We start from the raw sequence: 52,548 nt of genomic DNA on the forward strand, positions 1-52,548 counted from the left end.
GCGCGAATTCGCCGCTCAGGCTGAGGCTGGCGAAATCGGGATATTGCCGCTGCAGTACCGCGCTTTTACCCACCTCCCCGCCGGCGTTCCAGTTACCTTCATAGGCCTTGATAGCTTCCGCTTCGGCGTGCGCTTCGTCCTTTTTGGCCAGGCCCTTGAGCCAGGCAAAGGCGGCCTCAGGTGCGCAGGGCAAGGGACGTTCCAGCCCCAATTGATAATCTTCAAGCCAGGTACACAGCATCTCGTCGGCCTGCTCCTGCGGCACGGGTTTGAAGTGCATGGGGACATCCCCCGCTACCACGTAGCTATGCAGTTCATACCCGCTGGCGCAGGCCACCACATGGGTCGTCCAGTCGGCCAGCAGCTTGCGCCAGTTCGGACTACCCGTTTTTTTGTCGAGAATCTTCCCCGGCGCCAGACGAATCCGCGCCAGCGCGTTGCCATGCAGAGCAGTGCGCAGCCCGCTTAACCAACTCGCCAGATGTAATGCGCCGTACTGACCCTGCAACGGGAGGGGCGTCTCTTGTATCGCACCCCAGCTTGCGCACAGGCTCTGATAGTTACGCAGCTGATCACCCAGTGGCGAGAGCAATTCGTTGGCCGCCATCTCACCAAAACCGGCCAACGGAAACTGCCCCTGGCCTTTGAGCCGGGTCGCAAAGCCTTGCAGCGCCTGGTCGATATCCATATCGGGTTCGAGACGCTGGCCACTTTCGAGAATGGTCTGGCTCAGGTGATAGGTCTGTAGCCCGTCCAGAGCGAAGGGCTCGTGATCAATCAGGTTCTCGATGCGGTCATCGAGATAGACCTTGAGCCGTGCGCTGAAAAAGTGCGCCACCGGGTTGCGCAGAAAGCGCTGCAGCGCTTCCAGCTCGATCGGCGCCTCCGGGGGCATTGCCGGCAATGCCTTATCCGCCTGGACGTCAGCGGGAGTGGCGTGCATCGGCAGCCACTCCCCTGCATAGCTGAACAGCTCACCGCCGTCCTGAAAGTAGCGCTTGCTGAAGGGTTGCAGGGGATGCTCGATGGTCAGAGCATCCAGCAAATCGCGCTGGTCGGCCGGGTGCCAACCCGACTGTAGATGATCGCGCAACTGCCCGACCAGCACCGAGGCCGGACGCTCGCTGTTGTCACGAATGCTGTGTCCGATCCAGCTTATGTACAGCCGCTCGCGCGCGGACAGTAGCGCCTCAAGCAGCAGGTAGCGGTCGTCCTCACGACGCGAACGGTCACCGGGCCGGTAGTCGCGTCCCATCAGATCGAAATCCAGCGGCGGTTGCGCGCGCGGATAATCGCCATCATTCATGCCCAGCAGGCAGATACGCCGGAACGGGATCGCGCGCATGGGCATCAGCGTACAGAAGTTGACGGCACCCGCCAGAAAACGCTGGCTGAGCTGGTTCTGTTCGACTGCGCCGAGCCAGGCTTCACGCGCTACATTCAGCGGCAAGGCATCTTCCAACGCCACGCTCTCACAGAGTTCCAGCCAGCCGTCGAGCCCTTCCTGCAACTGGGTCAGCAGACGCTCGTCGCGCTCGGTATCGGCCCGGAAAAAGGCTTGCAGCAGATGACGGAAACGCTCGCCCCACACCGCGCAGCTGGCCTGCCCGGCCAGCTCGGTGCAGCTGTGATCCAGCGTATCCAGCAGCTTTACCAGCGGGCCGATCAGCGCGGCGTCCAGCCCGCCAATTTCGTCATAGGGCTCGATGTCGCCACAGGGCTCGCCGGTGCCAACCGCATAGCCAAGCAACATCCGCCGCAGCCCGAAGCGCCAGGTGTTGGCATGCAAACCCGCCGGCAGGCCGAGCTCGGCACGACGTTCGGCGTCGAGACCCCAACGGATACCAGAGCCTTCAATCCAGCGGCGTAGCGTCGGCAGGTCGCTCTCATGAATACCGAAGCGCTGGCGTAGCGCCGGCACGTCGAGCAGATCAAGCACTTCGCTGACCGGCAGCCGGCTATCGGGCAAACGAAGCAGATGCTCCAGCGCAATCAGCAGCGGATCGATCCCCCGCTGCCCCTGATCCGCCAGCGTGAAAGGAATAAAGCGTTCGTCCTCGGCGCCATATTGGCCAAAGACTGCCAGGATGTGCGGTGCATAGGTATTCACATCCGGAACCATGACGATGATGTCGCGCGGACGCAGGCTGGGGTCAGCGTTGAACCAGGCAAGCAACTGATCGTGGAGTATCTCGACCTCGCGCTGCGGGCTGTGGCCCAGGTGAAAGCGCAGGGACTGGTCGTTAACCGGATCGACGGCGGGCCATAGCTCGCGCGTTTCGGCCAAAGGCCGCAGGTCGAGAATGTCATCCTGTAGCTGACCAAGCAGATGGCTGGTATCAGGTGCGTCAAACAGGTCGATGCGACCACCATTGAGACCAGCAAACTGCGCTTCATAGCTGGCGCGGTCATCGTGGCTATCGAGCAGATTGATGTAATCCCGGCCCTGTTTGCCCCAGGCAGCGAGCAGCGGATGGGCATGTTGATGCAGGCTGTATTCGTCCAGCTGCGCCGGGGTACCGGGACGCCGCTGCTGGCGCTGGTATTGATGGCGCAGCAGATCCTGATCGCCGACGATGTCGCCCCAGTGATGCTGGCAGGGGTTGAGTACACATAGCAGCACCTGGCTGAAGCGCCCGACCGCTGCCAGCGCTTCCAGATATTGCGCCGGCAGTGATGAGATTCCAAACACGATGACCCGGCGCGGCAACCCGGCGGGCCGTTCCGTTGCGCTCTGCAGTGCCTCGACAAAGCGCGGATGAATACCCGCGCGACTGTCGGCCAGACGCGCCGCACCGACATCTTCAAGCAGGGCGCGCCATAGCGCCGGCTGCCAGCGATCCGCCGGCTCAAGCTGTTTTATGCCGTCGCGCGCATGGCGGACCTGATCCCGTCCGGCCGCCCAGTCGGTCAGCCAGTCGGCGCGGTATACCTGGTATTGGTCAAACAGGTCGGCCAACCGCTCTGAGAGCTGGTATCGCTTGCGACAATCATCATCGTCTGCCAGAAAACGCTGCAACGGCTCGAAGTCGGGCTGGTCCATCAGCGCTGGCAGCAGGCGCATGAGTCGCCAGGTCAGCGGTGCTTTATCCAGTGGCGAGGTAGTGGGCACGGCTTCAGCGCCCAGCACGCTGCGGTACGCCTGCCACAGAAAACGCGCCGGTAGCTGCACATCGAACGCCGCGGCGATTCCGCAGCCGCTGGTGTCGTCGTCAGTCACGTCCGCGGCCAGCGCCTGCTTGAGCCATTGCGCAATACCGTTGCTCTGCACCAGCACCACTTCGTTTTCCAGCGGTCGCAGCGGGTGGCCTGCCACCCAGCTGACCACCAGTTGGCGAAGCGACTCCAGGCGATTGCCATGGATGATCATCAGTCCTGGTACCAGGGGCTCGGTTTGCTGCATGAATGCTCCGTAACAGACTGGACGACCGGGCGAAGCTGCACGGCCGCGTTGCAATGTGTGAATAGTATCAGGCCCGACCACGACATTTGGCGTCGCAGCCACTCAGCGGAACTAACAGGCGTATTCAGCTGTCAGTTCCGGGTGATCCGATGCATTCAGCGACCGCTTTACCTAACTCAGCCAGACCATGCCAGACCTCAATGCAACGAACTTTTCGCGGCCCCGCTCCATCCGGAGCATGATGTGGGTGAGCCCGACGTCCCAGGAATGTTTCGCCAAAGGATATAGCCTCATGTTTCGCTACGCCGTGTTGACCCTTTTGCTTGTTACTGCGCCGATGTGCGCTGTCGCCAAATCGCCTGATCACCCCCTTCTGAGCCGCTTTCCGGAAGCCCGGGCAACCAGTTATCAGCAGGTAAGTTTCGAGCGCTTTGCCTTGCCGACCGGCTTGCCACCCGAAGAAGCCAGCATGACCTTTCCCGAGCTCAAGCTGATCGGCGACATGACCCGGCATACCTACCGCATTCGCAACACATCAACCCTGAAGGTATACCAGAACTACAAAGCCGCAATTGAGCGCGCCGGCATGAACATCCTGTTCGAATGCAGCCGCGATGAGTGCGGCAACCAGCGCCAGATCCAGGAGCTTGGCGCAAAACTGGCTATCAGCAATAGCGTATTTACCTTCTGGCAGGACCCCTATTACATTCTCGCTGAAGCCGATGAGGGCAAGGCCCACGTGGCGGTGTTCATTGGTGGCGACGACGGAGAAGCCGCGGTGCAACAGGTCATCATCGAGGAGTCCCAGATTCGCGACGACCTCATCGAAATCGACCTGACGTATCTCGATCAGCCACGTGAGCTTGATACCGAGATCGCTGTGATCACCCCCGCGCAGCGGGCACGGGACCATGCGCTGCTGTCGCGCTATCCAGGAGCGCGTATTCGCGAACGCACACACAGTGAATACGAACATTTCGTCATCCCGGTCAGCGTTGTGACTGCTTCACGCAACGTAGATGAATTCGAGAAGATCGAATTGACTGGCGAGCTGACCCGGCATTTCTATGAACTGAACAAGGTGTCCACGCTCAAGGTATACCGCAACTATACGTCCGCGCTGGCGGATGCCGGCTTCGAAATCCTCTATGAATGCTCAAGGGAGGCGTGCGGCAATTCCACAGAGATTCGCGCGCTGGGTGCCCTCATCGCCAATACCGGCAACGTCTATAACTACTATCGGGACCCGCATTACCTCGTGGCACGCCGCGAGACTGTCAACGGCCTGGCTTATATCGCCCTGTTTATCGGCGAGTACCGCGGCGATACCGCTGTCCAGCAGGCCGTTATTGAAACCGGCCCCATCGAGATGGGCCTGGTGGCAGTGGATTCGGACCTGCTGCACACTGAGCTGGAGGAATCCGGCAAGGCTTCGATAGAAGGGGTTCAGTTCGACACCGGCAAATCGACCATCAGAGCGGAATCCAAGCCGGCGCTCGAAGCGGTTGCCCAACTGCTGAACGATTACCCTGAGCTCCGGTTTTATGTGGTCGGGCATACCGATGATGTGGGTTCGCCCGAACTCAACCTGCGCCTGTCAGCTGCGCGGGCGGAGTCTGTGGTTCAGGCGCTGGTCAAGGATCACGGGATAGCTGCCGCACGGCTGCACTCTGCCGGTATGGGGCCCTATGCGCCACTGGCGAGCAATACCACCGAAGATGGGCGATCCCAGAACCGTCGCGTCGAACTGGTCAGCCGTCTGCCCTGAGCGTCGCCACTGGCGGACCCTGCAAAGCTGCTGAAAAGCATTCAACCGGCGCGTGGAGCTGATCCAGCGTATCAATTGAAAGCGCAGCTGATTAGCTTGTCCCAAGGTTGTCGAGCGCCTCGGGCCATCTTCGGACTCGACGACTGGCCACGGAGTGGCGCCAAAATCGGCGTAGCGCAGGCGCGCTACACCCCCAGAACAGCAATGCCACTTCCCTCGGATTGTCGGCGCCTCGGGCCATCTTCGGACTCGACGACTGGCCACGGAGTGGCGCCAGAATCGGCGTAGCGCAGGCGCGCTACACCCCCAGAACAGCAATGCCACTTCCCTCGGATTGTCGGCGCCTCGGGCCGTGTTCGGACTCGACGACCGGCCGCGCAGTGGCGCCAAAATCTGCGGAGCGCAGGCGCGCTACACCCCCAGAACAGCAATGCCACTTCCCTCGGATTGTCGGCGCCTCGGGCCGTGTTCGGACTCGACGACCGGCCGCGCAGTGGCGCCAAAATCTGCGGAGCGCAGGCGCGCTACACCCCCAGAACAGCAATGCCACTTCCCTCGGATTGTCGGCGCTTCGGGCCGTGTTCGGACCGACGACTGGCCGCGCAGTGGCGCCAGAATCGGCGTAGCGCAGGCGCGCTACACCCCCAGGTAGACACACTATCAGCGGGGGCTTTCTGGGAGTGTCGAGCTCCGTCTNGTAGACACACTATCAGCGGGGGCTTTCTGGGAGTGTCGAGCTCCGTCTCGACAGCAAGACTACGCCGAGCCCCGGCAATGCAGGCACAAAAAAACCGGCCTGATTACTCATGGCCGGCTTTTTGATAGCACCTCGAATCAGACGCTCAGCGCACGATCGCCTTGCTCATCGCGAATCCGCGTTGGCAGGCCAATTTCGTTGAGCAGATTGATAAACGGCTTGGGCGGTAGCTCCTCGACGTTCACCATCTTCTGCACGTCCCACTCGCCCTGTGCGATCAGGAGGGCAGCGGCCACTACCGGCACGCCAGCTGTGTAGGAAATGCCCTGGCTGCCGACTTCCGCATAGGCTTCAGCGTGGTCGGCGACATTATAGATGAACACTTCCTTCTGCTCCCCGTTCTTCTGCCCTTTCACCAGATCGCCGATACAGGTTTTGCCCTGATAGTCAGGCGCCAGCGAAGACGGATCAGGCAGCACAGCCTTGACCACTTTCAGCGGTATCACTTCCAGCCCTTCGGCTGTCTTAACTGGCTGTTCGGAGAGCAGCCCGAGATTCTTCAGCACAGTAAAGACATTGATGTAGTGCTCACCGAAGCCCATCCAGAAACGAATGTTGGGCACATTCAGGTTCTGCGACAGGGAATGCAGTTCGTCATGTCCGGTCATATAACTGGTGTGCTGGCCTACTACCGGCAGATCGTCAGTGCGCTTGACCTCGAACATCTGGTTTTGCGTCCACTCGCTGTTCTGCCAGGACCACACGCGGCCGGTGAACTCACGGAAATTGATTTCCGGATCGAAGTTGGTAGCGAAGTAGCGACCGTGGCTGCCGGCATTGATGTCGATGATGTCGATCTCGTCGACCTTGTCGAAATACTCGTTTACCGCGAGCGCCGCATAGGCATTCACCACGCCCGGATCAAAACCGACGCCAAGAATGGCGGTGACGTTGTTTTCAGCGCACAGCTCGCGGCGTTTCCACTCGTAGTTGGCGTACCACGGCGGCGTTTCGCAGATTTTGTCCTGCTCTTCGTGGATAGCGGTATCGAGGTAGGCGGCGCCCGTTTCGATACAGGCCTGCAGCACCGACATATTGATGAAAGCCGATCCGACATTGATGACTATTTGCGATTGTGTCTTGGCAATCAGCGCCTTGGTTGCTTCTATATCCAGCGCATCCAGGGCATGGGCTTGCAATTCACCGGCAACCTTGAGGCTGCCCTTTTCCCGCACGCTGTCGACTATCTGCTGGCATTTCTCGACAGTGCGCGAAGCGATGTGGATATTGCCCAGGATGTCATTATGCTGCGCAGATTTATGCGCAACTACCTGGGCAACGCCACCGGCACCAATAATCAGAACGTTTTTCTTCATGTCTCTTCCTCGAAACGCCTCCTTGGAAAAGGCTTGGGTGATGGCCTCAGGAGAGGCCGTTAACAAAGTCTTCGAAGCCGAACTCCTTGACCAGTTCAACCTGGCCGTCGAGTTGGCGCACCGCAATAGACGGCATCTTCACGCCATTGAACCAGTTCTTCTTGACCATGGTGTAACCGGCAGCGTCGATGAACGACAGCCTGTCACCAATCGCCAGTTCCTTATCAAACTGGAACTCGCCGAAGATATCCCCCGCCAGACAGGATTTACCGCAGACCATATAGGTGTTCGGTCCATCGCAGGGCTCCATCCTGGCAGGCTGACGATAGATAAGCAGGTCGAGCATATGCGCTTCGATCGAACTGTCCACGATCGCCAGGTTCTTGCCATTGAACAGGGTGTCCAGCACGGTAACTTCCAGCGAGGTACTCATGGTAATGGCCGCTTCGCCGGGCTCGAGGAACACCTGAACCCCGTACCGCTCGGAAAATGCCTTGAGCCGGGCGCAGAACTTGTCCAACGGATAGCCTTCGCCGGTGAAGTGAATACCACCACCAAGACTGACCCACTCGACCTGTTCCAGCAGCGAACCGAACCGCTGCTCTATCTGCGTGAGCATCTGGTCAAACAGATCGAAGTCACTGTTCTCGCAGTTGTTGTGAATCATGAAGCCGGACACCTGATCGATCACACCGGCGACCTTCTCGGCATCCCATTCGCCTAATCGGCTGAACGGACGCGAGGGGTCGGCAATCAGGTAATCCGAGCTACTGACCTGCGGGTTGAGGCGCAGGCCGCGGACGTGATGGCTGGAGGCGTCGGCGAAGCGCTGCAACTGGCTGATGGAGTTGAAGATGATCTTGTCGGAGTGCGCCAGAACCTCCTCGATCTCGTCGTCGGCGTAGGCCACGCTGTAGGCATGTGTTTCGCCGCCGAACTTCAGCTTGCCGAGCTTGACCTCATACAAGGAGGACGACGTGGTGCCGTCCATGTACTGGCTCATCAGGTCGAATACTGACCAGGTGGCAAAACACTTGAGGGCCAACAACGCCTTGGCGCCGGAGTGTTCCCGTACATAGGCAATCTTTTCCAGATTGCGCAGCAGCTTGCTTTTGTCGATCAGGTAATAAGGCGTATTGATCACTGAGTCACCCTCCGTCCAGCCCGACAGCGGGGGTCGCCCCCGGCGTGAAGAAAGCGCGCGATTATAGTGGAAACGGGAACGGGCTTCGAGGGAAAGATGTGGCGAGGGGTTTCAGGGCTAAGGTTTTACGCTGAAAGCGAGAGTTTAATAGAGGGGCTGTGGTTAAGTTCTGAATGTCCGGCGCGATGGCCGGACATTCACGAGGCTCACTGCTTAGAAGTTGTAGCGCAGGCCGACGGAAGCGAAGTCCACGTCGTACTCGTCAGCTACGTCGCGATACCGCTCGTACTCACCAACCAGTTCAACTGTAGGGGTGAAAGCATAGGAGGCGCCTACACCGTAAGATGTTACCCACTCGGTCGTATCATCCGATGCCGAAGCACGTACAGATCCGAAACCGGGCGCTGTAACACTGGCACTTGCCTTCACTTCGGTCTTAAGCTTGTGATAGCCCACCTTACCAAAAAGCTTGAAACGGTCAAAAGGCAACGAGCCAACCAAATTAGCACCGAAACCGTCAGTACCCGAAGTCGCTTTCATGCTACCGGTAGTACCAACAACTGAGTCGACGCCTTGCGCTTTATAAGTTAGCTCGCCCAAGTCCAGATACTGAAACTCGACGGCAATATGACTGTTCAGCTGGATACCGGCACCTACTTTGAATGCAGTGTCTTTCTCATCAAACTTCGAGCTCCCCACATCCAAGCCAGCTTCCCAAGCGAGGTAATCCGCCGCCGCATCCATGCCTTGTCCCAGTTTCGAAGCATCCGCATCCGACTGACCAACATTACCGAACAAATACCCATTCGGCTGAATCTCGGCCGCCTGGACGCCAGAAATCATTACGCCGGATACCAGCGCAGCAAGCAGTGTTTTCTTGAACATTGAAATGTCATCTCCTGATGATGTGATAGGCCGCCTTCATGGCAGCTCGTCCTTTATCCCGGCGCATCCATTGTCCGGGTGTCCGATACTACTCCGCAGCCACAACCCAACGCTACCCGAAAGAAGTTAGACTCCGCTTGGCGTAGCCCGACCGTGATATATTGGGCTGGGCCTCTAAATCAGCCATGTTGCTCATATCATTGCAGCGGGATCATCCATCTCCCCTGCTTGCCAGCGCAGCGTGCGCGGTGCGCCGGAACCTTCTTCGATAACATGAGCCACCCTCGGCACGGCATAGCACTGGTCGCCACGCTTCGGCTGCCAGTTATTGAACTGAGCATGGGTAATACCAACCTCCCAGGGCTCTGCCGATTCCCAGCCGATGGGAGAAAGCTCAAGACGCACTTCAGCACCAACAAGACTGACCGACTCGATGCGCAGCGGCAGATGGGCATGGGCCTCCGACATGGACTGCAAGCGCACCTCATGGGAGCGCATGTACAGCTGCAGTTCTTTTGATGTTACGGGCTCTCCCAGTCTTACCCAAGCCTCGCCTTGCCGTACTACTTGCTCTTCCAGCCGGCCGTCGAATACGTTGACGTGCCCCAGGAAATCAAACACGAATCGGCTGCCTGGCTCAGCGTACAACCTTTGCGGCGAATCGACCTGCTCGATCTTGCCTGCACTCATCACGGCCACCTGATCGGACAACTCCAATGCCTCCTCCTGATCATGCGTCACGAACACGCTGGTGAAATGAAACTCGTCGTGCAGCGTGCGCAACCAGCGGCGCAGATCCTTGCGCACCTTGGCATCCAGTGCACCGAAGGGTTCATCCAGCAACAGTATCTGCGGTTTCATCGACAATGCGCGGGCCAGCGCGATGCGTTGTTTCTGTCCGCCGGACAGCTGTGCAGGATACCGGTTGGCCAAATGACCAAGCTGGACCATCTCCAACAAGGTATCGACGCGCTGGCGGATCTCCGCCGCCTTGGGCCGCTCCTTGGCGGGCAGCACTTCCAGCCCGAACGCGACGTTCTGCGCCACCGTCATGTGCCGGAATAGTGCGTAATGCTGAAACACAAAACCAACGCGCCGCTCACGCACGTGCAGCCGGGTGACATCCTCGCCCTGAAATAGAATACGTCCGCTATCGGCGGTTTCGAGGCCGGCGATAATGCGCAACAAGGTCGTCTTGCCGGAGCCCGACGGGCCCAACAGGCCAATCAGTTTGCCGTCCGGTACTTCAAGGGAGATGTTGTCCAGCGCCTGAAAGGAGCCAAAGCGTTTGGTGATACCTTCGATGGAAATACTCATCAGCGGTTGTCCGATTGATCATCCAGGGGAGCACGCTGACGGGCCTGCCGCCACTCCACAAAACTCTTCACAACGATGGTTATCAGCGCGATGCCTGCCAGCAACGAAGCGCTGGCAAACGCCCCCACCACGTTGTAATCCTGATACAGAAGCTCTACATGCAGCGCCAGCGTATTGGTTTCGCCGCGGATATTGCCCGAGACGACCGATACCGCGCCAAACTCGCCGACTGCCCGGGCGTTGGTCAGCACCACGCCATACAACAGCGCCCATTGAATATTCGGCAGGGTCACCCGGCGGAACAGCTGCCAACCAGTGGCGCCCAGCACCACCCCCGCCTCTTCTTCCTCTCGCCCCTGCTGCTGCATCAGCGGAATCAATTCACGCGCGACAAAGGGACAGGTCACGAATACCGTGACCATGACGATGCCCGGCCAGGAGAACATCAGCTGCACGTCCCGGTCGGCCAGCCAGCTGCCGAGCCAGCCGTTGCTGCCGTACAAGAGTAAATACAACAGGCCAGCTACGACGGGTGAGACAGCGAAGGGAATATCGATCAGCGTGATCAGTGCCTTGCGTCCGGGAAATTCGAAGCGCGTGACCAGCCACGCGAGAAATACCCCAAACACCAGGTTGATCGGCACGGTCAGCGCGGCTACGAAAAGCGTCAGGCCAATCGCATGCAGGGTGTAGCTGTCGGTCAGGTTACCCAGATAGGTCTGTAACCCACCGGAAAAGGCCTGAGTAAAAATGATCACCAGTGGCATGACCAGCATGGTGATCGTCAGCGCCAATGCCAGCCCTATAAGCGTCCATTTGACCCAGGGCTGATCGCCAGCGCGCATGGTTCTGCGTTGATGCATAGCGATTACCGTCCTTGCAGCCGGCGCAGATAACGCGCCTGCCAAAGATTGATGCCAAGCAACAGGATCAGCGAAGCCACAAGCACGACCGAAGCGATCGCGCTCGCGGCCGCGTGGTCAAATTCCTGCAGACGGACAAAGATCATCAAGCTGATAATTTCACTGACGTAGGGCATGTTGCCGGCAATAAAGATGACCGCACCGAACTCACCGAGGCTGCGGGTGAAGGACAGCGCCACCCCGGTCATCAGGGCTGGCCACATTGCAGGCAAAAGAATGCGGCGAAATACGGTCCAGTCCGACGCACCCAGGCTGACAGCAGCTTCTTCATCTTCGGGTGCAAAATCCTCCAGCACCGGCTGCACCGTTCTGACGACAAACGGAAGGCTGGTAAAGGACATCGCCACAATGATACCCAGCGGGGTGAAAGCGACCTTTATTCCGAGCAATGCGAACAGCTGCCCGTACCAGCCATCCGGCGCGAAAAGCGCCGTCAGGGTGATGCCCGCTACGGCAGTCGGCAAGGCAAACGGCAGGTCAACGAGCGCGTCCATCAGGCGCTTGCCGGGGAACTCATAGCGCACCAGAACCCAGGCCAGCAACAATCCAACCACGCCATTGATGATGGAGGCCAACGCGGCAGCCCAGAGCGTCACCTTATAAGACGCCACCACACGCTCATCGGTGACTACTGCCCAGTATTCAGCCCAGCCCATGCCTGCGGTCTGCACGATCAAACCTGTGACAGGCAGTATGAGCACGAGGCTGATAAAGAACAGCGATACGCCGAGGCTCAACGCAAAACCCGGCAAGACGCGCTTGCCGGGTTGGCTGGAACGGCCCGGCAACAAGCCGGAGGGAGATTGATTCATTTAGGGTATGAGTTACCGACGTTGAAGTTGGTCGAGCTTTCCACCGCTGGCGAAGTGCACTTTCATCACATTTTCCCAGCTGCCGCCGATCTCTTCGACGGGCAGCAGCTCCACTTCAGGAAACTGGTCAGCGAACTCGGCTTTGACCGTTTCGTTATGCACACGGTTGTAGAATCCGGCGATCAGGCGCTGCGCATCTTCCGTATAAAGGTTTTCGAGATACGCCTTGGCCAGCTCTTCGGTCCCGTTTTTCTCGACGCTCTTGTCGATCCAGGTCACCGGGAATTCCGCCAGGAAGCTGATCTTGGGAACCACGACTTCGTAGCCCTCATTCTGCGCCGCGATGTTGTTGACCTCGGCTTCGAAGGTGAGCAATACATCACCAATTCCACGCTCAACGAAGGTAGTGGTCGCACCCCGTCCGCCCGTATCGAATACAGCTACGTTACCCAACATGTTCCGCAGGAAGTCATCAATGGCGTCCTGGTCGTCACCAAAGGTCTTCTGAGCGTAGCCCAGCGCGGCAAGGTAAGTGTAACGACCGTTACCAGAGGTCTTCGGGTTCGGTAGAACAGAGCTGACATCGTCGCGGACCAGGTCGTCCCAGTTACGAATGTTCTTCGGATTACCCTCGCGGACCAGGAACGCCATGGTGGAGTAGTAAGGTGAGCTGGCATTTGGCAAACGCTCGCGCCAGTTCTCCGGAATCAGGTTGCCCCGTTGATGCAGGATATCGACATCGGTGACCTGGTTGTAGGTCACCACATCAGCGCGCAATCCTTGCAGGATAGCTTGTGCCTGACGGGAAGAACCGGCGTGAGACTGCTTGATCTCAACCGTCTTGCCGGTTTTTTCCTGCCACTGCTTTGCGAAGAGTTCGTTGTATTCAGAGAACAGTTCGCGGGCGATATCGTAGGAGGAATTCAGGAGTTCCTGGTCAGCGGCCTGCGCCTGGGCAACAGATAAACTCGCACCCAGCAACAGGCTGCTGCCTATCCGCCCTGCTTTAGACAACCAAGATGATTTACGTAACATGAGCAGCCTCCCGCGCACTGCAAGCAGACACGCGAACATGGATATGTGATGAGGTGCTCAGCCTAGCGAAGGAAAAGCTATAGAACAACAAGCTTCTTATACGGATTTACTTATTACTTCTTACGCTAAAGCATAAGTAGCAAGAGAGAGTATCACTGCGGCTGACATTCAGCTGCGCTTATCTATCAGCTCAGTCATTTCGCCGCGAATGCCTTCCATGTCAGCTCGCGCCAGGGCCCGCTCGTCAAGCTTGCGCCGTGCTGCCTCAGGCAAATCAGTAAAACTGATCACGCCTCGCTCGACCAATACGATGACGACGTCTTCCAGCACCCGAACCATCGCCAGATCGCTCTGTTTCAGGCCCGATAACCGTGCATGGACTTCCTCGCTGGCGCGCAGCCATCCGGCCAGCTCTTCGCTCTCGACAGCCAGGGTATCTGTCATCTCACCGAACGGCGTGCTTTCCACACGCAGTATCAAACCATCAGCATCACGCTGAACATAGACCATTGATTTCTCCGGGCGCGCTTCACTGCGCTGTGGCTTCGACTGATTTTCGAAGCATGTACCGCGAGTCAAATCCTGTCCAGTGCAAAGGTCATAGCAAGTATGAGTGGCCATGTTCATTACTCTGAATACGTCATAACAGAAAGGCAGATAATCATGACAGCAGACTAACCACGGCGAATCGGTTCAGGTTGGCCTGCGCCACCACAGCCTGCGTCACGGCCATATAATCAGATGATGATTTCTGCATCAGACCGAAGACTGACTGGACATAGCTTGCCGCCCACGCCTGATCGTCCTGCTCACCCTGGCGCGCCAGAAACTCCCGAATTTCCTGCTTTCTCTGGTTCAACTGTTCGCGCAGCAAGCCGATCCTGTCCAATGCCTTGACTATTCTGTCGAGCGTTCGGCGCTGCTGCTCGTTGGCTTGCAGGCCCAGCTGTTCATCAACTTCAAGAAAGGCTTCTTCCTGCGGCTGCACCGGAGTGAACTGCTGGGAACTGAACAGTTTATCTTCACCCTGAATGGACACACCGGCCTGTAGCTTGCGCCAGTCGGCTTCGCGACTGGTGAAGACCAGGCGACCCTCACTGTCCAGTTCCGCACGGACACCCGCGGAAGCCAGCGCATTGTTGAACCGGCGAAGCAACTGCTCTGGATGCAAGCTTTCCTCAAGCACGACGATACCCGGCTCAGACTGCTTACGTCCGGCCTTGATGATTAGGGTTTCATTGCCGGCGTTCTGCAATGCCTCCATCGAATCCAGCCCGGCGAGCCGAAACCGGCTGCGGGCAGGCTCATTCAGACTCAGCTTGAGGTTACTATCCAGACTACCACCCGAACGCTTGCTGCGCTCAGTGAGCATGCGGCTGAACTCCGCGATCGCCTTGGCTAGCGCAGGCTGTTCATTCGCGTGCGGATTGGCCAGCTGTCGACTCAGGGTCAACTTCAGCTGGTCGAGGCGTAGCCCCACGTCAGCCAGATAGCTGTCGGCGGACTGGATGGCGGTCAATTGCCGGTTCAGCTGCAGGTTATAACCAGAGCGTTTGCTGCTGCCCAGATAACGCTGCGCCTGTTCACCTTTGGCAGGCTGCAGCGTCTTGCCATCGTCTCCGAGGGCCCGATGAACCTCGGCCCGGCTTCTGCCTTGCGGGTCAACCGGCGTGACGACAGGGAGCTGCTTGTCAATTTTCGTCAAGTGGAAACCTACAGCTGGCTGAACAATGACATCTGATTAATCTTCAGATACGTCTGCTGGGTGGCCTGCAATGCGAGCATGTACTGGTTCAGATCAATACTGGCGCCAGCGTAATCCAGCTGGGACAGTTCCCCTTCAATTTTCTGATTGACCAGCGACACATCGGCGTTGCTCTCTTGCAGCATACTGAGAATATTCTGGCGGCCGCCCAGCTCCGAGACTGACCCCAGGAGCTTGCCATGGGTCAGGTCAAGCGCGGCCAAGGTGTCGCGAATCTGTTGTTTGGCCGCAGGGTCACTCGCATTCAATGCCGGGTCCTGCAGCCTGACGACCATATCGTGCAGCTGGTTTAGAAAGTCCAGGTCCGCTCCGAAGATCTCCTTCACGGTCACGTTCTCATCCACCAACACCCCGTTGGCCACGGCCGCCTGGCGATGCTTGTCGTTACCGGTAGCGATATATTTGCCCAGATCCGCGTCAAAGGTAGCGGCCGGCGTGTCGCTCCTGGTGCCAGCGAAAAGGTAGCGACCTTCTTCATCCCGCACGTTCAGAAAGCTGACCAGCGTCTGCTCGATGCTCGCCATTTCTCCACCAATGGCGGCGATGTCTTCACTGGCATTGGCATCGTTAGCTGCCCAGAGCATCAGGTCCTGAAGATTGAGCATGGTATCCGATGCGGCTTTGAGATTGGCTTCCTGTACCGACAAACTGGACGACAGCGCACCCATGTTGGACTGGAACTGGGCGAGGCTCGCTTCTTCGCGCTGCAAGCGAAGCAAGCGCACGCTTGCGATAGGGTCATCGGATGGCTGGATAATGCGCTCGCTGGTAGCCATCTGTTGCATCAGATGACCCAACTTCGCTGCGTTGTTGTTCATCGCACCATGCATGATGGCGGTAGTCTGGGCATTGGTAATGCGCATGGTGTTTCAACTCCATCGATTCGCTCGAAAGCGCGGGTCTGGTCAGAATGCCGCCATCAGATCATTGAATAACTGATTAGCAGTGGAGATCACCTTCATATTGGCTTGATACGCCTGCTGATAGGTCATCAGATTCACCGCCTCTTCATCCAGATTGACCGCGCTTATACTGTCGCGCTGGGCCTGGGCCTGCTCACCTACCGTTGTGGCGGTTCGCAGCTCGGCCTGGTTTTCCCGGCTGTCACCCGCCACCTGGCCGAGCATGCCGGCATAGGCATCGTTCAGTGTTGTCTGGTTGCCGTTCAGCGTAATGGTGCTACTGCGCAGGGCCAACAGATCAAGCAGCACATCATTGTTGCCGACCTCATCGTTGACGCTCGATAGCGCCAGCTCCGAGGCACTGATACCGGTTGTATTGAGCAGGCCGGTGATGCTGCCGGCGTCATAGGCGAACAGGGGTTTGCCAGCATCGCCTTGCAGATCGAAACCATCCTCCAGCGTGGCGTTGACGGCGTCGGCCAGTTCGCTGGCAATCCCGTGCAGGGACTCAAGCATTGGGCGCAGCGACTGGTGTTCCACCTGGTATAGCCCACCCAGCCCACCACCCAGACGGTCCTGGGCCAGCGGAAACTCCGACTTGCCAAAGCTGAGCGACAACTGCTGCTCACCATTGGCCAGACGCGTGACCTGCAATTTGCTCGCAGTATTACCCGCAACGAGAGGCTGCCCGTTACCCAGCGACAGGGTCACTGATCCGTCCGCAACGTCGGTAGTGCGTATGCTGGCGAACTGGCTGAGCTCACCTACCAGGCTTTCGCGGTGATCAAGCAATGCATTGGTATCCTCACCCAATGCCTTGGCTTCCACGATGCGCTGATTAAGCTGACCGATATTCTGCAATAGCCCGTTGGCCTGCACCGCCATGGCCTCACGCTGCTCATGCAGAGCACGAATCTGGGCGTCGATATTCCCGCTCAGCCCGTTGAATCGCTGTCCCAGGTTGCCCGCTTCGGAAACAACCTGCTGACGCAAGGCCATCGATTCAGGACTGACAGTCAATTCGCTCAGCGCAGAGAAAAACTGATCGAGCCCGATGCTGATGCTTGATCCATCGCCATCCATCAGGCTTTCCAGCGCACCAAGATACTGCTGAGCACTGGCATACATGTTCTTTTCCGTATTGGCTCGCCACAGCTGCTGATTCTGAAAATCGCTGCTCAGACGACGGATACTGGCGACCTCGACCCCGCCGCCCGCGCTACGCCCGTTCTGTCCGGCGACAGACACCAGAGTAGGAGCAATACGGCTGAAGCCAGGCGTATTGACGTTGGCGATGTTCTGTCCGGTGCTGGTCATGGCCATCTGGCTGGACTGCAACCCCGAATAGGCAATATGACTGAGGGTACTCATGACGCAGACTCCTTGGTTTCAATCCGGACCGGCTGCGCGAAGGCAGGTGACTGCCTCATGCTGTCATGTGCAGATACGGCCTTTGTTCTCTGATCAAACAAGACGACCGTACTGCGCCCGTTATTAAGCTGCTCCGATGGGGAGTCTGCAGGTAATGCTGCCTGGGGCGCGGAAGACCTGCGCCGCTCCGGCTCGGCGGCAACGTCGCGGCCGATGTCCTGGAGAATATTCCGGGTATAGTTTCGGGTCTCGCTAAAGGGGATACGTTCGATCCACTCAGCATCAGTGATCTGCTTGCTCCGGGGGTCGCCCAGGGTTTGCAGCCATTGATCGACCCGACCCGGGCCGGCGTTGTACGCGGCCAGTGCTAACACCTCGCTACCCTGGTAACGATCAAGCATGTTGTTCAGGTACGCGCTACCGAGGCGCTTGTTGTACTCACCGTCTGCAGCAAGAAGCGCTTCGCTGAACGGAATGCCAAGCTGTGCGGCCATGTCCCGCGCCGTATCCGGCATCAGCTGCATCAAGCCCAGCGCCCCTTTCGGGGATACCGCATCGACGCGCCCGCCTGACTCCTGCTTCACCACACTGCTAACCAGGCGCTGAAACGCAGCGCTGCCTTGTTCCCAAGCGCCGGCAAGCTGGTCAAAACCGTGCCGCCAGGCATTAACCACTGGCTGGAAAGCGCCTCCGGAAAACTGCGGCAATGGCGCATCATCGATTCGCGCTACACGCGTAGCCCCGGCTGCATCGTGCTGCCCTGAAAGCTGTTGTACGAGCATGTCGCGGATGCCGGTCTGGCCGCGACTGGACATGCTGTCGGCCAACGCCTCGTCATACAGGTCACGCATGGTGTCCAGATCACGGCTGCGCATCGGGTTGTCGGCGGACAACACATCGCCGGCCTTGCGCATCTGCTTCAGGATCTGCTGAAGGAACAGAGCCTCGAACTGTTCGGCTGCGGCCTCCAGCTTCTGCCGCTGTGGATCAGCCCCATCGGCAAGGGTGCGCAAGCCGTGTTGCGATTGAGGAAAGGAGTGAATATTCATTGAATCCAGGCTCACATTACGATCAGTTCGGCGTTCAATGCGCCAGCGCGCTCAAGCGACTGCAAAATACTCATCACATCATCCGGTGTGGCACCCAGACTGTTTACCGTGCTGATGATCGCCTCCAGGCTGGCTCCCTCCGGCCACTCGAACATCGGGTTAGCTTCCTGCAGTACTTCAATATCGGTACCCGGCACCACAGCAGTCTGACCACCCGAAAAGGCACCCGGCTGGCTTACCTGAGGGTTTTCGCTAACGGTGACGGTAAGCGACCCATGCGCGACCGCTGCAGCACTGACCCGCACCTCCTTGCCCACCACCACGGTGCCGGTACGACTATTGAAAACCACCTTGGGCCTGACCCGGCCCTCTTCGATCTGCAAGCCTTCAAGCATTGCCATGAAACTCATGCGCTGCGTGCTGGTAAGCGGAGCACGTACCGACACCTTGGTTGCATTCAAGGCCGTCGCGGTATGCTTGCCGAACACCTTGTCGATCCCCTCGACGATACGGGCGACCGTCTGGAAGCTTGGCTTGCGCAAGTTAAGCATGACCTCGGGGCGCTCGGAAAAATCACTCGGAATCATTCGCTCGATCGTCGCGCCGGACGGAATCAGACCGGTATTGGAGCTGTTGACCGACACCGATGATCCACTGGCGCCCGAGGCGTTCAGACCACCCACCACCAGATCCCCCTGGGCTATCGCATAGACCTCTCCGTCTATCCCGTGCAGCGGCGTCATGAGCAACAGACCACCGCGCAAACTCTTCGCATCACCCAGCGAAGACACCGTGACATTGATGGTCTGACCCGGACTGTATGAAGGGGGAACCACCGCGGTCACTGTGACCGCCGCAGCGTTCTTCAACTTGGGATTGGCATTCGGCGGAAGCGTGACACCGAAATCCTGCAACATATTGGTCATGGACTGCCCGGTGAACTCGACCTGGTCCCGGTCGCCGGTACCGTCCAGGCCCACCACCAGACCGTAACCGAGCAGCTGGTTACCCCGAATACCCTCCACGTCCACCAGATCCATCAGCGGCACAGCGGCATGCGCCAGCGAACCGCTCAGCACACAGATAACAGCCAACAGCCGTAGCAAGGGCAACATAAAACAACTCCGCAGATAACTCAGCACGTCAGAAAGGGAACACCGGGCTGGTGAAGAAGCGTGTCAACCAGCCGGGACGATTGCTGTCCGCCAGCGCGCCGCGGCCGGCATAGGAAATTTTCGCGTTGGCTATGTTCTGGGACGAAACCTGGTTGTAGCGGTTGATATCATCCTGGCGCACCATACCGCTCAACTGGATAATCTCGTCGCCCTGATTCAGCTGCAGGGTTTTCTCACCTTTCACCAACAATGTACCGCCCGGAAGCACTTGGTGGACGACCACTGCAATCGACCCCCGCAGCGTGTTCTGCTGGGAGCTGCTCGCTGAGCCATCGAAATCCCGATTGGCAGAGGCGGAACTCTGCAACTGCTCAAATTCGCTGTTGAACAAAGTCGGAATACCGATCCCGACGCTACTTTCCTTGCCGAAACGGGTTCCCGCGCTCTTGCTCGACTGCGTCGACTCGGCCAACACCACGGTAAGAATGTCGCCAACGCTGGCTGCCCGGCGATCCCCCACCAGCGAACCGCGATAGCCGGCGTGGAACAGCCCGCCCGCGGTCCCTGAAGGTTCGGCGTACAGCGGCTCGGGCGGACGGTATGCTTCGGAGTCGTCGTCGGTGATCTGATCGAAGGACTGGCAACCAGCCAGGAACCCCAGCAACAGCATTGGCAGGACAGCTTTCATGGCCTTTATACCGTCTGGTTCAGGAACTGCATCATGCCGGACGCCGCATCCAATACCTTGGCATTGGCTTCATAGGCGCGCTGGATCGAGATCATCGACACCATTGCCTCCACAGCCTGCACATTGGAACCTTCCAGCACACCCTGCTTGAGCTGACCAAGCCCCTCTTCCCCGGCCACCCCTTCCACCGGTTCACCGCTGGCTATGGTTTCGCGGTAGACATTCCCCCCGAGCGCTTCCAGCCCGGCCGGGTTGGCAAAGTTGACCAGGCTGATCTGCCCCAGCTCGCTTGGTGTCGGGTCGCCCGGCAGAATGGCGCTGACGATACCATCGGAGCTCACCGTGAAACGGCTGCTGCCTGCCGGCACTTCGATCGCGGGTACCAGCGGCAGGCCCTGGCTGTTGACCATCAGACCTTCAGCATTCAACTGGAACTGGCCATTCTCGGTGTAGAGGATGTCACCGTTCGGCGCTTCGACCTGGAAGAAACCATTGCCGACAATCGCCAGGTCCATTGGCTGGTTGGTGGTCTGCATGCTGCCTTCGGTGAAGACTTTCTGCGTGCCGGCAACCCGTACGCCGCTCCCCAACTGGATACCGGAAGGCACCGTATTGACCTGATCAGCCAGGGCGCCCGGCTGCTTTTCGATGGTATAGAACAGATCCTCGAACACCACCCGGTCGCTCTTGAAGCCGGTGGTATTGATGTTCGCCAGGTTATTGGCGACAGCCGATAGCGCCTTGTCCTGCGCGGCCAGACCGGTCTTGCTTACCCACATTGCTGAACTCATAAGGTGTCTCCGTTAACCGCCGCGAATCATTCGATTACCTGCCGTGGATAGATCCTCGGCGGCTTTCATCATCTTTACCTGAGCTTCAAACAGACGATTCAGACTCATGGTGGAAACCAGCTGCTCGATGGCCGATACGTTGCTCGACTCCAGGTGCCCGGATACCAGTACGACTTCATCGTTATCTTGTGCGGGCTCGCCATTGCGGGTAGCCAGAAGGCCGTCCGGTCGCTTGACCAGATTGCTGGCCGGCTCGTCCACCAGCTTGATGCGACCGGCCTCGACAATAACGAAATCGCCGCGCGGCACCACGGTGATCACCCCGTCTGAACCGATACTCACGCTGTCATATTCGGGCAGCATGATCGGACCGTTTTCGCCTAGTACCGGCCGGCCATTGACCGTCAGCCGCATGTCCGCATCCACCTGCAAACTGCCGTGGCGGGTATAGGCCTCACCGCCACCGTCGACCTCCACAGCGAGCAAACCGTCGCCCTGTATTGCCACGTCCAGCGACCGGCCGGTAGCCATGGCCGTCCCCGGACGCATGTCTACGCCGTTGTCCCTGACGACCGCCAGATGCCGGCTGTCGTAGCCATAACCTGCCACCGCGGCTGACTCTGCGGCTTCAAGGTCTGCACGAAAACCAGGCGTATTGACGTTGGCAAGGTTATTGGCCTGCACCTGCAGCGACATCATGCTGCGGCTGGCGGCGCTCATTGCGGTATATCCCAAGCGATCCATGGTTCAGCCCTAGATTGCGTTGAACAGCAGCTGGTTGATTTCCTTGTCAGTACTCAACACCTTGGTGTTCGCCTGATAGTTACGCTGAGCTTCCATCAGGCCGACCAGCTGCTCGCTCATGTCCACGTTGGAGTTTTCCAGCGAACCGGAGCTGATCGCGCCGTTCTGCCCTACCCCAGGAATACCCAGCAACGCTGCGCCGGATGCCTCGGTTTCGGCCCAGAGCGTGCCAGACTTGTTGTCCAGCCCCTGTGCATTGACGAAGTTAGCCAGCACCAGCTGCCCCTGAATACGACGCTCGCCATTGCTGTAAGTAGCGTAAATCTTGCCGTCCCGCTCTACCGCCAGGCCGGTCTGCTCGCCGGCGGAGTAGCCGTTGGCACGGTTGGCAGTGACCACGAAATCAGAACCGTATTGGCTGGTGCCGGTGTAGTCGACGGCAAGATTTATGGGCGCGGCCCCACCTGTGGTGAACTCAACAACGCCAGGCGTAGCACCACCAGCAACAGGAGGACCAACCAGCGCGCCAAAAGCATCGAATTCAATTTCTGCGTGCGCGGCAGACACTTCCGCCCCGTCAGCGTAGTAACGGACGTCCCATTTGTTTTCGTCCGTTTTGACGAAATATTGGGTCAGCGTATGCTCGCGCCCCAGCGAATCGAACACCTTCGTGGTGTAGCTGGAGTTGAAGCTTTCAGCATCCTCAGGGTCGAAACCCACTGCAGGAACATCGCCGTCCGCATCCAGGTTGGCAACGAAGCTCAGACTGTCAGTTGCGCTCGCTGGCAGATTGGTCGCCGCCAACCGGAGATCGCCGGTCGCCCCGGTCTGCAACGCACCCGCAGCATTTACCGAATAGCCCTGCAGACGCTGTCCGGTTGCGCTGACAACGAAGTTATCCTTATCGGTATTGAATACACCCGCACGGGTATACCCCACCTCTCCGTTGCCTTCGCTTCTGGTCATGAAGAAGCCGCCGCCGGCAATCGCCAGATCCAGCGTACGGCCGGTGGCCACCACCGAACCACTCTGGGAGATGCTTTGCGTCTTGCCGAGCACTTCGACGCCCAACGCCTGGCTTTCCGAATAGACGCTGCCAAAATCCGTACGCGAGGATTTGAAGCCGGTGGTGCCGGCGTTGGCGATGTTGTTACTGATGGTTCCGAGCTGATCGGAGACAGCATTCAAACCGGACAGTGCGATATTCAAACTCATGGCTTAAAGCCTCCAGAAGGATTCTTGAATGGTTAAAGCAGCCCGGCTACAGCCGTCTGACCAAATTCTGTAATTCTGTAGAAGGGCACATCACCAGCCCCTTCAACATCCAGCACCGGCCCCTCTTCACTGACGCGAACGTGACGGACCACACCGGCCACTTCGGTGGCGGGATATTCCCCGGTGTCGGTTTCGGCTTCGATGCTGTATCGCCCCGGCGCCAGGCCGAGGGCAACAGGATCGATCTCAAAACTCACTGGGCCGGCCGGCTGACCACCCAGCCTGAACTCCTGTGCCGTACCGTTGCTGTCGGTCAGCCGGATCAGGGTTTGCCCGGATGCGTGCTGCTGGGTCACCTGCCCCTTGACCACCGCCTCGCCGAGATTGACCTGGCTCACCCCGACCTTGACCTCCTGCCCGACCAACCCTGCCGCCGTAAGGGTTTGCAGGTTGTCGGTCAGGATCATGTTGTTGCGCGTCAGCGCGGCCATGTTCTCCATGCTCTTGACCTGCGACATTGCCGAAAACTGGCTAACGAATTCGCTGCTATCCATCGGCTTGGTCGGATCCTGATTGCGGATCTGCGCAGTCATCATGGTGATAAAGGTGTTTTCCAGCTGCGCGGCATCGCTGACATTGACTGCTGCGCGCGGCGCTTCATCGCCGGCCACCGCACCCGCTGCGCCCTGAACCCCGTTAGTGATCGTGGTCATTAGATTTCCCCGAGACGCAGCAGGGACTGCTGCATGCTTTTGACTTTGTTCAGAACTTCAACGCTGGTTTCGAAGCTGCGTGTCGCCGACATCATGTCGGTCATCTCTTCGATACTGTTGACGTCCGGGTAGTAGACGTAGCCCTGAGCGTCGGCCAGCGGATTACCGGGTTCATGCCGGCGCTGCGGATCGCGGCCGGTAGTGACCACGTCCATCACCTGCACGTGTGCGCCGCCCATACCCAGCGGCCGGGTCAATTCGCCGTTTTCATAGATGGCTGCGAACACCGGCTTGCGCGCCTTGTACACGTCCGCAGCGTTGCCCGCTGCCGATTCCGCGTTGGCCAGGTTGCTCGCTACGGTGTTCAGGCGCACGGTCTGTGCGTTCATCGCCGAGCCGGCAATACGGTAGATCGAATCGAACGACATACTTACTGTCCTTCTATGGCTTTTTTCAGCCCGCTGAATTTCATGGTGAGAAAGGTCAGGCTGGTCTGGAAATCCATCGCATTGCGGGAAAACTCCGCCTGTTCGACGCCCAGCTCAACGGTATTGCCGTCCTGAGCGGACTGGTTTGGCACTCGGTACTTCAGCTCCTGCGCAGAGCTCGCTGAAGAAGCAAAGGGCGAGTCGCTGCTCCCCTCCAGCTGGCGCATGGCACTGGAGAAATCGATATCCCGCGCCTGGAACCCCGGAGTGCTTTCATTTGCCAGGTTTGCCGCGAGAACTTCGCTGCGCTGCATGCGCACTTCCATAGCCTGTACGTGAACGCCGAAAGCCTTGTCTAGTTGTATACTCATCGCCCTGAACCCTTGCTGAACCGTTGCCCCTCTCCGGCATGGTCTATGCATTATCTATGCCTAGAGCCATCGCCGCTCCCAAATCATTGATTTACAAGGTTCAGCACATGTCCATTCGGCGCCTCGCCACCGTTTTGCTTCCGCCTTTGCATCGACCGGAAAACAATGGGGGAAAGACCTTTTCCGCTCTGGCGTTTAGCCTTTTGCTCGTCGGCGCGGTCGATGCTGCCGATAACGCTACGATGCAAATTGAACAGGCGGCGAATACCTACCTGGACAGGATGATCAAACGGGAAGCCGAACGAAGCGGCTGGCGCGACCTGACCTACAGCCTGAATATCAGCCCCTTGAGCGACAGCAGCGCCTTTGCGTCCTGTAGTCAACCACTCGATGTGACCCAGACCAGTGGTCGCCCTACCCCGCTTGACCGTATGCGCCTGGAGCTGCGTTGCCCCGATCAGCCCGGCTGGACGCAAACGGTAAGTACGCGCCAGGACCTGTTTCTGCCAGTACTGACCACCGCTACCAATATTGATCGCGGCCAGGCCATCGAACCCGGTCATTTGACGCGCGAGCGCATCAATATCAGCCGTGCCCAACGCGGCTTTATGGTTGACGAAAGCGAAGTCGCCGGCCTCAGCGCCCGCCGCCGACTGCGCGCAGGCCAGGCACTCAATGCTTCGCTCTTGAATGAAGCGGCGCCGGTACGCCGGGGTCAGCCGGTACGCATTCTGGCTCGCCAGGACGGCATCGAAGCCTCAACCCAGGGGGAAGCACTTGCCGAAGGGAGCTTCGGCGACGTCATCCGCGTGCGTAATACCTCCAGCGACACAGTCATTCAGGCCCAGGTGACAGGCCCGGGTGAAGTAACCAGTACCTGGGAGTGACCCGGTGTCCCCATAACGACAGCAAGTGAGCCTTAGCAACCAGATCAGGCAGAAAGAAAACCACATTGCCTCTCAACAACCCTGACTCGCGGTCGATACCCCTGCCTTCGAGCCATATGCGTGTCAATCCTGCGAGCACTCCTCGCGGGGCTTACCATCTATTTATCCAAGGAACAAACCATGTTTTCCAGATTACGCTTGCAGACCAAACTGCTTATGCTTGCGTTGGTGCCCCTCTTGCTACTGGCAATTCTGCTCAGCGGCGTTGCCGTCATAACGCTTGGAACGCTGGCGGATAACCAGGAGGAACAGACCCGCGCCAATCTCATTCGGGATCGCCGCGCCGAGCTGAAAAACTACGTTCAGCTCGCCATGGAAATGGTCGCCCCGATTTATCAGCGATCAGCTCCAAACGATCCGATAGCGCGGGACCGCGCCGTGGCGATTCTGGAAACGCTTTCCTACGGCTCGGATGGATACTTCTGGGGTTACGACGAACAGGCCGTACGCATCCTGCAAGGCGACACGAAAGACAAGATCGGGCAGAGTTTCTATGACTTCCGCGACCCCACCGGAAAATATGCAATCCGCGAACTGGTCCGTGCCGGTATGGACGGTACCCATTACGTCGATTACAGCTTCGTTCTGGGTAACAGCACCACGCTGGTACCAAAAATCGGTTACGCCGACTATTTGCCAAAATGGGACATGGTATTCGGCACCTCTTTGAACCTGGATGGCGTAGAACGCGATGTTCAAGCGGCTCGAGCGGTATTCGACGACAGAGTCGATAGCCTGCTTACCATCATGCTGGGCTCGGCTCTGGCTTTGCTGGCCCTCATCGCGTTCCTGGCGACGATCATCAGTCGGTCCCTGTTAGGACCGCTTCTGCTGATCAAGCATAAACTCGACGATATGGCCGCCGGTGAAGGCGATCTGACCCACCGATTGCCCATTACCAGTCACGACGAACTGGGCGAGCTGGCTGGCTCGTTCAACCGCTTTGTCGAGAAAATCCATGGGTTGGTACAGCAAGTCGCCCAGACGACCAACCAGTTGACCACGCTGGTCGGTAGCGTTGCCGGTCAGGCCCAGCGCTCCGAGCAGGCGATGATAGCCCAGCGTCATGAGACCGATCAGGTGGCCACTGCCATCAACGAAATGTCGGCTGCGGCGAACGAAGTAGCGGTGAGTGCCCAGCAAGCGGCCGAAGCCGCTCAGGAAACTGATCAACAGGGTCAGGCAGCCAAGCGCGTGGTAGACCTCAGCATCCAGCAAATCCACGACCTGGTAGGGGAGCTGCGCGACAGCGGCACGTCGCTGAACGGATTGCAGCAGGACGTGCAGGGCATCGTCGGCGTGCTCGACGTAATACGGGCGGTCGCCGAACAGACCAACCTGCTCGCGCTCAACGCTGCCATCGAGGCTGCACGCGCGGGTGAAGCCGGCCGCGGATTCGCCGTCGTGGCGGATGAGGTGCGCGCCCTGGCAAGCCGCACGCAGCAGAGTACGGTAGAAATCCAGAGCATGGTTGATCGCCTGCAAAACACCACAGCCATAACAGTAACCAGCATGGAGCGCGCCGGCCAACAGGGCGAAAGTACCCGAGCCCAGTCCAATCAGGCCGGCGAAGCGCTGGACGCCATTGCCGCCCTGATTGCCACCATCAATTCCATGAACGCCCAGATTGCCAGCGCCGCTGAAGAACAGACCGCCGTCGCCGAAGAGATCAATCGTAGCGTCCACCACATCGCCGATGCCGTGGACGGCGTCGCGCGGGATGCAACCGAAGGCGCGCAAACCTCCCTCGAACTCAACGGCCTGGCCGAAAACCTGCAGCGGTTGGTGGGGCAGTTCCGTATTTGAGCCATCAGATAAGCCATTGATGTCCAAGACTTGGTGCGTCGCGGCTATATACAGTGACGAACTAAACAACAGCAGACGATTACAGACGCCCCGCATAGCGGGGCGTTTTCGTTTAAATGGACGAGGCGTCAGCGCAACCGAAAAAAAACTTAAGGAACCACTCGCGAAGGTCGTCTTCCATCTTTAGCAGGCGATACAGCCAGCTCGGGATTTTCATCACATCGCAATAAGGATCACTAACATGGCTCTGTCGATTCATACCAACCACTCAGCACTGACCACTAACACCGCCCTGAACAAGTCCAACAACGCACTGGCCACCAACCAGCAGCGCCTGGGCACCGGCCTGCGTATCAACTCCGCCGCGGACGACGCAGCTGGCCTGCAGATTGCTACTCGTCTGAATGCTCAGAGTCGCGGCATGGCAATGGCTTCTCGTAATTCTCAAGATGCTATCTCCATGTTGCAAACAGCAGAAGGCGCGCTTAGCGAAGTAACGGATATAGCACTTCGCATGAAGGACCTAGCAACGCAAGGCGCCAACGGCACCAACGGGGCAAATGAATTCGCTGCACTCGATGCTGAATATACGGCGCTGGCTGCAGAGCTGAAAAATATTATGGAAAACACGTCGTATGGCGACGGTACGAAACTGCTGACGGGTGGGAAATTCGATACAGCAGTCAACGCTGCCGGTATCGATTTCCAGATTGGTGCTGGCGCTACCGATAAAATGACCGTTGAAGTTGCGGTGGCAGACATCGATCTAACCGCTCTCGGCGACTTGACTAGCCAGGCAAACTCCGTCACCGAAATCGGTGCCCTCAATACCCTGCTCACCAATATTGGTACAGCTCGTGGAGAGTTCGGTGCCAACATCAACCGCCTTAACCACACGACTAACAACCTGGCCAACATGAAGGACAACACTGAAATGGCCAAAGGCCGTATCATGGACGCTGACTTCGCCATGGAAAGCGCCAACATGAGCAAGAACTCCATGCTCATGCAGTCCGGCATTTCCATGCTCAAGCAAGCCGGCCAGATGCCGGGCATGGTTATGTCGCTGCTGGGCTAAGTGACAGCTTGTGGTACCAACGCCTCCGCTTTGCGGGGGCGTTTTTGTTTGTGCATTCTGGACGCTCCAGCTGAATTACCGCCTGCACGGCGGATGAAGTGCAGTAATGCAGCAAAACAGGACGAGCTCAACGAGGAACTTTCAGTTCACAGACCGCTGAGAGGAGCTGCAGCACACGTGTCCATTGGTGCTAGACGGTTCCCGGGGCAGGGTGAACAGTACCGAGGCGGGCGCAGGTTTGGGGGTTCTTGGGAAGTCCGAGCACCAGCTCGTACGGTTTTCAGATGTTCATCTGGCCTGGCGGCGGCGCTTGTCAGCTCGGAAGAGCAGCGCTCACATAGTTCGTATTGAAACGCCCAATCTGGACAAGGTGGCAAGCAATAGAAGAGCCAAACCATTCAAAGCCCCTGCCCTGCTCGCCGAATACCCGACCAACCGTGACTACCCGGTCGCACGCTGCAGTCGTTTTACGCTAAACTCCGGCCCAAGGCTGTGCGGTTATTCATTGCTCGGCCGCAATGCGCTGCGTTACCGTCGCCTCCACCTTCCGGGGGCGTTTTTGTTGGTAGGCGGAGCCATCTGGTTCGGGCGATTTCAGCTATCGCGCAATCGTCGAGGCTACATCGGGCGCAATTCAAGGGGTAAGAATGCTGCGTCATATAAATTTGCCCTATGAATCTAAGCCGTAAGGGCTGGTTAATCTTTCATGAATGCACCGCTTATCCCAGCGAGCTCTCCGTCAGGTCCGGTGACGTACCTAGTACTCAAAACCGGCAGCACTGAACGGACCATTTCTTTCTATCCGTCGATGTATCAGTTGCTCATCCAGCGCGGCGAACAGGAGGAGCGAGTCGATCTTGGTTATGCCGGCAGCCGCCTGCTTGAGAGGCTCTTGCAAGCGCCCGGCGAAGTAGTGTCCCGGGAAGAACTGATGAGCTATGCCTGGCCGGACCGCGTAGTCGGACAGGGCAGCCTGAACCAACAGATCTATTCGTTGCGGCAACTGTTTTGCGATGAAAAGGGGCGTGAAATCATTCAGACCCTGCCCCGTCGCGGTTACCAGTTCAACCCGCACTATGTCGCCGAGCGCCGGGCCGCTGAGCCAGCGGCGCCCGCCTCATCCGTGGAGCCTGAGGAACCAACGCCCTCGGTGGTGACGGATGCGGCACGCCCCGCGCGCTCACACTGGCCTGCAATCGGGCTATTTATCCTGACCTTGCTGGTGGGCCTGGGGACCAGCGCCTGGATTCGGGAACGACCGGAAAATCTGGCCACTCGCAGTCTTGAGCGAGGCGCGCTGACCCTGCAGCTGATGGCAAAAGATGGTCGGGCGCTGGATTCGCTGGAGCGGGACAGCGCTGGCCTGTTCGAACGCCTTGCTTCGCTCAGCGAAGGCGCTAGCTTGCTGACGCTGGACCGCCACGGCGGGTATTATCAACTGTTCTGCCATCGCGAAACGGCGAGCGTCAACTGGTTGATGTTCCATGCCAACCAACTGAACCTTCTGGATGACAAACAACTGAAACAATGTCTGTTATGAGCCGCCGGTTGCGCAATTTTGCGCCCGCTTCGCCGGCCAATCCTGCCCGTCATATTGGCGTTAGCGTTAGCGTTAGCCTGGCATGTGGGGTATCAACCGACCCCCACTACCTTGCCCGATGGCCGCTACCGGTCCAGTGGGCAGGTACAGCTGAGCGACGGCCGGCTTATCAATGCGGTACACAGTATCCGCTTCGAAGACGGCCGTTTTTATGCCTTGAGTCGTCAAGCCGATACGCTGCTGGAAAATGCCGGCCTGGTCGAGCGAGACGGCGCACATCACCGCCTGGCTGTGAGCCATGGCGAGGTTACGCAACTTGCCTCCGGCATGGATAACGAATTGATTTTCAGCCTGCTCTACAGCCGCCGCGAAGGCGCACATATCAGGCTGTATCAGATAGGCGAATGCCTGTATGCCCGCGCCAGCTTGCAGGTTTTCTGCCCCTGATCAGAGCGTTTCTGGTGCACTGCTGCGATAGTCCGCGCCCTGCTCACTGAAATGGACCTGCGCCGAGCGCTCACCAAACAAATCCCGGTATAGCGTCTCGGCATGGGTGGTCAGCAAAAGTAGTTCGATTCGGCGGTTGGCACCGCTTTCCGGCTGCTCCGGTAATAACAGCACGCCATCAGCCTGCGCAGTCACTTGCAGAATGCTGTGCGCGGGCAGCCCGGCGTCGACCAGCACGTTTCTGGCACGCAGCGCCCGGTCTCCTGACAGGTTCCAGTTGTTGTATCCCGCATTGCTGCGGTAGGGCGTAGCGTCAGTATGGCCACTGATGATCAGCTTGTTGTCCACCCGGCCCAGGACGCTGGCCAGTCGCGTCAGTAATCCGTGGAAATGCTCGGTCAGGTTTGCGCTGCCGCGTTGGAACATGAAGCGGTCCTGGTCGTCTTTGACCAATATCCGCAAACCCTGAGGCACAACCTCAACCTGCAGATTAGTCTCTGCGCCGACTTCGACGGCCATATCATTCATCAGTACGGCGAGATCCTTCAGCTCGGCCAGGCTGGCCTGGCCAAGATGCTGCGTGGAATCAATGCTGCGTTCATATTCGGCTTCCGTCAGAGCAACAGGCGGCGGGGCTGAAACCGGCTCGACGATGAGCGGGCTGCTGCCATCGAAAATACCCGCGCCGCCCTCCCAGATCGGGCTGCCAACGGACTTTCTCAGCTCCGCTTCCTGCTCCACCTTCATCGCCTGCACCAGCCAAAGCACCATGAACAGTGCCATCATCGCCAGGGTGAAGTCAGCAAAAGCCACTTTCCAGGCGCCGGAATGCGCTTCCTCATGGCCCTTTTTAGAGCGGCGTTTGATGATGGTTATTTCATCATGGCCCTGTTTTTGCTTCATGCCGCGTCCCGCTGCTCTTCGAAGTTGGTTACCCATATCTCCAGCTGTTTGAAGGCAGGCTTGACGTCCTGTTCAATCAGCTTGCGCCCGGCATCCACGGCTAACAGGGTTGGCTTGCCAGCCAGGTGCGCGACCAGCGTGGTTCGCACGCGTTCGAGGGCTGAGAGTTCAGTCTTGACCCGCTGCCCCATGGCATTGCTCAACGGACCCATGAGGCAGTAGCACATGAAGATACCGATAAAGGTACCGACCAGCGCCGCCGCAACATGCCCACCGATCTCGGCAACCGAGCCGTCAATGTGCCCCATGGTGATGATAATGCCCATGATGGCGGCGAGTATGCCGAAGCCGGGCATCGCCTCCCCGACATTGTGCAACGAGCGCGACGGCTGCGTCAGTGCCTGCTCCATGGCATCCAGCTCCTGCTCGAGAAAGCCTTCGAGCTCATGGGCGCTGATCTTGCCCATGGCCATCAAACGGAAATTATCGGCGATGAAGGCCATCAGGTTGCGTTCCTGGCTGATCAACGGGTACTGGTTGAACAGCTCACTCTCTTCCGGCTCTTCGATATGCTGATCCAGCGCCTTGAGGCCGCCTTCTTCTACGGTTTCCAGCAGTTCATACAACAGCATGAGCAATTGCCGCTGAAATTCCTGGCCGCGACGCTTGAACATGAACACGCCCTTGGCCTGGCTCAGCATCTCGATGAGCACCTCTTTGGGATTGCCTACGATCAGGCTGCCAATACCCGCTCCCAGGATGATGACCATCTCGGCCGGCTGCCATAGCATGCCCATATCGCCGTTGGCCATAGCGTAACCGCCCAACACGCCGGCGATGATAATGATGGATCCAAGTAGTTTCAGCATGGTGTTTCGGGACTCTGCTTATGCGGTTAAAAAGGCGCAGGCCTTGTTCAGGGCCTGCTTGCTAAGTTGGCATACCCGGGCGTCGCTGAGGTCGAGCACCAGGGCTATTTCCTTGAGATTCAGTTCGTGCTGGTAATACAGGGTCAGGATCAGGCGTTCCCGCTCGTTCAATCGACCCAGAGCCTGCGCCAGCAGACGTTCCTGATGGAGCCGTTCTTCGAAGCCGCTGCTGTAATCCGAACCAGGTTCCAGCCCTTTCTGCAGCAGATCATCAAGACTCTCTACGGCGTCCAGCGCATCGGCCTGCAAAAAATCCATATAGCCTTGCCGGTCAAGCCCAGTTTGACCGAGTATTTCTTCGTCGGTGGGCTCGCGGCCAAGCTGCCTCGCCAGCTTGCGGATTTCATCGCGCACCTTATGGACCTGCTGCCGTACCTGCCGGGGTCGCCAGTCCTGCCGCCGCAACTCATCCAGTATCGCCCCGCGAATGCGCAACGAAACAAAGCGTCCAAAAAACTCATCGGGCGTGCCATAACGTCTGAGGCCTTCTAGCAGGCCCATCAGGCCGATCTGCTCCATGTCCTCGCGATCCAGCACCTGGTTCGCCTGTAGCGACAGTTGGCTGACGATACGTTTGACCAATGGCAGATACTGTCGCACCCAACGTTGCTCCTCGGCGCCGGACAACGTGGCGTGGCTGTCTGCTTCCGAGGGGTAGCCGGTATCAATAGCGCAGGAGCTGTTCATGGCTGGTTACTGAACAATCATCTTGCTGACCAGAACATGCTCGAACGGCTGGCTGAGGTTCCTGGTCGACAGGTCAGCGATCAGCGCCGCCTCGAGCTGGTTCTGCACGTCGCTGATCGACATGCTGCGAAGTGCCTCGAAGCTCATTGCCGACAGATTCGCTACCACGGAATTACGTACGATCGGATCGAGCTGTTCAAGCTGACTGGTCTCTGTTGCGAGGTCCGCCTGCAACACAAGGTCCAGTACAAAATAGCGCTCACGGTTATTCCCGCGCAGATTGACGATGACCTTCTCTACCGGGAAGAACTGATACTGTTTGTCGAGGGCTGGCGCTGCTGCGCCGGCGTCTTCTGACGACTGAGCCGTTTCCGCGCCAGCGCCTGCCTCGCTATCGACAGTAACGCCGCGCAGCAAATAGACGTTGAGCCCGGTGCTGGCAATGAGGATCAACGTATTCAGAACGACCACAATAAGAATAATGCGCGGCAGTGCCATGGCTTGTACTCACTAAAGCTGGGAAGGTTGAGATGACGGACCAGACCGTCACACGCTGATCAATATGTCGCCCGAGGCGTCACGCTTTTTAGCCCGGCCAGACTCGCTTTCGCTGGCGATAGCTACCGATTCGCTGTCAGCACCCGGAGCATGGCGTTGTCGGCCATCTCGCCCCTGCTCCGATTGACTACCCACCTGAACGTTGACCTCGGTGAAATTCTGGCTGAGCAGCTCGTGGCGCAAGCGCTCGCTCAGCATGGCCAGCAAGCGCGCGGTATCTGCCTGGCCAGCATTGATCTGGATGTTGAGCTTGCCGTGCTCGTGGGTGACCTGAATATCCAGGCTGCCCAGTTCCGGCGGATCAAGACGAATGGTGGCATGCTGGCTGCGCTGCGATATCTGCGTCTGGACCTGGTCGCGCAGTGCCTGGAGCATCTGTTCACCCCAGCGGGACTCAGCCCCCTGCAGACGTACCTCCGCGGGCACCGCTGCAGAAACGGCAGACTGTTGTGTCAGCCCATTCGTTAAAGCTGCGGCAGAGGAATCAGTCGCTCGGTTCGTCGCAGCCTGGATTGCGGGCTCATCGGGCAGAACGGTTTGCAACAGCGATTCAAGCTGGACTTTGGTCCCCTGCAGAGGTAACTCCGAGCTGACTGGCGACGCCGTGAAAGCGGCAGCTTTCGCGGCCAACGCATCCTCACCCGCAAAGCGCAAGGAGCGAGCACTCTGCGCTGACTGCGGGGCCTCCCGGGTCGACTGTTCTGCGGTACGCAACAGCCCGGCCAGCGCCAGCTCTCCGGCATGGGCAGCGCTATCGGCGTCAACAGCGTCATGCGGCGCCTGACCGTGCTGGGCCTGCAGGCGCTGTAGCTCTGCCAGCCATTGCTCGACCTGCTCCAATGGCAGGTCCGCTGCGCCTCCCGCAGCCGGAGCCCCTGACAGCACGGTGCGCTCGGCGGGCGAATATTCCCGGCCCTGCAAGTAATCTGGATTCAGCACCTGAACCCCAAGCGACGCGGTTTCCATGTGGGGTTGCAGCACGGGGTAGCCAGCGGGCGCTAGCGAATCAGACCCTTGCATGCCCGGGTCACTAGCTCGTTCCGACAACGCAGCCTGGAGCTCCCTGGCTGCCTCAGATTCTGGACCTTCCGCCACCGGGCGAAACGGTACCGCCACCTCTGTTCCTGGCCGCCAACCGACCAGCGATTTCAGCGCAGCATCCGGCAGTTCGCCCACCCCGGCCAGGGATGACGTCTGTTGTTTAGCGTCCGGGTTTTGCGCGGGGCCTGAACCCACGGACAACGCCAGGTTGCTTGCACCAATTCTGCTCTGCCCGGATTCACGGGCAGGATCAGCGAGTTCCTGCAGGAACGTCTTCGCTCCCGGTTGAGCATTCTCTGGGGAGGCCACATCACCGATGAGACGAGCGCTACGCACGACGTCTGGACGATCTGCGTTAGCGCCCGCTGTAATTACCCGTTCGATCACGAGCCGTCTCCTCCAAAACTGTTCACTTGCATATAGGCTGAGCGACCCTCGGCGTGCCGGGTATGGTTGGACAGCACCTTCTCCAGGCGCTTGCATTCAAGGCCGCACTTCTCCAGCGCCTGGGCGTGCAGACTTTTCATTCGCTGCTTGATCTGTCGCGCCGCGGCATCCAGTTGCGAGTCAGCAGGCAGCCGAACGAGCAGATCGCGTATAGCCAGATCGGCCTTCGCCAGTGCTGCCCAGTCGCTTGTACTGAACGCCTCGTGCAGCTGCCGATACACCTCGGCGAGTCTTTCGCTGTCAGCCTTTGCGCGCTGCATTAACGCCTTCCCAGCCCTCACGCAGGGTGCCGACCAATTGGACTACTTCGTCAATGCCTTCAAGCGATAGCGTGACGCTGACATCCGAAAGCCGGTAAACGCAGTAGTCGTAGAGCCGTGCCAGGCCGGCGACTACTTCGCCGCCGTTGTCAAAGTCCAGCGCACTGCTCAACCCGTTAAGAATGTTCATGCATTTTTCCAACGAAGCGCCCTTCTGCTGATAGCGGCGACCTTCGATATGCCCCCTCGCCCGGGCCAGCTCATCCAGCAGCCCATCAACCAATACCAACACCAGATCATAGGGAGACGCGGCGGCGGCTCTGGCTTCGAGATCAACCGAGCGGTACTGCTCGTAACTGTCATTAAAGTGAAATTCGCTCATCCGAACATGCCCTGTGTTTGCTCCATCGACTGCATCATCTGCATCATGCTGGTGAACTGCGTCAGGTATCGGGAGTAGCTGCGATCATATTGCTGCTCGATAGCTGCCATCTGGTCATCGTTACGCCGCAGCATCAGGTTCAGGCTTTCCTTGCGGTTCTTCATGATGCCGTTGGTGGAATTGGTATAAAGGTTCAAATTGCTTTCGAGGGTAGCCAGCAGGTTGTCTTCGCCGGTGAACAGCTGATCAAACCCTTCAGGGTTCGCAGCGACAGCCTTCTCCAGCTGCGCGGTGTCCAGCTTCAACAAGCCGTTGCGATCAGAACTGATACCGAAATCCATCAGTCTCACGCCACCAAACTCGTTGCGTAACTCGCGGTTGAGCATGTTCTCGATCGAACGAATGCTCGAATCCCCGGCGAGGGGCCCGCGCTTCGCCGTTTCGCCGCCGCTGGCGGTGAGGCTGTCGAAGGCGCTCATGAGCGTATTGAGCGCGTCGACAAAGGTTTTTGCCTTGGCCTTGGTCGCCTCGCCATCCTGGCCAACGGCAATGCTTAACGGCGCTTCGTCTGCGCCATGCACCCTGTTGAAGGTAAGGCTTACGCCGTCGATCAGATTGTCAAAGGTATTACTCGGGCTGACCAGCACCAATCCATTTCTACCGCCCAGGCGCACCGTGGCATCCAGCGCGGTGGCCAATTCCATCTTGGCGTCGATACCGGTTTGAAGGCCCGGGTTGGTGGAGCTCAGCGTCAGTGCATTGGCTTCGCCACTCTCATCGCTGGTCAGGACCAGTGAGATCTCTTCACCACTGCGCACCAGTGTTGCGCTGACGCCAACGTTATCGGCGGCCTGATTGATAGCGGCGGACAACTCGGCAGGCGACACCTGTTTGTCACCGTCGGCATCAGCACTGCCCAGGTTGATAACAAACTGCTCCGTGCCGATTTCGATTTTGAAGTCGCCTGCGGTTGCCGGATCTCTCACATCGATTGGCTGCATGCCATTTAGCGCGAGCTGGTGCTGACTGGCAAGCTGCTCCACGACGAACTGGTAATTTCCGGGCACGGCGTTGGTACTTACTGCTGCCGTAGCGATACCGTCCTGGCTCATGGTGGCCTTGTTCACGAGCATGGAGCTGGCGCCGACACCTTTGAGGTCGCGCACGGCCGTGCGGAACGTGCGCAATGCGCTGTCCAGTTTGTTTACCGCGTCGAGCTGGCCCCTATAACTGGCATCGTTACGGTCGAGCCGGGCCAGCGGAGCCTGGACGTCATACTGAGCCAGCTGCGTCGCCATGTTTCTAGCGTAATCGGAATCAAAGTTCATCGTGAATTATCCTCTGCCAAAACAGCAAGCAATCAACATGCCAACTATTAAGCTATTGATATATAACATCTTATTTGAAGACTTGGGCAGCCAGCTTCCCCATTCAGGAGACCATCAGGCGCCAGCGGAAACAGGATTTCCGCTGCACCACGCACCGGGCCCATATGTGGAAAAGGCGGCTGCGGGCGGAAAAAATTAAGTACGGGGAATGGCTATGCAGGAATCAGTAATACTGAGGGGCATAAATCGTAGATTGCGAACCCTGATCGAGCAGGTGATTGAGAATATCCTGCTGCATGGCAAGCAGTTTCCCATTGCGCTCATTCTGCTGCTGGCAGGCCCGCACCAGACGACCAAGCTCGCTCCAACTGGCCTCAAGCCGTTTACGCATCGGCATTTCGCAGCTGGCGATCAGTTTTTGCATGCCGCGCTCGCTGGCGGACAACGAGAAAGCACCAAGAATGCGGTTGCGTCGCTGGGCTCGGCCGGCGACCTGCTCAAGCAGGCCGGTGATTGCGCGGTTGGTCGCTTCAACCCTGGGACTGTCACGCTCGAGCAGGCAAGCATGCAGCGCCTCGCCAAACCTCAACAGACTGGTGTAGGCCACACAATCCTGACCCAGGTCATGCTCAAGCGCTGCCTGCAACCGTTCAGCATTCAATGGCGGCCACCACGGTGGAACGCGAGCATATCTGTCGCCAGATTTTCGGGGCTTGTGTCCAGGCTTCCGTCCTGCAGCGCCTGGCGCAGAGCAGCCACGCGGTCCAGATCAACGTCCGGTAACGCCTGCAGTGCGGCACGTAACGCATCGGGTCTTGCGGCGGCGGGCGGATTCACACTCGCCGGGCTTGCCACAGGTGCACGCTCGGCAACCTGCTGGGCAGAGCTGTCTACGACCGGGCGGGGACCCGCTGTATTGGGTCTGGAGATGTCCATACTTTATATCCAACAGAGGTGGTTACTGATATGAGACGACCATTACTTGCGAGGCATTAAATCTTTTTTATCCGTTACAGCCCATGGGCGCGCCACCACGCCTGTGACGCCAGCCCATCCTGGATCTTTTGCTCGTGCCTGGCAAGCTGCCGCTCCCACTCCTGAACCTTGCCTTCCAGAACCTGCACGATCATCTGCTCATTACGCATGGCTGCCAACAGTTCGCCGCGGATCCTGGTCAGCCCCTCCTCCGACACCTTCAGTTCCCGGCGCTGAAGCTCGATCATTTTATGCAGTGTCATCTTGTAACGATGCTGGTTGTCGCGCTGAAGCGGAGTCGTCATGGGTGCGGTGTAACTGCATAAACGGCTGAGCCCTTCAATATTATTGCGGTAGCGCTGGCAAAGGTTTTGCTGGTAGGCAACACGCGCAAGCAGCTGTTGCACCAGCGTGCCGCGCAGCCGGGCCAAGCGGGACAGCGTCTGGATTTGCTGCTTCATGGGGCGCTCTTTACCAGCCTGGTGAGTGCCGACACGCTCTGTTCCAGCTCGGCTGCATCTTGCACGTCCTGGCGCAGAAAGCGCTCGATCCGCGGCGCAAGCTGTACCGAACGGTCTGTCTTGCCATCCATTCCCGGTGTATAGCCGCCCAGAGGGATCATTTCACGAATCCGCTCGAAGGTACTGTACAACTCCTTGAGCTGCCGCGCGGCCTGTTGGTGCTCTGCCGAAGTCACCTGAGCCATGCAGCGGCTGACCGAGGCGGCGATGTCAATCGCCGGATAGTGACCCGTATCCGCCAGGCGACGGGACAGCACGATATGACCGTCAAGGATAGCCCTCGCGCAGTCGACGACCGGGTCCTGCTGGTCGTCGCCTTCGGCCAGCACGGTATAAAGCGCACTCAGGCTGCCGCGATCCGCGTCCCCATTCCCCGCGCTTTCGACCAGCTCGGGCAGCAGACCGAATACCGAGGGCGGGTATCCCTTGGTAGCAGGAGGCTCGCCCAGCGCCAGCGCTATTTCTCGCTGGGCCATTGCATAGCGGGTTAACGAATCGACCAGCAGCAACACATCATTGCCCTGATCACGAAAATAGGCGGCAACGCTGTGGCAAAGCTCCGCGGCCCTCAGGCGCATCAAAGGTGACTCGTTAGCCGGGGCAACGACGACTACCGCTTTTTTCAGGCCTTCAGGGCCTAGCGAGTGCAGCAAAAATTCCTGAACCTCCCGACCCCGCTCGCCGATCAGCCCAACCACGACGACGTCGGCTTTGGTCTGGCGGGTAATCATCCCGAGCAGGACGCTCTTGCCCACGCCGCTGCCGGCGAACAGGCCCACGCGCTGCCCTTTGCCCAGTGTCAGTAGTGAATTGATTGCCCTGACGCCTACATCGAGCGGTTCACTGACCGGCCTTCTGCGCAAGGGATGGACCACCGGCAATTCGCTGGAAAGCGTATCGCGCCCGGCAAGCTTGCCAAGATCATCAAGCGGCTCACCGAGCCCGTTGATCACCCGGCCAAGCCACGACTCGTCGATGTGCAGGAGACCTTCGTCTCTGGCAGGAAATACACGGGATCCGGCTGTCAGACCCACCGGTTTCTTGAACGGCATCAGGTAAGTTATATCCCGATCAAAACCCACCACTTGGGCTTCGAGCATACTGCCGTCGCCCTGCTCGACATAGCAGCGCTGGCCGGTCATCCGGCGGCAACCCAGGCTTTCCAGCAGCAGTCCCGACACTCGTACCAACCGGCCGCTGACTTTGGCCAGCTGGACGTTTTCCAGTGAACGCAGCGCTTCGTCGAGACTGAACGCCTCGCGCAGGCTCATGCTTCAGACACCTTGATGTGCTGGGCCAGTGTGTCCATGCAGGAGTCCAGACGCTGCTGACAGCCTATATCTGCCTCCGCCTTTTCGGTGACGACCCGGCACTCTCCAAGACCCAGCCGGTCATCTGGCATCAAACGCCACGTTTCGGCGCGTTCGGCATCGATATCCTTGATACGCGCATATTCTTCCGGATTGAGCAGGATCTGCACCTCACCCGGATCGCCCGGCATGCTTGCCAGCGCTTCCTCGGCAAGCGCCAGGAGCTGCGTTGGGTTAATCGTCAGCTCACAACGGATAACCTGACGCGCCACCTTGCGGACCAACTCGAGCAAATCTTCCCGCGTCTTGCGATCCTGTGCGGCAAGATAGTCGCGCAGTTCCGTGCGCATCTGTTCAAAGGGCACAGTGGCCTGTTCATATCTCTGCAAGCCCTGGTAGCGGCCCTGCTCAAGACCACGTTGCCTGCCCTGTTCACAGCCCTCTTCGAAGCCCTGGCGCCGGCCTGCTTCCAGGCCTTGCTCCAACCCTTCCTGGTAACCGCGCTCCGCGCCTTCACGATAGCCATCGCTCACCGCACGTTGGAGAGTGGCCTGATCGGCGTAATGAAGCTCAGCGTCGCCTGCCAGCGGCGTCGCACATAAGGGTGGAAAGCGGAAAATGCGCAATGCCTTGCCGTCCGCCTTGATCACTTTGACTGCCATAATGCCTCCGGCTACTCGACCGTCTGCTCACGGAACAACTGGAGCGTAACGTCTCCGTCGGCTGCCATCTCGCGGACCACCGCCATGATGTCCTTGCGCACCTGCTCTACGCGGCTCATAGGAACAGGGCCTTGGCGGCGGCTGATGGAATCCATTTGCTGGCGCTGCCGCTTGGGCATTGCCGCCTGGATGGCGCGCACCAGCTCCGGCTCGGCCCCCTTTAAGGCCACTACCCATTCTTCCATGGGGATGGCTTCCAGTAATGCCAGCAAGACCTCTTCGGTCTGCCTTGAGAGAATGAAAAAATCATACATTTCATCCTCGATCTGACTGACCAGCTGGTTATCATGGGCGCGCAGCAGTTCGAACATCTGATCACGGTTGCCCTTGAAGCGGTTCATGATATCCGCCGCCTGCTTGACGCCCCGGACCTGCGACCCCTGATTCGTCAGTACCGATATGCTCCGGTCAATCAGCTGTTCCAGTTCGCGGATCACGTCGCTGTTTACTTCGTTAAGATTGGCGATACGAAACAGCAGCTCATCCTGCCGTGTTTCAGGCATGCTCTCCAAAACTTCGGCGGCCATTGCCGGTGGCAGGAAAGCGAGGAAAACGGCCTGCATCTGGGCGTGCTCTTTGGCGATCATGGCGGCGAACTGCTTCGGATCAATCCATTCCATCTTGCTCATTTTGGCGCGAATCTCTTCGCCATAGATGCCGTCGAGCAAGCTGCGGGTAATATCGCTACCCAACGCCTGGGCAAGCATGCCGTTCAGATAGTTTCGGGACGCGCCCTTGATTCCGCTCTGCTCGCGGAAGTCCTCGAAGAATCGACCCACGACTTCTGCCACCATGGGCTGCTTGACGTTGCTCAGACGAGCCATCGCCTGGCTGATAGCCACGATCTCCTCCCGCGAGAAATGCTTGAGCACCCCGGCCGCAGTCGCGTCGTCCATGCTCAGCATGACTATCGCAGCCTGCTCGATGGAGCTCATGTGCCGGCGTGCGCTGAGATTGCTCATGTTGTCGTTTTCCAATGATTAGGCGGGATTGACGTCGCGGTCGTTACGACCGATCCAGTGCTTGATGACTTCAGATACCCTTTCAGGGTCGTTGCGCGCGAGCATCTGAAGATGCTCGACCTGAAGTTCCAGGCCCGAATTAGGGGCCGGCAAGCGGATCTCCGCCAACGGGCTAAGCTCGCTGAGAATATTCAGTGACGGCGCTTCCTGTTGTGGACGTGGCAGCATCTGCTCAGCCTCCGGTACTGGCGGTGCGGGCAACGCTGCTTCAGCGGTTTGCTCATTGCTGCGGCTGGCGATGCGCAGCGCCGGGCGAACGACCAGCACCATGAACATCATCGCAAGCAATCCCAACAATCCCAGGCGGGCCCAGGACTGGACGCCGCTGTTCTCCCACCAGGCCTGGTTTGCGGCAAACGGCTCGACGGGCACAAAAGGCAGGACGCTCAGGGTAAGTTGGTCGCCGCGACTGACATTGAAACCGGCAGCACTGCGAATCATCGCGGCTATTTCGCCCCGCGCCTGCTCGGTCCAGCCTCCCTCAGGCGCACTTGAGGCGTTCAGCACGACGGCAATGCTCTGCTGACGCAGGGTAAAGGGTGCATGTTTCACATGGGTCACCGACTGGTCATAGTCCAGCCGGCGAGTCGACTCTTCACGAAGTGACGTAGCGCCCTGCGTGTCGCCCTCTTCGCCTTCTTCGCCTTCCTTGGGTGCCTGCATGGGCAAATTGCTCAAGGAGCCGGGTACCCCAAGCGCGAGCTTGTCCAGTGCGCTCTCGCTGCGCAGCGCTTCATTGCGAATGCGCGGGGTATCGCCATATGTCTGGACCGTTTCTTCGCGCTGACTGAAGTCCACGTCAGCTGCCACACTGATTCGATAATTGCCCGCACCGAGAACCGGGGCAAGCACCTCCTCGATGTTGCCGGTTGTCTGGCTCTGGTAATCGTTGAGTACTTGCCAGTTGCGGTTAGGACCACCCCAGGCATCAAGACCGCGGGACAGCAAAGCACCATGCTGATCCACGATGCTCACGTCAGCTGGTGCCAGCTGTGGGACGCTGTTCGCCACCAGGTTGACGATCGCATTGACCTGTTCCGGCTCCAGTTTCACCCCGGGTGAAAGCTGCAACATGACTGAGGCTTTTGCGGGCTCACGCCGGCCGATCACGAACGAGCGGTTTTCTTCGCGCGCCAGGTGCACACGCGCCTGCTCCACGCCCTTCAGGCTCATTACGGTGCGCGCCAGCTCACCTTCCAGGCTGCGCTTGAGACGGACATCCTGTACAAACTGGCTGGTGCCTAATGGCTCGTCGCTGTCGAACAACTCATAACCCGGCGGTACCGCAACGCTCACGCCCTGCGCCGACAGTTGCAACCGTGCACTCGCGAGTTGATCCTCACGCACCAGGATCTGCCCACTCTGAGGATGTAGGCGGTAGCGAATGGCTTCGGCATCCAGTACCTGCATGACTTCCGCGGCCGGATAATTCTCGCCGGCACCGTAGAGCGGCTTGTAACCGGCTGGCTCTCGCCAGAGGTAAACCGCAATACCAACCGCTATGACCGCTGCGACCATCGCGATGCCAAACATTACAAAGCGGGCATCAGGCTTGAAGCCTGTTTCATGAATTCTGTTCTTGATCGTCTGCAGCACAGTTCAGCTCTCGGGGCGGTTAAATCGGCATTCTCATGATTTCATCGAAGGCACTGCTCATCTTGTTGCGCACCTGAAGCAGAGCCGCGAACGACAAACTGGCCTTCTGGCTCTGCACCATGGCACCTACCAGGTCCTTGCTCTTGCCGCTATCAACATCGGCAACAGCCTGACTGGCACGATGCTGCTCGGTATCGATCGCGCGCAAGATATCGGTAAACGCCTGGACGGGCCCTGCCTCGGCAGACGCATCCACCGGGGGCCTCACTGGCATTCCCGAGGAGGCAGCTTGCAGCTCGTGCATACGATCAAGCATTTGCGACTGTACTTGGGATATCGAATTCATCTTGGGGACCTATTCAAACGGAATGTCCACGCCCTGCTCGCGCATGGCGTTGAGCCGGTAACGTAGCGCACGGGGCGTCATACCCAGCCGCTCGGCGGTGCGGGTCTTATGGCCACTACACTGGAGGAGGGTATCGATTACGTGCTGGTGTTCGGCTTGCTTGCCGGTGGCACGCAACGCTGCCTTTCCAGACTCGACAATACGCAGCGGTGAACCAGCCATCTGAGGGGCCAGCGTGACGCCCTCCGGTATTGCCAACCCCAGATCGCACGGTTGGATGAACAGCCCGTTGCGAAGCACCAGCGCGCGTTGCACGGTATTTTCCAGTTCGCGGATATTACCCGGCCAGTGATGGTGCATCAGGGCCAGGCAGGCTTCGTGGGTCAGCAGGTGCTGCTCGTTTTCGTCGGAGGCGTACTTTCGAATAAACTGCCGGGCCAATGGAACAACGTCTTCCTTTCGTTCACGCAGCGGCAGTATGTGCAAAGGCAAGACATCCAGGCGGAACATCAGGTCGGAGCGGAAACGCCCTTCGGCAACCTCCTGCTGCAGGTCCCGGTTGGTGGCTGCGATGATCCGCACGTTCAGGGTGATCTCGCGCTGACCACCAAGCCTCTCGACACGCTGTTCCTGCAGTACGCGCAACAGCTTCGCCTGCAAGGGCAGAGGCAGCTCACCGATCTCATCCAGCAACAAGGTGCCGCCATTTGCCTGTTCAAACTTCCCGGGCTGCGCGGCTATGGCGCCGGTAAACGCGCCCTTTTCGTGTCCGAACAGGATCGATTCCAGCATGGACTCGGGGATTGCTGCGCAGTTGACTGCCACGAACGGCGCATCCTTGACGCTGGAAAACCGATGAATGTAGCGCGCGATCATTTCCTTCCCGGTACCGGTCTCACCCGTAACGAGAATCGGTGCGCGAGTCATGGCCACCCGTTGCGCCATGGTCAGTAATCTCCGACCGGCTTGCGAACAGGACACAAAGTCTTCCCGGGCCTCTTCGGTATGACTGATGCGACGCAACAGTTGATTCAACTGATGATTACTAAAGGGCCAAAGCAGATAATCTATACATCCAAGTTCAAGTAACGTGGCTGCTTTTTGTTGATCCTCATAACCAACAATCGGCACAACACTGAGGCGCGGCGATATCCGGGTTAAGTTGGCTACTTGTTCACACAGCGTGTGCGGATCAAGCCCACTGACAAGCAGCAACACAAGCTCACATGAACCAGGCGTAGCCGCTGATAGTTGCTCGAAGCCCGAGGCACTCACAACGTCATACCCGAACTCGCGCAAACTACCACCGAGCTGACTGGATATTTCAGCCTGCTCGCCAACTACCAAGACTTTTCCTCGGGCAGCACTCGCATCAACCTGGTTTGGCTGGCCGAAACTGAATGCCTGACTTGTACCTTTCACCGAATTTCACCCTACCTGGTCATGCTTGCCGTTATAGCCGTGTCCATTTTTCAGAACTTGAGCAGCATCGCGAAAGCTTCGCAAAGCCGACCTAAAAACCGCAATCTGAGAAGCAGCTAACATTTTATTTTCAGAATAAATGAAACTATCCGCAGATATGGTCGTCTTAGGGTTCTGGCCGAAGCCGAATCGGCAGCGACCATACCAAGGTCCGAACCCATCACCGAATCACATCACATGAATTCAGATCAAAAAGGCGCATCCCGCACCGATTGATGTGAATTGATATCTATTGATTTAATCCCACGCGACACCATCCGTAGACTTCCACCCCAAGCCCCAAGCGTTCGTCACATGCCTGGCACTGGTGAGCCAAGGCAGGGTGGTGCGCCCGCGCCTCCCTGACAGCTCCCCCATCAGGCCGAGCAGGCTGATCAATAATCCCGGAAGCGCAGTTAAAACATGATTGGCAACCTGAAGGTCCAGCACAGCGTGCCGCCAGACTCCCTGGTCCGGCTTAAGCCGCACAAACTCGGCCGGCACTATCATAAAGTGCCGGAACATTTAACCGAGGCCGCAAACAAGTACCCGCGCGTCATCGTTGATTATTTTTTGCGCAACTTGAGAGTACACCTGGAACAGAAGTCGATTACTGTCACCGAAACTGTATTCGCAGAACCGGACTGCGTATTTCGTTCGGCGCTGGGAAGAGTTGGATTTTCAATCGATCGGCCGCTGTTAAGCGACATCCTTGAATCCTATTACGGCGGAATAAGTGTCCCCAAGAGCGATAACGCCCCGATAAGCACTTCTGAAGAACGTATGCGGGAGCGACTCGGGCGCGATATTGCAGGAATATTCGGGCGTGCAATGCTTGCTGGAAACAGCCTTGGCCCGTTGGACACTTACGATAATGCTTATGACCAACCAGAGTGGGACTATCAGATCGAGTTTGTTTTCGAAAACCATGTCACCTCGGCCTGCGCATCGCTACGTCTGTACCTGGACCATGAACTTTCCGATTTGCTGACCAGCAGGATGGCGGCACCAGGTTCGCAACATCGGGCTGTTGATCCGATGAAGAATATCAAAAGGCTGCCGGTACGCATGGAGTGTGTCATTGCCTCCGTGCAGATGCAGCTTGCCGATGTGCTGGCGCTCCAACCCGACGATATCGTCATGATACGTATGCCAGAGCGCTGCGACGTCAAGATTGCACAACAGAAATTGTTCCGCGGAGCCATCTTTGAAGATGATGGATCTCTATGCCTTACTTCTCTCGAAAGCGTGAAACCAACATGACCGATACCCTCACGGACAACGAACTGGACAGCCTGATAAATGATGGAGATCTCCAGCTGAACGGCACTGAACCGGACGTTCCGGAAGCGGAACTGAAGCCGCGACTGCCTCAGCAGGATTTGAGTTTTTTCGGCAAGATACCCGTGCAGGTCACGCTGGAAGTTGCCTCTGTCCAGCTCACGCTTCAGGACTTGATGGACGTTGATGCCAGCAGCGTTATAGCGCTGGACAAGCTCGCTGGCGAACCACTGGACGTCAAGGTCAACGGCGCGCTCTTCGCGAAAGCTGAGGTCGTCGTGGTGAACGGAAGCTACGGCTTACGTATCCTTGAGCTTAGTGGTGCCGGGTTGAAAGATCTCAGCGTATGATCCGTTTTCGCCCCCTCTCCTTTTCTGTCGCAACATTTCTATTCCTGGTTCCTGATTTTGCTCTGGCTCAGGCAAGTGGTGGCGAAATCTCACTGCTGTCCTTCAATGAGACCGAAGGAGGTCAGGAACTTAGCATAAAGCTACAGATACTGATTCTCATGACGCTGCTCGGCTTTCTGCCGGCCATGTTGATGATGATGACCTGTTTTACCCGCTTCATTATCGTACTTTCCATTCTGAGACAGGCCATCGGCTTGCAGCAGAGCCCGCCTAACAATGTGCTGATAGGCATCGCCCTGTGCCTGACTCTATTGGTGATGCGACCGGTCTGGCTGGAGATCCACAGCACCGCTTTCGTTCCTTTCGAAGCAGATGAGATCAGCCTCGAACAGGGCCTGGGGGAGGCCAAGGCGATTTTGAGCCGATTCACGCTCGCACAAACAAATGAAACCTCATTACACACTATCCTCTCGCTGGTTAACGAAGAAGCGCCGGAAGATATGACCACCCTTGATTTCTCCCTTCTTTTACCCGCGTTTGTACTTAGCGAGCTCAAGACGGCATTTCAACTGGGCTTTATGATCTTTGTGCCATTTCTCGTTATCGACCTGGTGGTCGCCAGCGTACTGATGGCGATGGGTATGATGATGTTGTCGCCGATGATGATCTCATTGCCGTTCAAGCTGATGATATTCGTGCTGGTAGACGGCTGGAGCCTGATGGTCGGCACGCTTACAACCAGTATTCAGCCCTTCTGAGGCCGCTATGCTGACCCCTGATACCGCCGTCACCATCATTGCGGACGCAGTCTATCTTATCGCTCTGGTTGTTTGCGTCCTGGTAATCCCCAGTCTGATCGGAGGCCTGCTGGTGAGCATCTTCCAGGCGGCTACGCAGATCAATGAGCAAATGCTCAGCTTTCTGCCCAGGTTGTTAATAACGCTTGGCATGCTGGTGTTCGCGGGGCACTGGATCCTTCGATTATTGAGTGAGATGTTCATTCGGACGTTTCAGCAAGCTGGCCATCTGGCCGGTTGATAGATGCAAGCTACCGAAGCTTTATTCGATGCAAATCAGTACTTGCTAACCATGCAGGCATACTGGTGGCCGTTTTGCAGATTTCTTGCGGTGTTTACGCTCGCTCCACTCTTCAGCCACAAAGCCTTCTCATTGCCGGGGCGAATACTGCTGGCTTTGATTCTGACGCTGGCGCTTGGTAGCGCGCTACCCACCCCCCCCATGATTAACCCCATGTCGGTAGCTGGGTTAATCACTACGCTGGAACAGATTGCGTTCGGCATGCTCCTCGGGGTCTCCCTGCAGCTGGTCTTCACAATCTATAGCTTGGTGGGTGAGATGATCTCAACCCAGATGGGCATGAGCATGGCTCGCTACAACGACCCACAGAACGGTATCTCCTCCTCCCCCATTCTGTATCAGCTGTACTTCACCATGCTGGCGCTGATCTTTTTCGCCGTGGATGGCCATCTCGTCATTGTCAGCGTGGCTTATCAAAGTTTTGTTTTCTGGCCTGTCGGCAGCGGTCTTCACTTTACAGGCCTGTCGAGCATGGTCTTCGCGTTAAGCTGGGTATTCTCCGCGGCGGTGATGATAGCCCTGCCCATGGTGTTCAGCATGACCCTGGTGCTGTTCTGCTTCGGCTTGTTGAACCGGATTTCGCCAACCATGAACCTGTTCGCTCTAGGATTCCCGATGGCGATCATAACGGGTTGGATGACCATTTTTTTTACGCTTAACAATATGTCGGAAAGCTACCTGCTGTTGACCAGGCAGTTACTCGGAAACCTCGGCCTGGCACTCCAGGGTTAACTATGGCTGAAGATAAGCAAAGCAGTCAGGAGAAAACGGAGCAGCCAACAGAGCAAAAGCTCAAGAAGAGCCGAGCTGATGGGCAGGTCGCACGCTCAAAAGATCTGGCTACGACCGTTTCGCTGCTGGCCACTCTCGTTGTGCTGAAGTTCAATTTTGGGCTGTTTTTCGAGGGACTCCAGGACCTGTTCCGCATTTCATATGTCGACTTCCATCGAAGTGAAATCACGCAGCACGATCTAACACTGGTTCTAGGGCATAACCTGCTTATTTACATCAAGCTTATGTTACCGCTGCTTATAACCACGGCGCTGGTTGTAGTCTTTTCGATGGTCCCGGGGGGGTGGGTTTTCTCATCAAAAAACTTCTCGCCAAAGCTCAGCAAGCTCAACCCTATCACCGGCATTGGTCGGATCTTTTCTGGTCAGAACTGGGCCGAGCTTTTCAAATCTGTGCTGAAGATCACTGTGCTACTGGCTACCGCGGCCATGCTCCTGCTGGCTGCAGCGCCGCAATTCGTGGCGCTGCAGAAGGGCGATGTGTTTACGGCGATCAGCGGCGCCATGACGCTGGCGTACTACATAGCCATAATGCTCGTACTGGTCTTTGTGCTGTTCTCATTCATCGATATCCCTCTACAAAAGTACTTCTTCACCAAGAAAATGCGCATGACCAAACAGGAGATCAAGGAGGAGCATAAAAACCAGGAGGGTCGCCCGGAAGTCAAGGCGCGGATCAAACAGCTCCAACGCCAACTGTCCCAGCGTCAGATCAGCAAGGTAATGAAGGACGCGGATGTGGTGATCGTAAACCCCCAGCACTATGCAGTTGCGTTGCGCTATGACCTGAAGAAGGCCGAGGCCCCGTTCGTAGTCGCTAAGGGCATCGACGAAACCGCGCAATACATTCGAAAGACAGCTACTGCTTACAACCTGGATGTCATAGAAGTGCCGCCGCTGGCTCGGGCGGTGTATTACAGCACCCAGGTGAATCAGCAGATCCCTGCGCCGCTGTATACAGCTGTGGCGCACATTCTAACCTACGTCTTACAACTGAAGGCTTGGCGTGCCGGCCGACGGCCCAAGCCTGAGCTCGCCAGCCAGTTGCCTATTCCCGCATCCATGATCCGTTGAGAATCGCCACCATGAAGCAGTTCAAGAATTTCATGCCAATATTGACCAGCGGCCAGATCGGTATCCCCCTGGTTATTATTTCTATCCTGGCGATGATCATTCTGCCATTGCCGCCGCTACTGCTAGACGTGCTCTTCACCTTCAACATTGCGATGTCAGTGCTCGTTATGATGGTGACCGTCTCGGCAAAAAGACCGCTCGATTTTTCACTGTTCCCCACGGTGATTTTGATCACCACCCTGATGCGACTCACGCTCAACGTGGCCTCGACTCGGGTCGTCCTTCTGGAAGGCCACACCGGGACCGCAGCAGCAGGTAAAGTGATCGAGGCGTTCGGTCAGGTGGTGATTGGCGGCAACTTCATTGTCGGCCTGATCGTTTTCGTGATTCTGATGATCATAAACTTCATGGTGGTCACAAAGGGTGGCGAGCGGATATCGGAGGTGACCGCCCGGTTCACGCTGGACGCACTGCCGGGCAAACAGATGGCAATCGATGCCGATATGAATGCCGGCTTGATCACCCAGGAGGACGCCCGCCAGCGTCGTCAGGAAGTGGCAAAAGAAGCTGATTTCTACGGCGCGATGGACGGCGCATCAAAATTTGTACGCGGCGATGCCATCGCCGGCATTTTGATTCTCCTTATCAACCTCTTCGGCGGCTTTGCTATAGGTCTCTTTCTCCACGACCTTTCGGCTGGCGACGCCTTCCAACAATATGCGCTTTTAACTATCGGTGATGGTCTGGTTGCCCAGATACCAGCACTGCTACTTTCTACCGCAGCCGCAATCATAGTCACCCGCACGAACGAGTCAGCGGCTATAACGTCGCAGGTGAGACGCCAGCTTCTGGCATCGCCTACGCTTATCTACACCGTCGCAGGCATTCTGTTCGTACTCGCGCTTGTACCTGGCATGCCCCATCTGGCATTCCTGAGTTTTGCCGCACTTCTGGCGTTTATTGGCTGGAGCGTGTCGCGCTTCCATTCAGATGAAAGTGAAGACAACCTGCCAAGAGTAGAAGCGCTTAATCAGGCGATGGAGAACGAACGCATCCAGAACCTGGAGTGGGAAGACATCCCTCTGGTTGAACGAATCTCCGTCTCGCTGGGCTATAAACTGGTTGCGCTAGTGAGCCCTGAAAGCGGCGCCCCACTACCACAGCGCGTTCGAGGCGTGCGTCAAACCCTGTCGGAAGGGCTCGGGTTCCTGCTTCCTGAGGTTCACATTCGAGACAGTCTCCGACTCAAGGCATCGCAATATCAGATCCATATAAACGGCGAAAAGCTTGATAGCGCCGAACTGCAACCCGATCGGTTGATGGCAATACCCTCCGCCGAGACCTACGGCGAGCTGGACGGCGTTATAGGCATTGATCCCGCTTATGGCATGCAAGTTGTCTGGATCAACCCTGACGAAAAACCCCGAGCGCTAAACCTGGGCTATCAGGTCATCGATTGCTCAAGCGTGATCGCCACCCATCTCAATAAGATTATCCGCGAGCACCTGCCTGACATTTTCAAACATGACGATGTCGAGCACTTGATGCAGCGACTCGCTATGCAAGCGCCCAAACTCGCAGACAGCTTAAAGGCGCAGCTCAGTCACGCCCAACAACACAAGGTGTTTCGGCAGCTGTTGCAGGAGCAAGTGCCTCTGCGGGACATCGTATCTATTGCCACCACGATGCTTGAGAGTAGCGAGACAACCAAGGACCCTCTGTTGATAGCGGCTGACGTCCGTTACACCCTAAGACGCAGCATCGTTTCGAGTATCTGCGGCGACCGCAGCGAACTTACCGTATACATTCTTGAGAATGGCTTGGAAAATACCTTGATGAGTGCGTTGAGCTCCGCCCAGCAGGCCGGGACGGTAAGCCTGGATAGCATCCCGGTAGAGCCTAATCTGTTGAATCAACTACAGAACAGCATGCCTGTCGTGAAAGAGAAGTTACGAAGGGAAGGACATTCGCCGATATTAGTGGTTATGCCTCAGCTCAGGCCCCTGTTAGCACGATACGCAAAAGTATTCAGCCCTGGCTTGCATGTCCTGTCTCAGAATGAAATACCGGAGCGTGTCGAAGTCAACATCCTCGGCACGCTAGGCTAGACCTATCAAGAAATCTTCCGACGTTTCCGTAAGCCCTCGACCAACTGGGTGAAAGCCTCACCTGGTTGGCCGATATGCACCCCTGACTCATAATAGCCGCTCTTGGTGTTGGCTCGACACCACAGACATTCAGCATCGACATCAACCGAAACGATTGCTCCCTCACCATTACGCATCCGAAGGCGCAAGCGCATAAGGGTGCCCCTCTCAAGCGCTTCGTCGGTAAGTATTTTTATCCCTCGCTCTGATATATCACCAACATAGCCCACGAGCCGACCGCTGGCCCGCTCGCTAACCTTCATGCGAAATACTGACCTGAAAACGATACGGCTCTGTTCGCGCATTTGACTCACCTTCCTTGTATAGACATCCATTCAATACAGGCGACCGCACCCACTAGAATCTTAAGCGCCCGCGATATTAGGCATAGCCAGGCAGATTTGGATCGCATGCCCATGCTCGGCTAAGCATGCGAAAGGATATCAATTAATATGGAAAGCTGTCCTGTATGTCAGCTTGCGCCAACTGGCTTATTTGACCCCTTGCCGATTTACGTAGATGAGGCGCAGGGCTTGAACGACCATACGAAATCCGCCATCTAGCTTTAGAGACTGTTTTCGATACGAGCTAGCTGAGCTGGTGTCTTCCGCACGCATGACTACGCCCAGGGTACGCAAAGAGAGGGAAGATGTTAGTCGATGTACCGAAAGCACAGCCCAGGGCCCTGTGGGATGAAACGGCCCACTAGCATGATCACCAGCTTGATCCTCGGTGCGCCATATAATTCCGGGGATTGCTGCACATGGATTGAGGTGTGAGCCTATGGTCCCTGCCGGAACAGGGCGATACATACCGTTCGATGGCAACCACAGTTCCATGCGCTTGCTCAAAGAATAGAGCGCGCTGGCAATAATGAACATCATGCCCGTTCAGGGGTAACGGCAAGACCGAGGCAAGATAATACGGTCTGCCTGCCGGCATCAGGCGTTTTCCAGGCGCATAAAAGAACACCCCGACCTGTCTCCAGA

52 protein-coding genes and 1 pseudogene (1 of these 53 only partly in view) are annotated in these 52,548 nt (G+C 57.9%); 14 read left to right on the forward strand and 39 right to left on the reverse strand.

Translation table 11 applies throughout. The features are described 5' to 3' along the window. On the reverse strand, window positions 1–3,403 hold the 5' portion of the coding sequence (recC, locus tag FZE95_RS14040) for an exodeoxyribonuclease V subunit gamma (protein WP_150301488.1). 89 nt of this gene lie to the left of the window's left edge; 3,403 of the gene's 3,492 nt are visible here — the first part of the coding sequence; its start codon is at window positions 3,401–3,403; its stop codon lies beyond the left edge, outside the window. Between the two features lie 292 nt (window positions 3,404–3,695). On the opposite strand from recC, the gene FZE95_RS14045 reads away from it, so the two are divergent. Beyond that, window positions 3,696–5,171, forward strand: coding sequence for an OmpA family protein (locus FZE95_RS14045; protein WP_190324574.1), 1,476 nt, complete (start codon window positions 3,696–3,698; stop codon window positions 5,169–5,171). Between the two features lie 834 nt (window positions 5,172–6,005). Here the strand turns inward: FZE95_RS14045 and FZE95_RS14050 are convergent. The 20 genes from FZE95_RS14050 to flgB form a co-directional block, all read right to left on the reverse strand. After that, window positions 6,006–7,244 carry a saccharopine dehydrogenase family protein gene (locus FZE95_RS14050; RefSeq protein WP_150301490.1) on the reverse strand — a complete coding sequence of 413 codons (1,239 nt, stop codon included), beginning with the start codon at window positions 7,242–7,244 and terminating at the stop codon, window positions 6,006–6,008. Window positions 7,245–7,290: 46 nt separating this feature from the next. Further along, complete coding sequence (locus FZE95_RS14055) at window positions 7,291–8,388, reverse strand: carboxynorspermidine decarboxylase (RefSeq protein WP_150301491.1); 1,098 nt, start codon at window positions 8,386–8,388, stop codon at window positions 7,291–7,293. Between the two features lie 213 nt (window positions 8,389–8,601). Beyond that, on the reverse strand, window positions 8,602–9,273 hold the full coding sequence (locus tag FZE95_RS14060; protein WP_150301492.1) for a porin family protein: 672 nt from the start codon (window positions 9,271–9,273) through the stop codon (window positions 8,602–8,604). Between the two features lie 192 nt (window positions 9,274–9,465). Continuing rightward, window positions 9,466–10,590 (reverse strand): sulfate/molybdate ABC transporter ATP-binding protein, encoded by a 1,125-nt coding sequence (locus FZE95_RS14065; RefSeq protein WP_150301493.1) that lies wholly within the window; start codon window positions 10,588–10,590, stop codon window positions 9,466–9,468. Continuing rightward, complete coding sequence (gene cysW / locus FZE95_RS14070) at window positions 10,590–11,453, reverse strand: sulfate ABC transporter permease subunit CysW (protein WP_150301494.1); 864 nt, start codon at window positions 11,451–11,453, stop codon at window positions 10,590–10,592. Before cysW ends, FZE95_RS14065 begins: the two co-directional genes overlap by 1 nt. Before the next feature lie 5 nt (window positions 11,454–11,458). After that, on the reverse strand, window positions 11,459–12,325 hold the full coding sequence (gene cysT / locus FZE95_RS14075) for a sulfate ABC transporter permease subunit CysT (RefSeq protein WP_150301495.1): 867 nt from the start codon (window positions 12,323–12,325) through the stop codon (window positions 11,459–11,461). Window positions 12,326–12,337: 12 nt separating this feature from the next. Further along, complete coding sequence (cysP, locus tag FZE95_RS14080) at window positions 12,338–13,360, reverse strand: thiosulfate ABC transporter substrate-binding protein CysP (protein WP_150301496.1); 1,023 nt, start codon at window positions 13,358–13,360, stop codon at window positions 12,338–12,340. A gap of 168 nt (window positions 13,361–13,528) precedes the next feature. Further along, entirely contained in the window at window positions 13,529–13,870 is a 342-nt protein-coding gene (locus tag FZE95_RS14085) for a tryptophan synthase subunit beta (protein WP_150301497.1), read from the reverse strand. A 151-nt stretch (window positions 13,871–14,021) separates the two neighbouring features. Then, window positions 14,022–15,065, reverse strand: coding sequence for a hypothetical protein (locus FZE95_RS14090; protein ID WP_150301498.1), 1,044 nt, complete (start codon window positions 15,063–15,065; stop codon window positions 14,022–14,024). A gap of 8 nt (window positions 15,066–15,073) precedes the next feature. Beyond that, window positions 15,074–15,988 carry a flagellar hook-associated protein FlgL gene (gene flgL / locus FZE95_RS14095; RefSeq protein WP_150301499.1) on the reverse strand — a complete coding sequence of 305 codons (915 nt, stop codon included), beginning with the start codon at window positions 15,986–15,988 and terminating at the stop codon, window positions 15,074–15,076. A 42-nt stretch (window positions 15,989–16,030) separates the two neighbouring features. Continuing rightward, complete coding sequence (flgK, locus tag FZE95_RS14100) at window positions 16,031–17,398, reverse strand: flagellar hook-associated protein FlgK (protein WP_150301500.1); 1,368 nt, start codon at window positions 17,396–17,398, stop codon at window positions 16,031–16,033. Next, a complete protein-coding gene (locus FZE95_RS14105) occupies window positions 17,395–18,447 on the reverse strand; it encodes a lytic transglycosylase domain-containing protein (RefSeq protein WP_150301550.1) in 1,053 nt (350 codons plus the stop codon). Before FZE95_RS14105 ends, flgK begins: the two co-directional genes overlap by 4 nt. 11 nt (window positions 18,448–18,458) lie before the next feature. Next, window positions 18,459–19,562: a flagellar basal body P-ring protein FlgI gene (locus tag FZE95_RS14110; RefSeq protein ID WP_150301501.1), complete on the reverse strand. Its 1,104-nt coding sequence runs from the start codon at window positions 19,560–19,562 to the stop codon at window positions 18,459–18,461. Window positions 19,563–19,590: 28 nt separating this feature from the next. Further along, on the reverse strand, window positions 19,591–20,250 hold the full coding sequence (gene flgH, locus FZE95_RS14115) for a flagellar basal body L-ring protein FlgH (RefSeq protein WP_150301502.1): 660 nt from the start codon (window positions 20,248–20,250) through the stop codon (window positions 19,591–19,593). 5 nt (window positions 20,251–20,255) lie between these two features. Further along, a complete protein-coding gene (flgG, locus tag FZE95_RS14120; protein ID WP_150301503.1) occupies window positions 20,256–21,041 on the reverse strand; it encodes a flagellar basal-body rod protein FlgG in 786 nt (261 codons plus the stop codon). Between the two features lie 12 nt (window positions 21,042–21,053). Further along, entirely contained in the window at window positions 21,054–21,785 is a 732-nt protein-coding gene (locus FZE95_RS14125) for a flagellar basal body rod protein FlgF (RefSeq protein ID WP_150301504.1), read from the reverse strand. Window positions 21,786–21,794: 9 nt separating this feature from the next. After that, window positions 21,795–23,000, reverse strand: a complete 1,206-nt coding sequence (gene flgE / locus FZE95_RS14130) for a flagellar hook protein FlgE (protein WP_150301505.1) — start codon at window positions 22,998–23,000, stop codon at window positions 21,795–21,797. 32 nt (window positions 23,001–23,032) lie between these two features. Further along, on the reverse strand, window positions 23,033–23,713 hold the full coding sequence (locus FZE95_RS14135; RefSeq protein WP_150301506.1) for a flagellar hook capping FlgD N-terminal domain-containing protein: 681 nt from the start codon (window positions 23,711–23,713) through the stop codon (window positions 23,033–23,035). Further along, complete coding sequence (gene flgC, locus FZE95_RS14140) at window positions 23,713–24,141, reverse strand: flagellar basal body rod protein FlgC (protein ID WP_150301507.1); 429 nt, start codon at window positions 24,139–24,141, stop codon at window positions 23,713–23,715. The genes FZE95_RS14135 and flgC overlap by 1 nt, the downstream gene beginning before the upstream one ends. Window positions 24,142–24,143: 2 nt before the next feature. After that, window positions 24,144–24,512: a flagellar basal body rod protein FlgB gene (gene flgB, locus FZE95_RS14145; RefSeq protein WP_150301508.1), complete on the reverse strand. Its 369-nt coding sequence runs from the start codon at window positions 24,510–24,512 to the stop codon at window positions 24,144–24,146. Between the two features lie 107 nt (window positions 24,513–24,619). On the opposite strand from flgB, the gene flgA reads away from it, so the two are divergent. The 6 genes and pseudogenes from flgA to FZE95_RS14170 all read left to right on the forward strand — a co-directional run bounded on the left by flgA (window position 24,620) and on the right by FZE95_RS14170 (window position 30,330). Further along, window positions 24,620–25,399 carry a flagellar basal body P-ring formation chaperone FlgA gene (flgA, locus tag FZE95_RS14150; protein ID WP_190324575.1) on the forward strand — a complete coding sequence of 260 codons (780 nt, stop codon included), beginning with the start codon at window positions 24,620–24,622 and terminating at the stop codon, window positions 25,397–25,399. A 216-nt stretch (window positions 25,400–25,615) separates the two neighbouring features. After that, window positions 25,616–26,407: pseudogene (locus FZE95_RS20110) on the forward strand (cache domain-containing protein); the annotation flags it as partial. Between the two features lie 102 nt (window positions 26,408–26,509). Beyond that, entirely contained in the window at window positions 26,510–27,265 is a 756-nt protein-coding gene (locus tag FZE95_RS20115) for a methyl-accepting chemotaxis protein (RefSeq protein ID WP_397387135.1), read from the forward strand. A 241-nt stretch (window positions 27,266–27,506) separates the two neighbouring features. Continuing rightward, window positions 27,507–28,343, forward strand: coding sequence for a lateral flagellin LafA (gene lafA / locus FZE95_RS14160; protein ID WP_150301511.1), 837 nt, complete (start codon window positions 27,507–27,509; stop codon window positions 28,341–28,343). A gap of 706 nt (window positions 28,344–29,049) precedes the next feature. Continuing rightward, window positions 29,050–29,883, forward strand: coding sequence for a winged helix-turn-helix domain-containing protein (locus FZE95_RS14165; protein WP_150301512.1), 834 nt, complete (start codon window positions 29,050–29,052; stop codon window positions 29,881–29,883). 84 nt (window positions 29,884–29,967) lie between these two features. Continuing rightward, complete coding sequence (locus tag FZE95_RS14170; protein ID WP_150301513.1) at window positions 29,968–30,330, forward strand: hypothetical protein; 363 nt, start codon at window positions 29,968–29,970, stop codon at window positions 30,328–30,330. Here the strand turns inward: FZE95_RS14170 and FZE95_RS14175 are convergent, their stop codons facing one another. From FZE95_RS14175 to FZE95_RS14255, 17 genes are all read right to left on the reverse strand, one after another. Then, window positions 30,331–31,233, reverse strand: a complete 903-nt coding sequence (locus FZE95_RS14175; protein ID WP_150301514.1) for a flagellar motor protein MotB — start codon at window positions 31,231–31,233, stop codon at window positions 30,331–30,333. Then, window positions 31,230–32,102 carry a flagellar motor stator protein MotA gene (motA, locus tag FZE95_RS14180; protein ID WP_150301515.1) on the reverse strand — a complete coding sequence of 291 codons (873 nt, stop codon included), beginning with the start codon at window positions 32,100–32,102 and terminating at the stop codon, window positions 31,230–31,232. Before motA ends, FZE95_RS14175 begins: the two co-directional genes overlap by 4 nt. A gap of 18 nt (window positions 32,103–32,120) precedes the next feature. After that, on the reverse strand, window positions 32,121–32,849 hold the full coding sequence (locus FZE95_RS14185) for a FliA/WhiG family RNA polymerase sigma factor (RefSeq protein ID WP_150301516.1): 729 nt from the start codon (window positions 32,847–32,849) through the stop codon (window positions 32,121–32,123). A gap of 6 nt (window positions 32,850–32,855) precedes the next feature. Next, window positions 32,856–33,347, reverse strand: a complete 492-nt coding sequence (locus tag FZE95_RS14190; protein ID WP_150301517.1) for a flagellar basal body-associated FliL family protein — start codon at window positions 33,345–33,347, stop codon at window positions 32,856–32,858. A 48-nt stretch (window positions 33,348–33,395) separates the two neighbouring features. After that, window positions 33,396–34,835 carry a flagellar hook-length control protein FliK gene (locus tag FZE95_RS14195; protein WP_190324576.1) on the reverse strand — a complete coding sequence of 480 codons (1,440 nt, stop codon included), beginning with the start codon at window positions 34,833–34,835 and terminating at the stop codon, window positions 33,396–33,398. Next, the gene (locus FZE95_RS14200; RefSeq protein WP_150301519.1) at window positions 34,832–35,155 is read right to left on the reverse strand and encodes a hypothetical protein; all 324 of its coding nucleotides are present in this window, start codon (window positions 35,153–35,155) and stop codon (window positions 34,832–34,834) included. Before FZE95_RS14200 ends, FZE95_RS14195 begins: the two co-directional genes overlap by 4 nt. Then, entirely contained in the window at window positions 35,136–35,537 is a 402-nt protein-coding gene (gene fliS, locus FZE95_RS14205) for a flagellar export chaperone FliS (RefSeq protein ID WP_150301520.1), read from the reverse strand. The genes FZE95_RS14200 and fliS overlap by 20 nt, the downstream gene beginning before the upstream one ends. Further along, complete coding sequence (fliD, locus tag FZE95_RS14210) at window positions 35,534–36,865, reverse strand: flagellar filament capping protein FliD (RefSeq protein ID WP_150301521.1); 1,332 nt, start codon at window positions 36,863–36,865, stop codon at window positions 35,534–35,536. The genes fliS and fliD overlap by 4 nt, the downstream gene beginning before the upstream one ends. Window positions 36,866–37,088: 223 nt before the next feature. Beyond that, complete coding sequence (locus FZE95_RS14215) at window positions 37,089–37,526, reverse strand: flagellar protein FlgN (protein WP_150301522.1); 438 nt, start codon at window positions 37,524–37,526, stop codon at window positions 37,089–37,091. Continuing rightward, complete coding sequence (gene flgM / locus FZE95_RS14220; RefSeq protein WP_150301523.1) at window positions 37,523–37,801, reverse strand: flagellar biosynthesis anti-sigma factor FlgM; 279 nt, start codon at window positions 37,799–37,801, stop codon at window positions 37,523–37,525. Before flgM ends, FZE95_RS14215 begins: the two co-directional genes overlap by 4 nt. A 74-nt stretch (window positions 37,802–37,875) precedes the next feature. Beyond that, window positions 37,876–38,301: a flagellar FliJ family protein gene (locus FZE95_RS14225; protein WP_150301524.1), complete on the reverse strand. Its 426-nt coding sequence runs from the start codon at window positions 38,299–38,301 to the stop codon at window positions 37,876–37,878. Beyond that, complete coding sequence (fliI, locus tag FZE95_RS14230) at window positions 38,298–39,632, reverse strand: flagellar protein export ATPase FliI (protein ID WP_150301525.1); 1,335 nt, start codon at window positions 39,630–39,632, stop codon at window positions 38,298–38,300. Before fliI ends, FZE95_RS14225 begins: the two co-directional genes overlap by 4 nt. Further along, window positions 39,629–40,333, reverse strand: coding sequence for a flagellar assembly protein FliH (fliH, locus tag FZE95_RS14235; protein WP_150301526.1), 705 nt, complete (start codon window positions 40,331–40,333; stop codon window positions 39,629–39,631). The genes fliI and fliH overlap by 4 nt, the downstream gene beginning before the upstream one ends. An 11-nt stretch (window positions 40,334–40,344) precedes the next feature. Then, window positions 40,345–41,355 carry a FliG C-terminal domain-containing protein gene (locus tag FZE95_RS14240; RefSeq protein ID WP_150301527.1) on the reverse strand — a complete coding sequence of 337 codons (1,011 nt, stop codon included), beginning with the start codon at window positions 41,353–41,355 and terminating at the stop codon, window positions 40,345–40,347. Between the two features lie 18 nt (window positions 41,356–41,373). Beyond that, window positions 41,374–43,011, reverse strand: coding sequence for a flagellar basal-body MS-ring/collar protein FliF (fliF, locus tag FZE95_RS14245; protein WP_150301528.1), 1,638 nt, complete (start codon window positions 43,009–43,011; stop codon window positions 41,374–41,376). 19 nt (window positions 43,012–43,030) lie between these two features. Beyond that, window positions 43,031–43,357: a flagellar hook-basal body complex protein FliE gene (locus FZE95_RS14250; protein WP_150301529.1), complete on the reverse strand. Its 327-nt coding sequence runs from the start codon at window positions 43,355–43,357 to the stop codon at window positions 43,031–43,033. 9 nt (window positions 43,358–43,366) lie between these two features. Further along, window positions 43,367–44,779 carry a sigma-54-dependent transcriptional regulator gene (locus FZE95_RS14255; RefSeq protein WP_190324577.1) on the reverse strand — a complete coding sequence of 471 codons (1,413 nt, stop codon included), beginning with the start codon at window positions 44,777–44,779 and terminating at the stop codon, window positions 43,367–43,369. A gap of 462 nt (window positions 44,780–45,241) precedes the next feature. On the opposite strand from FZE95_RS14255, the gene FZE95_RS14260 reads away from it, so the two are divergent. Genes FZE95_RS14260 through flhA form a run of 7 tightly spaced genes read left to right on the forward strand, consistent with a single transcriptional unit; the run spans window position 45,242 to window position 51,520 of the window. Next, window positions 45,242–46,081 carry a FliM/FliN family flagellar motor switch protein gene (locus tag FZE95_RS14260; protein ID WP_150301530.1) on the forward strand — a complete coding sequence of 280 codons (840 nt, stop codon included), beginning with the start codon at window positions 45,242–45,244 and terminating at the stop codon, window positions 46,079–46,081. Next, window positions 46,078–46,449, forward strand: a complete 372-nt coding sequence (locus tag FZE95_RS14265; protein ID WP_150301531.1) for a FliM/FliN family flagellar motor switch protein — start codon at window positions 46,078–46,080, stop codon at window positions 46,447–46,449. Before FZE95_RS14260 ends, FZE95_RS14265 begins: the two co-directional genes overlap by 4 nt. Further along, entirely contained in the window at window positions 46,446–47,207 is a 762-nt protein-coding gene (gene fliP / locus FZE95_RS14270; protein ID WP_150301532.1) for a flagellar type III secretion system pore protein FliP, read from the forward strand. The genes FZE95_RS14265 and fliP overlap by 4 nt, the downstream gene beginning before the upstream one ends. 7 nt (window positions 47,208–47,214) lie before the next feature. After that, entirely contained in the window at window positions 47,215–47,487 is a 273-nt protein-coding gene (locus FZE95_RS14275; RefSeq protein WP_150301533.1) for a flagellar biosynthetic protein FliQ, read from the forward strand. A gap of 3 nt (window positions 47,488–47,490) precedes the next feature. Further along, entirely contained in the window at window positions 47,491–48,279 is a 789-nt protein-coding gene (locus FZE95_RS14280; RefSeq protein ID WP_150301534.1) for a flagellar biosynthetic protein FliR, read from the forward strand. Window positions 48,280–48,281: 2 nt separating this feature from the next. Further along, the gene (flhB, locus tag FZE95_RS14285) at window positions 48,282–49,412 is read left to right on the forward strand and encodes a flagellar biosynthesis protein FlhB (protein ID WP_150301535.1); all 1,131 of its coding nucleotides are present in this window, start codon (window positions 48,282–48,284) and stop codon (window positions 49,410–49,412) included. An 11-nt stretch (window positions 49,413–49,423) separates the two neighbouring features. Further along, a complete protein-coding gene (gene flhA, locus FZE95_RS14290) occupies window positions 49,424–51,520 on the forward strand; it encodes a flagellar biosynthesis protein FlhA (protein ID WP_150301536.1) in 2,097 nt (698 codons plus the stop codon). A gap of 5 nt (window positions 51,521–51,525) precedes the next feature. Here the strand turns inward: flhA and FZE95_RS14295 are convergent, their stop codons facing one another. Next, window positions 51,526–51,864 carry a PilZ domain-containing protein gene (locus FZE95_RS14295; protein WP_150301537.1) on the reverse strand — a complete coding sequence of 113 codons (339 nt, stop codon included), beginning with the start codon at window positions 51,862–51,864 and terminating at the stop codon, window positions 51,526–51,528. Window positions 51,865–52,548: the final 684 nt, after the last annotated feature.

Source organism: Pseudomonas profundi, from assembly GCF_008638305.1.
GTDB lineage: Bacteria > Pseudomonadota > Gammaproteobacteria > Pseudomonadales > Pseudomonadaceae > Halopseudomonas > Halopseudomonas profundi.

What these genes read in the sequence shown, in the direction of transcription:
- FZE95_RS14105 (WP_150301550.1), bottom strand. Translation starts at nt 18,447, where the DNA reads ATGAATATTCACTCCTTTCCTCAATCGCAACACGGCTTGCGCACCCTT.
- FZE95_RS14295 (WP_150301537.1), bottom strand. Translation starts at nt 51,864, where the DNA reads ATGCGCGAACAGAGCCGTATCGTTTTCAGGTCAGTATTTCGCATGAAG.
- FZE95_RS20115 (WP_397387135.1), top strand. Translation starts at nt 26,510, where the DNA reads ATGATAGCCCAGCGTCATGAGACCGATCAGGTGGCCACTGCCATCAAC.
- FZE95_RS14200 (WP_150301519.1), bottom strand. Translation starts at nt 35,155, where the DNA reads ATGCAGCGCGCAAAGGCTGACAGCGAAAGACTCGCCGAGGTGTATCGG.
- flgL (WP_150301499.1), bottom strand. Translation starts at nt 15,988, where the DNA reads ATGCGCATTACCAATGCCCAGACTACCGCCATCATGCATGGTGCGATG.
- flgE (WP_150301505.1), bottom strand. Translation starts at nt 23,000, where the DNA reads ATGAGTTTGAATATCGCACTGTCCGGTTTGAATGCTGTCTCCGATCAG.
- flgA (WP_190324575.1), top strand. Translation starts at nt 24,620, where the DNA reads ATGTCCATTCGGCGCCTCGCCACCGTTTTGCTTCCGCCTTTGCATCGA.
- FZE95_RS14260 (WP_150301530.1), top strand. Translation starts at nt 45,242, where the DNA reads ATGATTGGCAACCTGAAGGTCCAGCACAGCGTGCCGCCAGACTCCCTG.
- FZE95_RS14225 (WP_150301524.1), bottom strand. Translation starts at nt 38,301, where the DNA reads ATGAAGCAGCAAATCCAGACGCTGTCCCGCTTGGCCCGGCTGCGCGGC.
- motA (WP_150301515.1), bottom strand. Translation starts at nt 32,102, where the DNA reads ATGCTGAAACTACTTGGATCCATCATTATCATCGCCGGCGTGTTGGGC.
- FZE95_RS14110 (WP_150301501.1), bottom strand. Translation starts at nt 19,562, where the DNA reads ATGTTGCCCTTGCTACGGCTGTTGGCTGTTATCTGTGTGCTGAGCGGT.
- flgB (WP_150301508.1), bottom strand. Translation starts at nt 24,512, where the DNA reads ATGAGTATACAACTAGACAAGGCTTTCGGCGTTCACGTACAGGCTATG.
- FZE95_RS14190 (WP_150301517.1), bottom strand. Translation starts at nt 33,347, where the DNA reads ATGGCACTGCCGCGCATTATTCTTATTGTGGTCGTTCTGAATACGTTG.
- FZE95_RS14050 (WP_150301490.1), bottom strand. Translation starts at nt 7,244, where the DNA reads ATGAAGAAAAACGTTCTGATTATTGGTGCCGGTGGCGTTGCCCAGGTA.
- FZE95_RS14125 (WP_150301504.1), bottom strand. Translation starts at nt 21,785, where the DNA reads ATGGATCGCTTGGGATATACCGCAATGAGCGCCGCCAGCCGCAGCATG.
- FZE95_RS14165 (WP_150301512.1), top strand. Translation starts at nt 29,050, where the DNA reads ATGAATGCACCGCTTATCCCAGCGAGCTCTCCGTCAGGTCCGGTGACG.
- flhB (WP_150301535.1), top strand. Translation starts at nt 48,282, where the DNA reads ATGGCTGAAGATAAGCAAAGCAGTCAGGAGAAAACGGAGCAGCCAACA.
- fliI (WP_150301525.1), bottom strand. Translation starts at nt 39,632, where the DNA reads ATGAGCCTGCGCGAGGCGTTCAGTCTCGACGAAGCGCTGCGTTCACTG.
- fliP (WP_150301532.1), top strand. Translation starts at nt 46,446, where the DNA reads ATGATCCGTTTTCGCCCCCTCTCCTTTTCTGTCGCAACATTTCTATTC.
- flgH (WP_150301502.1), bottom strand. Translation starts at nt 20,250, where the DNA reads ATGAAAGCTGTCCTGCCAATGCTGTTGCTGGGGTTCCTGGCTGGTTGC.
- FZE95_RS14060 (WP_150301492.1), bottom strand. Translation starts at nt 9,273, where the DNA reads ATGTTCAAGAAAACACTGCTTGCTGCGCTGGTATCCGGCGTAATGATT.
- flgC (WP_150301507.1), bottom strand. Translation starts at nt 24,141, where the DNA reads ATGTCGTTCGATTCGATCTACCGTATTGCCGGCTCGGCGATGAACGCA.
- lafA (WP_150301511.1), top strand. Translation starts at nt 27,507, where the DNA reads ATGGCTCTGTCGATTCATACCAACCACTCAGCACTGACCACTAACACC.
- FZE95_RS14275 (WP_150301533.1), top strand. Translation starts at nt 47,215, where the DNA reads ATGCTGACCCCTGATACCGCCGTCACCATCATTGCGGACGCAGTCTAT.
- FZE95_RS14085 (WP_150301497.1), bottom strand. Translation starts at nt 13,870, where the DNA reads ATGGTCTATGTTCAGCGTGATGCTGATGGTTTGATACTGCGTGTGGAA.
- FZE95_RS14065 (WP_150301493.1), bottom strand. Translation starts at nt 10,590, where the DNA reads ATGAGTATTTCCATCGAAGGTATCACCAAACGCTTTGGCTCCTTTCAG.
- flgM (WP_150301523.1), bottom strand. Translation starts at nt 37,801, where the DNA reads ATGGACATCTCCAGACCCAATACAGCGGGTCCCCGCCCGGTCGTAGAC.
- flgG (WP_150301503.1), bottom strand. Translation starts at nt 21,041, where the DNA reads ATGAGTTCAGCAATGTGGGTAAGCAAGACCGGTCTGGCCGCGCAGGAC.
- FZE95_RS14175 (WP_150301514.1), bottom strand. Translation starts at nt 31,233, where the DNA reads ATGAAGCAAAAACAGGGCCATGATGAAATAACCATCATCAAACGCCGC.
- fliS (WP_150301520.1), bottom strand. Translation starts at nt 35,537, where the DNA reads ATGAGCGAATTTCACTTTAATGACAGTTACGAGCAGTACCGCTCGGTT.
- cysW (WP_150301494.1), bottom strand. Translation starts at nt 11,453, where the DNA reads ATGCATCAACGCAGAACCATGCGCGCTGGCGATCAGCCCTGGGTCAAA.
- FZE95_RS14135 (WP_150301506.1), bottom strand. Translation starts at nt 23,713, where the DNA reads ATGACCACGATCACTAACGGGGTTCAGGGCGCAGCGGGTGCGGTGGCC.
- FZE95_RS14280 (WP_150301534.1), top strand. Translation starts at nt 47,491, where the DNA reads ATGCAAGCTACCGAAGCTTTATTCGATGCAAATCAGTACTTGCTAACC.
- flhA (WP_150301536.1), top strand. Translation starts at nt 49,424, where the DNA reads ATGAAGCAGTTCAAGAATTTCATGCCAATATTGACCAGCGGCCAGATC.
- FZE95_RS14185 (WP_150301516.1), bottom strand. Translation starts at nt 32,849, where the DNA reads ATGAACAGCTCCTGCGCTATTGATACCGGCTACCCCTCGGAAGCAGAC.
- cysT (WP_150301495.1), bottom strand. Translation starts at nt 12,325, where the DNA reads ATGAATCAATCTCCCTCCGGCTTGTTGCCGGGCCGTTCCAGCCAACCC.
- fliH (WP_150301526.1), bottom strand. Translation starts at nt 40,333, where the DNA reads ATGGCAGTCAAAGTGATCAAGGCGGACGGCAAGGCATTGCGCATTTTC.
- FZE95_RS14265 (WP_150301531.1), top strand. Translation starts at nt 46,078, where the DNA reads ATGACCGATACCCTCACGGACAACGAACTGGACAGCCTGATAAATGAT.
- FZE95_RS14045 (WP_190324574.1), top strand. Translation starts at nt 3,696, where the DNA reads ATGTTTCGCTACGCCGTGTTGACCCTTTTGCTTGTTACTGCGCCGATG.
- FZE95_RS14250 (WP_150301529.1), bottom strand. Translation starts at nt 43,357, where the DNA reads ATGAATTCGATATCCCAAGTACAGTCGCAAATGCTTGATCGTATGCAC.
- flgK (WP_150301500.1), bottom strand. Translation starts at nt 17,398, where the DNA reads ATGAGTACCCTCAGTCATATTGCCTATTCGGGGTTGCAGTCCAGCCAG.
- fliD (WP_150301521.1), bottom strand. Translation starts at nt 36,865, where the DNA reads ATGAACTTTGATTCCGATTACGCTAGAAACATGGCGACGCAGCTGGCT.
- FZE95_RS14240 (WP_150301527.1), bottom strand. Translation starts at nt 41,355, where the DNA reads ATGAGCAATCTCAGCGCACGCCGGCACATGAGCTCCATCGAGCAGGCT.
- cysP (WP_150301496.1), bottom strand. Translation starts at nt 13,360, where the DNA reads ATGTTACGTAAATCATCTTGGTTGTCTAAAGCAGGGCGGATAGGCAGC.